Genomic DNA, 55,343 nt, shown 5'->3' with positions numbered 1-55,343 from the left:
CTGGCGGCTGATGGTGCCGTTGCTGGTGTGGATCGCCGGCTACATCGGCGCGCTGTACTACTTCGTGCCACGGGTGAAGGAGCGTTCGGTGATTTCCTCCGACGCCCGCTCCAAGCTGATGGGGCGCATCGTCGACGGCTACACCAACATCGCCACCCTCAAGCTGTTCGCCCACACCGACTACGAGCAGCAGTATGCCCGCGAGGCGATCAGCGAACAGACCGAGAAGACCCAGCTGGCCGCGCGGGTGATCACCAGCATGGACGTGGTCATCACCTCGCTCAACGGCTTGCTGGTGGTGTGCACCACGGGCCTGGCCCTGTGGCTGTGGAGCCAGGCGTCGATCACCGTCGGCGCCATCGCCCTGGCCACCGGCCTGGTGATCCGCATCGTCAACATGTCGGGCTGGATCATGTGGGTGGTCAACGGCATCTTCGAGAACATCGGCATGGTCCAGGACGGCCTGCAGACGATTGCCCAGCCGGTCAGCGTCAGCGACAAGCCCCAGGCGCCGGTGCTCAAGGTCAGGCAGGGCGGCGTGCGCTTCGAGCACGTGGGCTTTCACTACGGCAAGGGCAGCCAGGTGATCGACGCGCTCAACCTGGACATCCGCCCGGGCGAGAAGATTGGCCTGATCGGCCCGTCCGGCGCCGGCAAGTCGACCCTGGTCAACCTGCTGCTGCGCCTGTACGACGTGCAGGCCGGGCGCATCCTCATCGATGGCCAGGACATCGCCGAGGTCAACCAGGCCAGCCTGCGCGCGCAGATCGGCATGATCACCCAGGACACCTCGCTGTTGCACCGCTCGATCCGCGACAACCTGCTGTACGGCCGCCCCGACGCCACTGACGAGGAGGTCTGGGAAGCGGTGCGCCGGGCTCGGGCCGACGAGTTCATCCCGCAATTGTCCGACGCCCAGGGGCGCAGCGGGTTCGACGCCCATGTCGGCGAGCGTGGAGTGAAGCTTTCCGGCGGCCAGCGCCAGCGCATCGCCATTGCCCGGGTGCTGCTGAAGAACGCACCGATCCTGATCATGGACGAAGCCACTTCGGCACTGGACTCGGAGGTCGAGGCAGCCATCCAGGAGAGCCTGGAAACCCTGATGCAGGGCAAGACGGTGATCGCCATCGCCCACCGCCTGTCGACCATCGCCCGCATGGACCGCTTGATCGTGCTGGACAAGGGCCACATCGTCGAGAGCGGCAGCCACGCCGAACTGCTGGCGCAGCATGGGTTGTATGCACGGTTGTGGCACCACCAGACCGGCGGGTTCGTCGGCGTCGATTGAGTTGGGCGCGGCCCCTGTGGGAGCGGCCTTGTGCCGCAAGAAGGCCGCAACGCGGCCCCGGCGGTCTTTGTGTCAACGCTGAAATCCTGGGGCTGCTACGCAGCCCTTTCGCGACACAAGGCCGCTCCTACAGGGATAGCGTGTGGCCAGACACTTCAAACCTGGCGGTACGGCAACATTTCCCGCGCCTGCTCGGCGTAGGCCATCACCCCTTCGCGTTCCTGGCGCAGGAAATCCGCGACCGCCCGACGCAACCCTGGGTGCAGCAGGTAATGCCACGAGCGCGTGATCACCGGCTCGAACCCCCGAATCAGCTTGTGTTCGCCCTGGGCCCCGGCATCGAAGCGCTGCAAGCCTTCAGCGATGGCAAAGTCCATGCCCTGGTAGAAACAGGTCTCGAAGTGCAGCCGGTCGAATTCGTCCAGGCAGCCCCAGTAGCGACCATACAAGCTGTCGCCCCCCACCAGGCTGAACGCCATCGCCACCTCCCGCCCCTGCTGCCGGGCGATCACCACGCGGATGGCCTCGGGCATGCGCTCGGCGACCAGGCTGAAGAATGCCCGGGTCAGGTACGGCGCACGCCGCCGCACCGCATAGGTGTTGGCGTAGCAGCGGTAGACGAAATCCCACTGCGCCTCGCTCAACTGTTCGCCCCGGTACCAGGCGAAGTCGATGCCCTGCCCCGCCACCTGCTCGCGCTCCTTGCGCATCTGCTTGCGCTTGCGCGAGCTGAGGCGGTCGAGAAAATCCTGGAAGTCCCGGTAGCCGGGGTTGCGCCAGTGGAACTGGCAGCCCAGGCGCTCCATCCAGCCGGGCAGAGCGCCAATGGCCTGATCCAGCACGGGGTCGGTGAAATTGATGTGCGCCCCGGACAACCCACCCTTGCCCAGATACTCCGGGATCGCCTGCAACAGCAGCAGGCCCTCGGCCGGGTCGGCGGCCAGCAGCCGCGGCCCGCTCACCGGGCTGAACGGCACGGCGCCAAGCAACTTGGGGTAGTAGGCGATGCCAGCCCGCTCGCAGGCGTCGGCCCAGCCATGATCGAACACGTACTCGCCGAACGAATGCCACTTGCGGTAGGCCGGCAGCAACGCGCGCACTTCACCGTCGCGCTCCAGCACCAGGTGCTCGGCAGCCCACCCCGTGTCGGGGGTTACGCTGGCGCTGTCCTCCATGGCCGTGAGAAAGGCATGGCGCAGAAACGGCTGGGCATCGGGCACCAGGGCATCCCAGGTGGTCGCCGGCAGGTCGCGCAGATGGGCAAGGCTGTGGAGGCTGATCACGTTTGCAACTCGCTGAAGAGAGAGTGCCAGTATTGCCAAGTCGCCGGCGACACTCAAATGACAGGCCGCTGACTTAACAACAGTGCCACTGTTTAGACATTATTCTGTCATCCACCCCCGCAATACTTGCGCCTGTTTTCCGGAACCCCAGAACCTGTCTAGTCAGGCCCTTTCCGAAGACATGCCAACTTGGGGGCGGGCGCTTGAGCCTCCCCACTTTTTCCAACAGGGAGAACCTTATGCGTCTTGTTTCTACACTTACTGGAGTGAGCCTCACCGGCATGATGCTGGCTCTGAGTACTCCGGCCAGTGCTGCTGTCGACGCCAAGCTGCTCGAAATGCTCCGCGCCAATGGCTCGATCAACCAGGCGCAGTACAACGAACTGCAGGGCGACCTGGCAAAGGAAACCAAGGAAAAGGCCGACCAGAAAGCCCAGTCCGAGCGTCTGAGCTCCTTCGAACAAAAAGTGGCATGGGCCGCCAAGACCCAGATCAAGGGTGATGTGCGCCTGCGTTACGAAGACGTCAACGTCGACAACCCCAACAGCCGCAGCGGCAACCAGGACCGCGAGCGCGTGCGCGCCCGGGTCGGCTTCTACAGCGAGATCAACCCGCAGGTCGACGCCGGTATCCGCGTGGCCACCGGCAGCAGCTCGGACGCCCGCTCGACCAACCAGAGCCTGGACAACTACTTCGACAAGAAATCGCTGTGGGTCGACCTCGCCTACCTCGACTGGCACCCGACCGCCGTGCCCAACCTGCACCTGATCGGCGGCAAGATGATGCAGCCATGGGTGAGCATGGGCGACGTCATCTGGGACAGCGACATCAACCCTGAAGGCGTGGCGGTCACCTACAAGACCAACCTGGGTGCCGCCGAGCTGTTCGGCAGCGCCGGCCACTACACCCTCAAGGACAACGTCGACGGCGACGGCGTGCAGTTCAAGCACGACGCCCAGCTGTACCACGGCCAATTGGGCACCAAGTTCAATGCCGCCGATACCGTCAAGGTCACCGTGGGCGGCAGCATCTACGGCTTCGACAACGACAAGAAGTCGGCCGTGCTGCGCAGCTTCGGCAACACCACCGACGAGTTCAACCTGGTGGAAGGCTTTGGCCAGGTGGACTTCACCGGCTTCGCCATCCCGCTGTCGGCATATGGCCAGTTCGTCAAGAACACCGAAAGCACCGACGGCGAAGACAAGGCCTGGCTGGCCGGTCTGAAAACCAAGGTCGGCGCCTGGAACCTGGACTACAACTACCGCGATGTGCAGCGCAACGCCGTGGTCAGCCTGTTCACCGACTCCGACTTCGGCGCAGGTTTCACCGGCTCGCGCGGCCACAAGTTCAAGGTGGGTTACGAGATCGACAAGAACTTCTCGCTGGGCGCGGCCTACCTGATGGCCAAGACCGACCTGTCGCAGTTGCCGAACAGCAATGCTGACGTCGACACCCTGCAGGTCGACCTGGAAGCCAAGTTCTAAGCGTTACGCTCCCTTGCTCCACGCTGAAGCGGGAAATGCCGACCCCATCCGGCATTTCCCGTTTTTTTTGTTTACCTGTCAGAAAGCCGGGGCTGCTTCGCAGCCCTTTCGCGACACAAGGCCGCTCCTACAGGCAAATGCGTTCTCCTGTAGGAGCGGCCTTGTGTCGCGAAAGGGCCGCACAGCGGCCCCGGCATTCTCGAACTGAAAATCACCGCTTGCGCAGGATCACGCTGCCGATCGAATACCCCGCGCCAAACGAGCTCAACACACCCAGCGAGCCTGTCGCCAAGTCATCCTGGTACAGGTGGAAGGCAATCACCGAACCGGCCGAACTGGTGTTGGCATAGCGATCGAGGATCACCGGCGCATCTTCCTCGGCCACTTCACGCCCCAGCAGCTTCTTGACGATCAGGTGGTTCATGCTCAGGTTGGCCTGGTGCAGCCAGAAGCGCTTGACGTCAGACGGTTGCAGGTCGTTCTCGGCCAGGTGCTGGCCAATCAGCTCGGCGACCATCGGGCAGACTTCCTTGAACACCTTGCGGCCTTCCTGCACGAACAGCTTGTCACGGGCACCGATGCCCTCTTCGGCGGCGCGGTTGAGGAAGCCGAAGTTGTTGCGGATATTGTTGGAGAACGCGGTCAGCAGCTTGGTGCTGACGATATCGAACTGATGCTGCGAAGTCGCAAGGTCGGCCCGTTCGACCAGCACGGCGGTGGCGGCATCACCAAAGATGAAGTGGCTGTCACGGTCGCGGAAGTTCAGGTGGCCGGTGCAGATCTCCGGGTTGACCACCAGCACCGAGCGCGACTGGCCCAACTGCACGCTGTTGGCGGCGGTCTGGATACCGAAGGTGGCCGACGAGCAGGCCACGTTCATGTCGAAGGCGAAGCCCTGGATGCCCAGCGCCTGCTGCACTTCGATGGCGATGGCCGGGTACGGGCGCTGCAGGTTGGAACAGGCGACGATCACCCCGTCGACATCGGCGGCGGTGCGACCGGCACGCTCCAGGGCCTGGCGGGCAGCGGCCACGCCCATCTCGCAGAGGATCGATTGCTCGTCGTTGCTGCGCTCGGGCAAGCGCGGCTTCATGCGTTGCGGGTCGAGAATGCCAGCCTTGTCCATGACGAAGCGGCTCTTGATGCCCGAGGCCTTTTCGATGAAGGCGGCGTCGGACAGCGGCGCCGCCTCGACCTCGCCACGTTCGATGGCGGCGGCGTTGTCACGGTTGAAACGCTGTGCCCAGGCGTTGAAGGATTCCACCAGTTCTTCGTTGGAAATGCTCTGGGCCGGGGTGTACAGGCCGGTGCCGCTGATCACGACGTTGTGCACGGTCGTTCCTCTGGTCTGGGGCCGGCGCCGGACGGGCGCAGGCCAAAAATTGGGGTTCGATACTGGCACCTTGGTACCAGTTTGCAATCGTAATAATCCGTATTGGCGAGGGCTTTGCCCTCGATCGCGGGTAAACCCGCTCCTACAGGACCACCACCGACTTCAGAATCGGCGATAAACCTGTAGGAGCTGGCTTGCCAGCGAATGGGCCGCCATGCGGCCGCAACTTCCTGCAAGTGTGCCACAAATCAGCGAGGTTAGGCTTCCACCAGACTCCACTGCTTGCTCAGTCGCTTGTCGGAAATCGGCACCTTGGTACCCAACTGCTGGGCAAACAACGACACCCGGTATTCCTCCAGCAGCCAGCGGTACAGGGTCAACTGCTCGTCGCGCTTGCCTTCCTGGGCATGCTTGTCGGCGCGGGCCTGGTACTGGGCCCAGCAATTGGCCAGTTCGCCGCTCCACACCCGGTCCTTCTGCACCTGCGAACCCAGTTTTTCCAGGCGCAGCTCCACCGCCTTGAGATAACGCGGCAGTTCCTTGAACCAGGCACTTGGTGTCTCGCGCACGAAGCCGGGGTACACCAGGTTGGCCAGCTGCTGCTTGATGTCGTTGAGCGCCACCGCCTGGGCCAGGTCGATCTTGCCCTTGAAGCGCTTTTGCAGGCCATGCCACAGCTTCAGCACCTCCAGGGTCTGGCGGGCCAGGCGTTCGGCGTGCTCGGTCCAGTTGCCGCGCTTGCGCTCGGCCAGCGAGGCCAGGCCCGCGCCATCACGCGGCAGTGGGTCTTCGCCTTCCAGCACACAGCTGTCAAGGCTGGCCAGGAGAATATCCTCGACCAACGCCTCGACCCGTCCCAGTTCACGGTACAGCAGCCCCAGCTCGGTCAGCCCCGGCAGCTTGCCGCGCAGGAACTTGGCCGGCTCCGCCAACTGCTGCAGCAACAAGCGTTGCAAGGCGCGACGGTGCTGGAACTCGGCTTCGGCCTGGGTCGAGAAGCGCCCCTCGCGCACCGTGCCATTGTCCTCGACCAGTGCCGGGTAAACCGTCATCGACAACCCGGCGATCTTCTGCTGCGCGGTCTGCGCCACCTGCGCGAAAGCCTTGGCCTGTACCGGCTGTTCGGCCTTGTCGCTGCGCGGCAGGGCCAGCGCGGCCTGGCTGGCGGCGGCAAAGCGCGCGGTCAGCTCGGCCAGGTCGCGGCCTTCGCCGAGGAACTTGCCCTGGGCATCGACCACTTCGATGTTCATGCGCAGATGGCCTTCCACCAACCCGGCAGCTTCCGCCCAGGCCTCATCGGACACCCGCGCGCCGGTCATGCGCAGCAGCTCCTGGCCCAATGCTTGCGGCAGCCCGCCCTGGCCGAAGCTCATGCGCGCCAGCGCCGCCTTGACGAAGTCCGGCACCGGCACGAAGTTCTTGCGCAGGGCCTTGGGCAGGTTGCGCACCAGGGCGATGCACTTGGCCTCCAGCAAGCCTGGCACCAGCCATTCCAGGCGCTCGCCCGGCAGGTTCGGCAACAGCGGCGCCGGCACCCGCACGGTCACGCCGTCACGCGGGTGGTTGGGCTCGAAGTGGTAGCTCAGCGACAAACGCAGCTCGCCCACCTGCAGGTGGTCTGGGTACTGCGCGGCGGTGACCTCGCTGGCCTCGCGGGCGAGCACGTCCTCTTCGCGCATGATCAGCAGGTTCGGATCCTTCTGGCTGTTCATCCGGTACCAGCTGTCGAAGGTCGCGGTCTGGTGGATCTCTTCGGGCAGGCGCGCCTCATAGAAGGCGTACAGCGTCTCCTCGTCGGCAAGAATGTCGCGCCGGCGGGCCTTGGCCTCCAGCGCGTCGAGCTGCTCGAGCAGGCGCTTGTTGGCCGCCAGGCACTTGGCCCGCGACTGGATTTCGCCGCCGACCAGGCCCTCGCGGATGAACAACTCGCGCGAGGTGACCGGGTCGATCGGGCCGAAATGCACCGGGCGCCGGCCGACCAGGATCAGCCCGTACAGGGTGATCTGCTCGTAGGCCACCACCTGGCCGCGTTTTTTCTCCCAGTGCGGCTCGAAGTGGTTCTTCTTGATCAGGTGGCTGGCCAGCGGCTCGATCCAGTCCGGCTCGATCTTGGCCACCACGCGCGCGTACAGCTTGGTAGTTTCCACCAGCTCCGCGGCCATCACCCACTGCGGGCGCTTGCGGCCGATGCCCGAGGACGGGTGAATCCAGAAACGCCGCTGGCGCGCGCCCTGGTAGTCGCCTTCCTCGGTCTTCTGGCCAATCTGGCTGAGCAGGCCGCTGAGGATGGCCTTGTGCAGCGGTTGGTAGGTGCACGGCTCCTTGTTCACCGCCAACTGCAGGTCGCGGCAGATCAGCGCCAACTGGCGATGGGCGTCGCGCCACTCGCGCAGGCGCAGGTAGTTGAGGAAGTTCTTGCGGCACCAGTTGCGCAGCGGGTTGGCGGTCAGCGCCTGGCGCTGCTCCTCGAAGCCGCGCCACAGGTTGACCAGTGCGGCGAAGTCGGAATCGACGTCCTTCCACTGCGCATGGGCCTGGTCGGCGGCCTGCTGGCGCTCCGGCGGGCGCTCGCGCGGATCCTGCACCGACAGCGCGCTGGCGACGACCAGCACCTCCTGCAAGCTGCCCTGGCGGGCGCCTTCAAGCAGCATGCGGCCCAGCCGCGGGTCGATCGGCAGGCGCGCCAGCTGGCGCCCCAGCGGGGTCAGCTGGTTCTCGCGATTGACCGCCGAAAGCTCCTGCAACAGGTTGAAACCGTCGCTGATGGCCTTGCCATCCGGCGGCTCGATGAACGGGAAGGCGTCGATCGCGCCCAGGCGCAGGTGCAGCATCTGCAGGATCACCGCGGCCAGGTTGGTGCGCAGGATCTCCGGGTCGGTGAACGCCGGCCGACCGTTGAAGTCTTCCTCGCTGTACAGGCGAATGCAGATGCCCGGCTCGACCCGGCCGCAGCGGCCCTTGCGCTGGTTGGCGCTGGCCTGGGACACCGCCTCGATGGGCAGGCGCTGGACCTTGGCGCGGTAGCTGTAGCGGCTGATGCGCGCGGTGCCGCTGTCGATCACGTAGCGAATGCCCGGCACGGTCAGCGAGGTTTCCGCAACGTTGGTCGCCAGCACCACGCGTCGCCCGCTGTGGGACTGGAAAATCTTCTGCTGCTCGGCCGGCGACAACCGCGCATACAGCGGCAGGATCTCGGTGTGGCGCAACTGCGCCTTGCGCAGGATCTCGGCGGCATCGCGGATCTCGCGCTCGCCGGGCAGGAACACCAGCACATCGCCCGGGCCCTTGCCCTGGCTGCGTTCGTGCTGGGCGATCTCGTCGAGGCTGGCGAGGATCGCCTGGTCGACCGAGAGGTCCTCCTCGAGCTGGTTGCCCTCCTCGTCCTGCTCGCTGGTCAGCGGCCGATACCAGGTGTCCACCGGGTAGGTACGGCCGGACACCTCGATGATCGGCGCACCGTCGAAGTGCTGGGAAAAACGCTCCAAGTCGATGGTCGCCGAGGTGATGATCAGCTTGAGATCCGGGCGACGGTGCAGCAGGGTCTTGAGGTAGCCGAGCAGGAAATCGATGTTCAGGCTGCGCTCGTGGGCTTCGTCGACGATGATCGTGTCGTAGCGCTCGAGAAAGCGGTCGTGCTGGGTCTCGGCCAGCAGGATGCCGTCGGTCATCAGCTTGACCAGGGTGTTCGAGTCGCTCTGGTCCTCGAAACGCACCTGATAGCCGACCAGCGCGCCCAGCGGCGTGCCCAGCTCTTCGGCGACCCGCGCCGCGACGCTGCGCGCGGCGATCCGCCGGGGCTGGGTATGGGCGATCAGGCCATGACTGCCGCGGCCCAGCTCCAGGCAGATCTTCGGCAGCTGGGTGGTCTTGCCCGAACCGGTTTCGCCAGCGATCACCAGCACCTGGTGTTCGGCCAGGGCCTTCTTGATCTCGTCGCGCTTGGCGGCGATCGGCAAGCTGTCGTCGTAGCGGATGTGCGGCACGCTCTGCTGGCGTGCGGTCACCTGGGCACAGGACGCCTGGACCCTCTCGACCCACTGTGCAAGCTTGCCCTCGTCGGGGCGCTTGCGCAGCTCGTGCAGTTGTCGGCGCAACCGGTGACGGTCGGCGATCATGGCGTGGTCGAGGTTGTTCAGCAGTTGTTCGATGGCGTGGTCTGTCATGGGGCTTTTTAATGATGCAGGCGAGTGCTGCTTTTTCATGATCGGCAGGCGTAAGAAGCAGGATTGTCGCAGATTTGCGAAGTTGATGCTGCCTGTGCCCGCCGTTCAGCGGCGGGCAGCGTCCCAAGCGCCTGCGAAGCGGCGGGCAAGCCTTGCCAATGTTTAGCGCTCACCGGAATGAACGTCGCCATTCACTGATTTAATCAACCTTACCGACCATGTGAGTATCGAGCGATGCTTGCCGACACGATGATCGCCCGCCCGCTGCCCCAACCTTCGCTGCCGAAGGCCAGGGTCCGTGCCGGCGAAAATCCGCTGGTGCACATCATTCTTGCCTTCTGGGCCCTGTGGCATTGCCGCCATGCGCGCCCACCGGACACTTCGCTCACGCCCCCCTGACCCGACCCGGCCCTCATCGGCCGATTGTCTCAGCCTGACCGCTCGCCTGCGCGGCGGTCCTGCGTGTCCTAGAGCGAATCCACCATGCACTTTGCCCCTGCCGAGCACGCCAGGCGTTTCCTGGCCGACAACCCCGATATCGAACTGATCGAACTGTTCATCCTCGACGCCAACGGCGTGCCCCGCGGCAAGCTGCTGCACCGCGAGGAACTGCTGGCGGTGTTCGAAAGCGGCCGCCCGCTACCCAGCACCATCCTCGGCCTGACCCTCAATGGCGACGATGTCGAAGACTCCGGCCTGGTCTGGGACGTCGGCGACATCGACTGCCGCGCCTACCCGCTGGATGGCAGCCTGGTGCGCCTGCCCTGGCGCCGGGTGCCGACCGCCGCCGTGCAGGTCAGCATGCACCCCCGCGAAGGCCTGCCGGCCAGCGTGGCGGACCCGCGCCATGTGCTGCTGAAGGTCATCGACGCGCTCAAGGCCGACGGCTACCACCCGGTAATGGCCTGCGAGCTGGAGTTCTACCTGCTCGACCAGCAGCGCGATGCCCAAGGTCGGCCACAGCCGGCGCTGGACAGCGACGGTGGACGGCCGCGCGGGACCCAGGTGTATGGCCTGCGCGAGCTGGAGCAGATCGAACCCTTCCTCGCCGACCTCTATGCTGCCTGCAAGGCCCAGGGCATTCCGGCGCGCACGGCGATCTCCGAGTACGCGCCCGGCCAGGTGGAGATCACCCTGGAGCACGGTGACGCGCTGCAGGCCATGGACCAGGCTGTGCGCTACAAGCGCCTGGTCAAGGGCATTGCCAATGCCCATGGCATGCAGGCCTGCTTCATGGCCAAGCCATTCGCCCAACTGGCCGGCACCGGCATGCATATGCACCTGAGCCTGGCCGATGCCGCCGGCAACAACCTGTTCGCCAGCCAGGACAAGGCCGGTACCCCGCTGTTGCGCCAGGCGGTGGCGGGCATGCTGCGCCACCTGCGTGAATCGCTGTTGCTGTTCTGCCCAAACGCCAACTCGTACCGCCGCTTCCAGGCCAACAGCTATGCACCACTGGCACCGACCTGGGGCGTGGACAACCGCACCGTCAGCCTGCGGGTGCCCGGTGGCCCGGCGGCCAGCCGCCATGTCGAACACCGCATCTGCGGCGCCGATGCCAACCCCTACCTGGCCGCCGCCGCGCTCCTCGCCGCCGCGCACCAGGGCATCGGCGAACAGCTCGATCCCGGCGCGCCGGTCGAAGGCAACGGCTATGCCCAGGCCAGCGAGTACCTGCCCAGCGACTGGCTGACCGCCCTGCAGGCCCTGGAGCAATCGACCTGGGCCCGGGAGGCGCTGGGCGAGGCCTTCCTCGGTGTGTACCTGAAGGTCAAGCGCGCCGAGCACCGCCAGTTCATGGCCGAGGTCGGCGAACAGGACTGGCGCTGGTACCTGCACCAGGCCTGAACCCCGAATCACGACAAGGAACACCCATGAACGCAGCAGTGAACAACGGGCCGGCCCAGCGCGCGCCTTCCTACTACAGCGCCTCCCTCAACGACACCACCGAATACCCCACACTCAAGGGCACGGTGCAGGTGGACGTGGCGATCATCGGCGGCGGTTTTACCGGCGTGGCCACTGCGGTGGAGCTGGCCGAGCGTGGCCTGAAGGTGGCCATCGTCGAGACCAACCGCATCGGCTGGGGCGCCAGCGGGCGCAACGGTGGCCAGGTCACCGGCAGCCTGTCGGGCGACGAGGCCATGCGCACGCAGATGCGCGACCGCCTGGGCGCCGAGGTGGACGACTTCATCTGGCACCTGCGCTGGCGCGGCCACCAGATCATCGAGCAGCGCGTCGAGCGCTACGGTATCCAGTGCGACCTCAAGCACGGCCACCTGCACGCGGCGATGAAACCGTCGCACATGACCGAACTGCGCGCCTTCGAGGCCGAAGCCCAGCGCCGCGGCATGGGCGAGCTGGTGCAGTTGCTCGACCGCGACGCCATGCAGCAGCACCTGCACAGCCCGCTGTACCTGGGCGCGTTGAAGAACCGCCGCAACCTGCACCTGCATCCGCTCAACCTGTGCCTGGGCGAGGCCCGCGCCGCCCATGACCTCGGCGCGCTGGTGTTCGAGAATTCCGAAGTGCTGGAGATCGTCCACGGCCCGCGCCCGGCGGTGGTCACCGCCCAGGGGCGGATCGAGGCGCGCCAGGTAATGTTGGCCGGCGACGTCTACCACAAGCTGGAAAAGCGCCAGCTCAAGGGCAAGATCTTCCCGGCCATGGGCGGCATTGTCACCACCGCGCCGCTGGGCGAGCTGGCTGAACAGATCAACCCACAGGACCTGGCGGTGTACGACTGCCGTTTCGTCCTCGACTACTACCGCCTTACAGCCGACAAGCGCCTGCTGTTCGGCGGCGGCGCCAACTACTCCGGGCGCGACTCGCGGGACATCGAAGGCGAGCTGCGCCCGTGCATCGAACGCACCTTCCCGGTGCTCAAGGGCGTGCCGATCGAGTTCCAGTGGAGCTGCGCCATGGGCATCGTGGTCAACCGCATTCCGCAACTGGGCAAGCTGTCGGACAACGTCTGGTACTGCCAGGGGTATTCCGGGCATGGCATCGCCACCAGCCATATCATGGGCGAGATCATGGCCGAGGCGTTGACCGGTACGCTGGAGAAGTTCGACACCTTCGCGGCGTGCAAGCACATCAAGGTGCCGATGGGGGACTTGCTGGGCAACCCGCTGCTGGCGGCGGGGATGTGGTACTACCAGATGCTCGAGAAATTGCGCTGAGTCTTAACCCTGCACAACCTCTCTGTGGGAGCGGCCTTGCGTCGTGAAAGGGGCGCGAAGCCCCCCCATCGATTGACGCGTTATCGCTGATATCCTGGGGCCGCTTCGCGACCGTTTCGCGACGCAAGGCCGCCCCCACAACGATCGCGCAGGCTGCGGATCAGGCGATCTTCTTCAGGCCCTGCTTCTTCAGCTCTTCGTCACGCAATTCGCGACGCAGGATCTTGCCGACGTTGGTGGTCGGCAGGGCATCGCGGAACTCGATGGCCTTCGGCACCTTGTAGCCGGTGACGTTGGCGCGCATGTGCTCCATCACCTGCTCCTTGGTCAGGGTCATGCCCGGCTTGACCACGATGAACACCTTGATCACCTCGCCGGACTTCTCGTCGGGAATACCGATGGCCGCGCATTGCAGCACGCCCGGCAGGGCCGCGAGCACGTCTTCGAGCTCGTTGGGGTACACGTTGAAGCCCGAGACCAGGATCATGTCCTTCTTGCGGTCGACGATGCGCATGTAGCCGTCCGGCTGGATCAGGGCGATATCGCCGGTCTTCAGCCAACCCTCGCTGTCGATGATCTCGGCGGTCGCTTCATCACGCTGCCAATAACCCTTCATCACCTGCGGGCCCTTCACGCACAGCTCACCGACCTCGCCCAGGGGCAGTTCCTGGCCGTTGTCGTCGATGACCTTGCACAGGGTGGACGGCACCGGAATGCCGATGGTGCCGACCTGGTTGGCCTCGCTCGGGTTCACCGCCGCCACCGGGCTGGTCTCGGTCATGCCGTAGCCTTCGCAGATGGCGCAGCCGGTGACGGCCTTCCAACGCTCGGCCACGCTCAACTGCAGGGCCATGCCACCGGACAGGGTGATCTTCAGCGAGGAGAAGTCGAGGTTGCGGAACCCTTCGTTGTTGCACAAGGCCACGAACAGGGTGTTCAGGCCGACAAAGCCGCTGAACTTCCACTTGCCCAGTTCCTTGACCATGGCCGGCAAGTCGCGCGGGTTGCTGATCAGCACGTTGTGGTTGCCGATCAGCATCATGGCCATGCAATGGAAGGTGAAGGCATAGATGTGGTACAGCGGCAGCGGGGTGATCAGGATCTCGCAACCTTCGTGCAGGTTGGCCCCCATCAGCGCGCGGCACTGCAGCATGTTGGCCACCAGGTTGCGGTGGGTCAGCATGGCGCCCTTGGCCACCCCGGTGGTGCCGCCGGTGTACTGCAGCACGGCAACATCGTTGGGCTGCGGATTGGCCTCGGTGACCGCCCCGCCCTTGCCCAGCGCCAGCGCGTCGTTGAAACGCACGGCCTGCGGCAGGTTGTAGGCCGGGACCATTTTCTTCACGTACTTGATCACGCTGTTGATCAACAGGCGCTTGAGTGGTGGCAACAGGTCGGCCACTTCGGTGACAATGACGTGTTTGACCTGGGTCTTGGGCACGACCTTTTCCGCCAGGTGCGCCATGTTGGCCAGGCACACCAGGGCCTTGGCCCCGGAGTCGTTGAACTGGTGCTCAAGCTCGCGGGCGGTGTACAGCGGGTTGGTGTTGACCACGATCAGCCCGGCACGCATGGCGCCGAACACGGCGACCGGGTACTGCAGGACGTTGGGCAGTTGCACGGCGATGCGATCGCCAGGCTTGAGGTCGGTGTGCTGTTGCAGCCAGGCGGCGAAGGCGCCGGACAGGGCATACAGCTCGCCGTAGGTGATGGTCTTGCCCAGGTTGCTAAAGGCCGGTTTGTCGGCAAAGCGTTGGCAGGATTGCTTGAGCACCGCCTGGATATTGGGGAATTCGTCAGGATTGATTTCCGCCGTAATTCCGGCTGGGTACTTATCCTTCCAAAAATGTTCGATCATGGAAGCCCGCTCCTTCAGCAACAGCGAATTCGGTACGCGTCGATGCGCTTATTATTGATATGGGATGACGGTTCATTGCAAACCGGATCATCTGAAAGCGCGCCGAGAGTAACAGCTTTGCCAGGGGTCGCCTAGAGGCCAAAGCGGCCCGCATGGTCACAAAAATGACTCAAAGAAACCTTCAGGTCATTTTTAGAGTATTTGTACAAAATGTCGCGAATTCGCCTGAAAACCTCGTGCTAGAGCCATCTGCCTTAACTATGAGAGCGGGCTTGCCAGGCGATACTTCCCTCGCACCGCAAGTCCGCTCCCACACCCCCCTCCACAAGTGCTCATCGGCCTTGCGGCCTCAGGCGATATCCCGCAGCTCGCGCCTAAGGATCTTGCCCACCGGGGTCATCGGCAGCGAGTCGCGCAGCACGATGTGCTTGGGCACCTTGTAGCCGGTGAAGTTGGCCTTGCAGAAGGCCTTGAGCTCTTCGACGCTCACCCCGCCGGCACGCGGCACCACGAACAGTTTCACCGCTTCGCCGGTGCGCTCGTCCGGCACGCCGATGACCGCGCAGCTGGCCACCTGTGGGTGACTCATCAGGACATCCTCGATCTCGTTGGGGTACACGTTGAAACCCGAGACGATGATCATGTCCTTCTTGCGATCGACGATGCGGGTGAAGCCATCCGCCTCGATCACCGCGATATCGCCGGTCTTGAACCAGCCTTCGGCGTCCAGCGCCTGGGCGCTGGCCTCGGGCTGGCGCCAGTACCCCTTCATCACCTGCGGGCCCTGGATGCACAGTTCGCCACGCTCGCCCAAGGGTTGTTCGTTGCCCTCGTCGTCGATCACCTTGAACGCGGTGCCCGGTACCGGGATACCCACAGTGCCCAGACGCGCCAGCTGGCCATAGGGGTTGCTGCTGGCCACCGGCGAGGTCTCGGTAAGCCCGTAGCCTTCGACGATGCGACAGCCCGTGAGCGCCTCCCAGCGCTCGGCGGTGGCCTTGACCAGCGCGGTGCCACCGGAGTTGGTGACCTTGAGCGCCGAGAAATCCAGCGACTTGAAGCCGGGGTGGTCCATCAGCGCGACGAACAGCGTGTTCAAGCCCAACAGCGCCGAGAAGCGCCACTTGCCCAGCTCCTTGATGAAGCCCGGGATATCCCGCGGGTTGGTGATCAGCACGTTGTGGTTGCCGGTGACCATCATGCACATGCAATTGGCGGTGAAGGCATAGATGTGGTACAGCGGCAACGGCGCGATCATCACCTCCTGCCCTTCCTTGATCAGTGGCTGGCCATCCGGCCCGTGCTGGCCGAAACAGGCCAGCACCTGGAGCATGTTGGCCACCAGGTTGCCGTGGCTGAGCATGGCGCCCTTGGCCAGGCCCGTGGTGCCGCCGGTGTATTGCAACACGGCGACGTCATCGAGCACCTGCGGCACCGGTTTGTGCAGCAACCCGCGCCCCTGGCGCAGCACCTGTTTGAACGACACGGCCTGGGGCAACTGGTAGGCGGGCACCATCTTCTTCAGCTTGTCGACCACGGTGTTGACCAGCCAGCCCTTGGCCGCCGGCAGCAGATCGCCCATCTTCGCCTCGATCAGGTACTCGATGGCGGTGTCCGCCAGCACCTCCTGGACCCGCTTGCCGAACATGTTGAGGAACACCAGGGCACGGGCGCCGGAGTCCTGGAACTGGTGGCGCATCTCGCGCTCGGTGTACAGCGGGTTGGTGTTGACCACCACCAGCCCGGCACGCATGGCGCCGAACACGGCAATGGGGTATTGCAGGACATTGGGCATCTGCACGGCGATGCGGTCGCCCGGCTGCAGGTCGGTGTGCTGCTGCAACCAGGCGGCGAAGGCTGCCGAATGACGCTCAAGCTCGGCGTAGCTGAGGGTGACGCCCAGGTTGCTGAACGCCGGGCGGTCGGCGAAGCGCTTGCAGGAGCGCTCGAAGACATCGACGACCGAGGTGTAGGCATTCATGTCAATGGTCGAAGGCACGCCCGCCGGGCGCTTGTCATTCCAGAAATCGGCTTGCATTTATTGTTGTTCCTCTGCCGGGACCGTCCCTGACCTGGTTGCCTGATGGCAAAAAGGCGTTCAGCCGACGTTAGCAGCAATGCCGAAGGTGGCAAATACGCCAAGTGCCGCCATTAACATTGTGAATCTCTTTTCTGCCCTTCCTGCAATCGGCCGCTTTGCGCATACACTGTTGACCACCCCCAGCGCGCAAGGACCCGCCATGCCCCATGACGCCTTCTGGCTGCCCGCCAGCGAGCATTGCAGCCTGTACGTGCACCAATGGCTGCCGACCACGCCGGTCAAGGCCGTGGTGCTGCTGGCCCACGGCATGGCCGAGCATGCCGGGCGCTACCAGCGCCTGGGCCTGGCGCTCAATGCCGCAGGTTTCGCCCTGCTCGCCCCTGACCTGCGCGGCCATGGCCGCACCGCCGAGCTGGGCAACCTGGGCCTGTTCGCCCGACACAATGGCTGGAATGCCGTGGTCAACGATCTGGGGCTGCTGGCCCAGCACAGCGGCCAGCAGTTTCCCGGCACGCCGCTGTTCCTGCTCGGCCACAGCATGGGTAGCTACATCGCCCAGGCCTACCTGCTGCACCACAGCGCCAGCCTGCAGGGGGCGATCCTCAGCGGCTCGAACTTCCAGCCGGCAACGCTGTACCGCGCCGCGCGCCTGATCGCCCGGCTCGAGGCCTGGCGCCAGGGCCCGCTGGGCAAGAGCGCGCTGATCGACTGGCTGTCGTTCGGTTCGTTCAACAAGGCGTTCAAGCCCAACCGCACCGCGTTCGACTGGCTCAGCCGCGATGAGGCCGAGGTGGACAAGTACATCGCCGACCCGCTGTGCGGCTTTCGTTGCAGCAACCAGCTATGGCTCGATCTCCTGCAAGGCCTGGCGCAGATCAGCCAGGCGCGGCAGCTGGCGCAGATCGATCCGAACCTGCCGATGCTGGTGATGGGCGGCGAATGTGATCCGGTGAGTGCCGGCAAGCGTCTCACCCGTCTGGCCGACGCCCTGCGCGCGACCGGCAACTGTCATGTACAGTTGCGCCTTTACCCCGGTGCACGGCACGAAGTGCTCAACGAAACCCATCGCGACGAGGTCTGCGCCGATATCATCGGCTGGCTGGAGCAGGCGCTGGCCCTTGGCCGCCCTGCCCGCAGCGAATGATAGCCGCCCTCGCCGCCCCACAAGGAAGCCCTGATGACCCAGGTCAGCAACACGCCTTACGAAGCCCTCGAAGTCGGCCAGAAAGCCGAGTACAAGAAGTCCGTGCAAGAGCGTGACATCCAGCTGTTCGCCGCCATGTCCGGTGACCACAACCCGGTGCACCTGGACGCCGAGTTCGCCGCCAAGAGCATGTTCAAGGAGCGCATCGCCCACGGCATGTTCAGCGGCGCGCTGATCAGCGCCGCGGTGGCCTGCACCCTGCCTGGCCCTGGCACCATCTACCTGGGCCAGCAGATGAGCTTCCAGAAGCCGGTGAAGATCGGCGACACCCTGACCGTGCGCCTGGAAATCCTCGAGAAGCTGCCCAAGTTCAAGGTGCGGATCGCCACCAACGTGTACAACCAGAACGACGAGCTGGTGGTGGCTGGCGAGGCTGAAATCCTCGCGCCGCGCAAGCAGCAGACCGTCGAGCTGGTCAGCCCGCCGGCGTTCGTCGCCAGCTGAAAGCACAGCGGCTCACACGGTCACTGTAGGAGCGGCCTGGTGTCGCGAAAGGGCCGCAAAGCGGCCCCGGCGCTCTTTGCATCAACACTGAATCGGGTCGCTACGCAGCCCTTTCCGACCGGTCCGACGCCTCGGCAAGGCCGCTCCTACAGATTACCGGTAGGCGCTCACCCCAGCTCGCGCAAGCGTCGCTCGATATGCCGGCGCTCCGGCCCCTGGCGGGTCAGCGCCAGCGCCTGCTGCCAGGCGGCGCGGGCCTGCTCAAGGTTGCCCAACTGCCGATGCAGCTCGGCCCGCGCGGCATGCGCCAGGTGATAGTCGCCCAGTTCCCCCCGCGCGAGGATCGCCTCGACCGCCTGTAGCCCCGCCTGCGCGCCATCGCGCCTGGCCAACGCCGCCGCCCGGTTCAGCTCCACCACCGGCGACGGCCAGTGCCGTTGCAGCACCTCGTACAAACCGACGATCTCGTGCCAATCGGTCGCCTCGGCACTGGGCGCCTCGGCATGCACCGCAGCGATTGCCGCCTGCAAGCTGTAGGGGCCGATCTGGGGACTGCGCAGCGCCTGCTGCAGCAACTGGCAACCCTCGTCGATCTGCGCCCGGTCCCACAACCGGCGATCCTGCTCGTCGAGCAGCACCAGCTCGCCACTTGCGTCGCTGCGGGCCTGTTGCCGCGAAGCCTGCAACAGCATCAGCGCCAATAGCCCGAGCACCTCGGCATCGGGCAGCAGCTGCGCCACTAGCCGGCCCAGGCGAATGGCCTCGTCCATCAGTTCGCCGGTGGTCACAGCATCGCCCGAGGACGCTGAGTAGCCTTCGTTGAACACTAGGTAGATCACCCGCAGTACCGTCTCCAGGCGCTCGGGCAGCTCGGCCCGCTCGGGCACCTGGTAGGGAATCTTCGCCTCGCGGATCTTGGCCTTGGCGCGCACGATGCGCTGGGCGATGGTTGCCGGGCTCTGCAGGAAGGCGTGGGCGATCTGCTCGGTGGTCAGGTCGCACACCTCGCGCAGGGTCAATGGCACCTGCGCGTCCGCGGCCAGCGCCGGGTGACAGCAGGTGAAGATCAGCCGCAGGCGATCGTCGGCCAGCAGTTGCGCATCGCCCGGATCCTGCGCCTGGCCCTCGAGCAGCATGATCAGATCGGCCTGGGAGCGGTCGAAGCGCGCCCGCCGGCGCAAGGCGTCGATGGCCTTGAAGCGGCCGGCAGAGACCAGCCAGGCCCGCGGGTTGTCCGGGATGCCGTCGCGCTGCCAGCGCTCGACGGCAATGAAGAAAGCATCGTGCATGGCCTCCTCGGCCAGGTCGAAGTCCCCCAAAAGCCGAATCAGGGTCGCGAGGATGCGCCGGGAGTCACGACGGTAAACCGCCTCGACCTCCAGACGCACCCGCCTTTCAGCGCCCATCGGATGGGCATTCCCTGCTGCGTCATGCGGGTGGTCCTCGCTCCCGTTCAGGGTTGCAGTTCACGTACCGGCCGTACCTCGACGCTGCCGACCCGCGCCGCCGGGATGCCCTTGGCGATGTTCAGCGCTTCGTTGAGGTCGCGGGCATCGACCAGGTAGAAACCGGCCAGCTGCTCCTTGGTTTCGGCGAATGGGCCGTCGGTCAGGCTCATGCGCCCGGCACGCACGCGTACCGTGGTGGCGGTCTGCACCGGCTTGAGCGCCTCGGCGGCGAGCATGCGTCCAGAGCCGTGGATGGACTCGGCATAGGCCATGCACTCGGCGTCTTCTGGGCTGTCGGGCAAGCTGTGCAGCAGCGCTTCGTCACAATAGACCAGGCACAGGTATTTCATGATCGTCTCCGGCAGGTCGGTGGGTAATAGGCGATGGGCGGTATCAAGGCTTGAGGTTGAACAGGGCCTTCTGGGTTTGCATGTCGATCGGCGCCGACCAGTGTTCGTGGATCACCTGCCATTGCCCGCCGCTACGCCGGTAGCCAACGGTGGCACGCATGAAACCGCACTGGCTTTCATCGTCGGCCGGGCCACAGCGGTTGAGCCAGTGGGCCAGGCCCAGGTCGCCGTCGGCGTGCACGGTCAACTCGGCCAGTTCGAACACCATCGGCCCGGTACAGTAGCCCATGCACATTTCCCAATGCGCGCGGTAGGCGGCCTTGCCTTTGAACTGCAGGGCCTGGATGGCATCGAAGGCCAGGATGTCGTCGGCGTAGGGTTGGACGATGCGCTCGATGTCACGCTCGCGCACGGCCTGCATCCAGTGCTCGATCAGTTGGCGGATCTCGGTTTGAGCTGCAGCATTCATCGGTGGTTTCTCCAGTGTTTGCCCGCATGGCGCCGAACACATTTCGGCGCCTTCAACACTGGTCGAACGAGCACGTCGCGAATCGACAACAGGCTCGAAAAAACAGCCTCAGGCAGGCACGGCCAGGATGAACTCGCGATAACCCGACAAAATCACATACCCGGCGAAATAGCAGAAAATCGCCGCCGACAGCAGGTAGCACCAGGTCAGCAGGCGATCGCCCAGCAGGCGCCCGCCATGGCTGGCGATGCCACACAGCGAGGCGCACCAGAACAGGCCCGCGGCGAAGAAACCGCCGAGGAACAAGCCGGCATCCAGCGCACTGCCCGCGCCGGAGCGGGAAATCAGCACGCCGCCCACCGCGGCGAACCAGAGGATCGCGCTGGGCGATGACATGGCCAGGAAGATCCCGCGCAGGAACTCGCGCCAGCCCGACTCGACCACCACCTGACCTTGCGACGCCAGGTGGCCGCCGCGCCATGCCGCCAGCAGCATTTTCACCGCGAACCACAGCAGCAGCGCCGAACCACCCAGCCATAACGTCCAGCGCACGCTGTCGAACTGCAGCAGCACGGTCATGCCGGCCAACGCCGCCAGGGCGTAGATCAGGTCGCCGACGCAGGTCCCCAGCCCCAACCAGAAGCCTTGCAGGAAGCCGCGTTGCATGGCCAGGGTAATCATGGCGATGTTGGCAATGCCGATGTCCAGGCACAGGGACAGGCTGAGAAGAAAACCGTTGGAAAAGGGCATGGTAGGCTCGGCCGCAAGCGAAACTCCGGATTGAACCCGAATCTGGCCTGGCGGTACAGGGCGAACATTCACGCAGGGTTGTTCACCCCGCCAGCACCTGCGCATAGCGCTGGCGATCGACATTGGCCCCGCTGAGCACCACCGCCACACGCTTGCCGGCCTGGCGCTCACGCTCCTGCAACAACGCAGCCAGGCCCGCCGCACCTGCGCCCTCGGCAGTGTTGTGGGTGGTTTCGTGGTACAGACGCATGGCCTCGGCGATCTCGCGATCAGCTACCCGCACGATCCGCGCTGCGTGTTCGCGCACCAGGGCAAACGCCTGCGGTTGCGGCACCCGACAGGCCATGCCGTCGGCGAAGGTATCGGCGCTGGCGGTGGTGACGATGCGACCCTGCTCGAAGCTACGGGCATAGGCATCGGCGGCGCTGGAGACCACCCCGACGATTTCGGTGGACAGCCCCAGCAGGTTGCGCGCCTGGATCAGCCCGCAGATGCCCGAGCCCATGCCGATCGGCACGTACACGCAATCCAGTTCGGCCACCGCCTCGAACAGCTCCAGGGCATAGGTGGCCACCCCGCGCACCAGCTCGGGGTGGAACGACGGCACCATCGCATAGCCGCGCGCCTCAGCCAGGCGCGCGGCCTCCTCACGGGCCACGTCGAAGTCCACGCCATGCTCCACCAGCTCGGCACCCAGGGCGCGCATGGCGGCGTTCTTCTCCCGCGAGTTGCCTTCAGGCACCACGATCACCAGCGGCAAACCAGCCTGGCGCGCCGCCAGGGCCATGCTCTGGCCGTGATTGCCCCGGGTGGCGGTGACCAACCCGCGCGGCACCTGGCCGCTGGCCAGCAGCGAGCGCACATAGACCAGCCCGCCGCGCACCTTGAAGGCACCGGTAGGGGCATGGTTCTCGTGCTTGACCCACACCTCGCAGCCCACCCGCTCGGCCAGCAACGGCCAGGCGTGCTGTGGGGTCGGCGGGACATGCTGGTGAACGAAGGCGGCGGCTTCGCGCAGGGCGGGCAGGTCGAACATGGCGGGCGTCCTTATCGGCAGTGGGTTGAACCGATGCTAAGGGCCGGGCATTGTATGGGTCCAAACTTATATTGCATGGGCGACAATTTCGTGTGGCTTCCCACCCTGGCGGACAACGAACAACCGCGCTACCTGGCGCTGGTCGAGGCCATCGCCGCCGCTATCGAGCACGGTGAGCTGAAAATTGGCGAGCGCCTGCCGCCACAGCGGCGCCTGGCCTGGGCCCTGGGCCTGAACCCAAGTACCACGCAGCAGGCCTACCGCGAGGCTGCCGCGCGGCACCTGGTCGCCGGCGAGGTAGGGCGCGGCACCTATGTGCTGGCGGGGAGCAAGGAGGCGACGCTGTTTCGGCTCAAGCAACCTGACCGTCAACAGCAGGTGATAGACCTGTCGACCAATGTGCCGGTGGCCGACCCGCACAATCATGACCTGGCGCACAGCTTGCGCGACCTGCTCGAACAGGGGCAAAGCGCCCTGCTCGACCACTACCTGGGGCCAGAGCAACTGCTGCTGGGGCGGATCCACGGGGCTCGCTGGCTGGCCAACCGCGGCCTGGCGCTTGCCCCCGAGCAGGTGCTGCTGTGCGGTGGCGCCCAACAGGCCCTGATCCTGGTGTTGCAGTCGCTGTGCCAGGCGGGCGAGCCGGTGCTGGTCGAAGCGCTGACCGCACCGGGCATCAAGGCGGCCTGTCGCCAATTGCGCCTGCCGGTGCATGGCGTGGCCCTCGACGGCCAGGGCCTGCGCCCGGACGAGCTGGACCGGGTCGCCCGCGCCAGCGGCGCGCGGGTGCTGGTGACCACACCGACCCTGCACAACCCGACCGCGGCCTGCATGAATGAGGCCCGGCGCCAGGCGCTGGCGCACGTCGCCAAGCGCCACCAACTGTTGGTGATCGAAGATGACGTCTACGGCGCCTTGACCGACCAGCCGCCGCTCTACCCCTTGCTCGACGGCCGCGGCGTGCTGATCAGCAGCTTGTCCAAGACCGTGGCCGCCGGCCTGCGCCTGGGGTGGATCGCCGCCCGGCCAGAGCTGCTGGAGCAGGTCGACCCCCACGCCCAGGCCACCCACTGGTCGCTGTCGCCGCTGAACCTGCACATCGCCTGCCAGTGGATCGCCGACGGCACCGCTGCCCGGCGCCTGGCCTGGCAGCGGCAAGCGCTGGGCGAACGTTGGCGCCTGGCGCGGACAATCCTGGGGGACGCGCTAATGGCCGATGGCGTAGCCTCGCCCCATGCCTGGCTGGCCACGCCAACAGAGGCCGAGACACTGGTTGCGCGCTGCCGCGCCCAAGGAGTGGAGATCGTCCCGGCCAGCGTGTTCGCGGTAGGCACCGACAACGTGCCGGCGGTACGGGTCAGCCTGTCGGCGGCGCGCAGCCGGGCCCAACTGAAACAAGGCCTGGAGCTGATACGTTGGCAACTGTCGCTGTAGGCGCCGGCCTTGTCGACGAACACCGACATCCACGGCAGGGGGCCTCAGTTCAGCCGGCAACCCTCGCCCATGGCGCGGTATTGCAGGGTGTGCACCTGGCCCTGATGGTCCTCGTAGGTCATGGTGGCAGGCACCACGTCGCACACGTTGGGGATGGTCGACAAGCTGATGACGCGCTTGATGTCGAGGTTGGTGGAGTAGTCGTATTGTTCGACCGCAGGTTGGCTGGAGGCGGTCTTGACCTCATCGGCGAGGGCGAACGAGGACATACCGACCAATGCAAGAATCAGTAGGGCTTTCATGGGTGTTGACCTTGATGGCTATCAAGCTGATCGCGTGACTTCTGAAGCCGTCAATGGCGCGGAGAAGTTGTCATCGACTGCGAAGATGACACGAAGTACCGATCCCGCTTTATCGTACTGCTGGGGGGATGTGGGAAATTTTACTCCCAGGCCGGAATAGTTGAACCCCGAACCAGGACAATCACCCTTGCCGCATTTGCAACAATCTGCGACAAAGCACGGCCCGTCCGCACTCGCCCCTTTTTACTGAAGCACCATGAATATCAGCCGCCTTCCCCCACTCCAGCGCCGCCTGCTGGATCACTTCTACCGCCAGCATGGCTCACGCATGCGCGCGGCCGGCGAAGGCGAGCAGTGGGTAGCGCGCGCCAGTGAAATCATTGCTGGGGTGAACCTGACCCCTGTCACCGGCGGCCAGTGGCTGACCGCCCTGTTCGTCGCACCGCAATGGCGGGGCCAACACGTGGCCACGCGCCTGCTCAACACTGCGCTGAGGGATGCACCCGGCGCCACCTGGCTGTTCTGCCACCCAGACTTGGGGCGCTTTTACCAGAACCTGGCCTTCACGCCCGCCATCGACCTACCCCAAGCCCTGGCCGCGCGCCTGGCCCGCTACCAGCGCAGCAAGCCGCTGATGGCGATGGTCCGCGGTCAGTCGTCGGCCACCTCGAGCCCAGGGAACAGCACCTCGGTGTAGCCGAACTTGCTGAAGTCCTGGATGCGCGAGGGGTACAGGCGGCCAATCAGGTGGTCGCACTCATGCTGCACCACCCGCGCGTGGAAACCGTCGGCGAAGCGGTTGATCGGGTTGCCCTCGGGGTCGATACCCGAATAGCTGATGTGCTTGTAGCGCGGCACCACGCCGCGCAGGCCTGGCACCGACAAACAGCCCTCCCAGCCGTCCTCGACCTCCATGGCCAACGGCGTGATCACCGGGTTGAGGAGGATGGTCCGCGGCACCGGCTCGGCGTCCGGATAGCGCTCGCTGCGCTCGAAGCCGAAGATCACCAGTTGCAGGTCGATGCCCACCTGCGGCGCGGCCAGGCCGACACCGCCGACATGGGCCATGGTCTCGAACATGTCGTCGATCAGTTGCTGCAGTTCGGCGCTGCCGAGCAGGTGTTCAGGTACCGGTGGGGCAATGCGCAGCAGGCGTTCATCGCCCATCTTGAGAATGTCGCGGATCATCAGGTGTTCGGCTCGCGGGTCTGGGGTTCGGGGGGTACCGGGTGCTCATGGCCGAGCACGGAAATGCTTTGCTGCGGGTTGTCCTCGTTGAAGTCCTTTTCGCCAGGGTCCTTGCCCTCGGCCGACATATGCTCGATCACCGCGTTCATCTCCGCGCCCAGCAGCAACACGGCGGCGGAAATATAGAAGTACAGCAGCAGCACGATGATCGCGCCGATACTGCCATACATGGCGTTGTAGTCGGCAAAGGTCTTCACGTAGTAGGCAAAGCCCAGCGAGGCGACGATCCACACCACCACCGCCAGCACCGAGCCTGGGGTGATGAAGCGAAATTTCTGTTTCACATCGGGCATCACGTAATAGATCAATGCCACGGCCACCATCATCAGGATGATGATCGCCGGCCAGCGCAGGATGGTCCAGACCACCACCACCGCTTCCTCCAGCCCGACCTGGGAGGCGATCCACTCCATGACTTGCGGGCCCAGCACCATCAGCGCGGCGGCGGCCAGCAACATGCCGGCGATGCCCACGGTGTAGATGATCGACAGCGGGAAGCGCTTCCACACCGGGCGGCCCTCCGGCACATCGTAGGCGGCGTTCATCGCGCTCATCATCAGGCGCACGCCGGCCGAGGCGGTCCACAGGGCAATGACGATACCCACCGAGAGCAAGCCGCCCTTGGATTGCTGCAACTGGTCGATCACCGGGTTGACCTGCTCCAGGGCCTGGGGCGGCAGCACCAGCTCCGATTGCAGACGCAACCAGGAGAAAAAGTCCGGCAGGTGCAGAAAACCGATCAGGGCGATCAGGAACAGCAGGAAGGGGAACAGCGAGAACAGCATCTGGTAGGCCAGCGCGGAGGCATAGGTGGACATCTCGTCATCGAGGAACTCCTTGACGGTACGCACCAGCACGCGATGCAGAGGCAGGCCGCGCAGGTCGGGAAAAATCATAGCGTCTCCTTTCGCCGCTTGATCTCGGAGGGTCGGCCAAGGCCATAGGCAGGCCCGGCAGTGCAGACAAGTCTAATAGACCGTGCCGCAACTGTGACGGCTCAATGGCAAATGCAGGAAAACGGCTACCCGAAGTAGAAGCCAGCCTTGCTGGCGAACAGCCCGCGTACGAGTCCGTTCCCCAGCAAGGCTGGCGCCTACAGTTGCGTCAGGCAGGCATCACGGCTTCTTCACGGCATCCTTGACCTTGCCCACCGCCTGTTGTGCTTCGCCCTTGAGCTCCTGGGCCTTGCCTTCGGCGCGCAGCTTGTCGTTGTCGGTGACCTTGCCGACGCCCTGCTTGATGTTGCCCACGGCCTCGTTGGCCAGGCCCTTCGCTTTGTCCTTGGTGCCGCTCATGGGATATCTCCTTGAAGGAAAGACACGGAAAATCGTGTCGACATCAGATCGACCCATGCCGCCTCGCCAGAGTTTCAATTTGTCGAGCGGGACGACACGAGCGCGGGCTTGCCCCGCGCTGGGCCCCGCCGCACAATGGCAGGCCAATCTAGCGTCAACCCGCAGGAACCTGCATGAAACTCGACAAGCCCACCGCCATCGCACGGCGCAACGAAGCGCTGACCCGGCCGGTGCTCAACCGCGACAACACCCTGTTCGCCATCCTCGACCCCAAGCGCAACCTGTGGTGGTTCGAAGTGCCGGTGGCCCTGCTGCGCAAGGGCCAGCCCGACTGGGTCAACCTGCTGCTGCATACCCCGCAAACCGACGAACTGCAGCACCTGAAGGTGCCCACCAACTTCCTGCGCGCTCACCAGGAGCAAATGGAAGTGCGCAACCCCGGCAAGCGCCGCTCGACCATCAGCCTGGCCTTGAGCGCCGACCGCGACTCGCGGCTGCGCGACACCCGCCCGGGTGGCGAACAGCTGGATTTCAGCACCTTCGTACAGGCCTGATCAGGCCCGCTCGATGCGATCGTCATGGATGACGATCCGGCCCTGCTTGAACAGCGCGCCGATGGCCTTCTTGAAGTTGCCCTTGCTGACGTTGAACATCTGGCTGATCAGCGCCGGGTCGCTCTTGTCGCACACCGGCAGCACGCCACCGGCCGCCTCCAGGCGCTGCATGATCTGCTCGTGCAGGCTGTCGGCCAACGCCTGGCCCACCGGTTGCAGGCTCAGGGCGATCTTGCCGTCGCGGCGTACTTCCTTGATGAAGCCCTTCTCGTGCATCCCCGAACGCAGGAACTTGAACACTTCGTTCTTGTGGATCAGGCCCCAATGGCGGTTGTTGATGATCGCCTTGAAGCCCATGGGCGTCTCGCCGGCCACCAGCAGCTCCACCGGCTGGCCGACCTGGTAGTCGACCGGGGCGAGGTCCAGGTAGCGATCCAGCTTGGCGGTGGCGGTGAGGCGCCGGGTGCGCTTGTCCAGGTAGGCGTGCACCACGCAGTAGTCGCCGATCTTCAATGGCCGGGACTCTTCCGAGTACGGCATCAGCAAATCCTTGGACAGCCCCCAGTCGAGGAAGATGCCGGCGCCGTTTATGTCCTTGACCTTGAGGCTGGCGAACTCGCCCACCTGCATCTTCGGCTTCTCGGTGGTGGCGATCAGCTGGTCTTCGCTGTCGAGGTAGATGAACACGTTGAGCCAGTCATCCAGCTCCAGCTCGGCGTCCTTGGGGAAGTAACGCCGCGGCAGGAGGATTTCGCCGTCGGCGCCGCCGTCCAGGTACAGGCCGAACTCCACGTGTTTCACGATTTGCAAACTGTTGTAACGCCCAAGCAGAGCCATTTCCGAAGATCCTCAAGACAAGGCGGCTATTCTAACACCTGACCCGCCCGGCCGCCCGAACGCACATTCGCCGGAACCGCCGAGCCCGCCCTTGCGTCTACCGCCTGGCCAGCCCTGCAAGGATTTGCGCATGCCACACAGACCGACCCACGCCCTGCTGCTGATCCTCGGCATCACCCTGGCCCTGGCCGCCTGCAGCCGCATCGACCTGGCCTACCGCAACCTCGACCGCCTGGTACCCTGGTCGCTGGACGACTACCTGGACATGAACCGCGAGCAGAAGCGCCTGCTCGACGAACGGCTCAAGGCGCACCTGGCCTGGCACTGCAAGACCCAGTTGCCGGGCTACCTCGACTGGCTCGACCGGGTGCGGCTGATGGTGGCCAGCGACACGGTCACCGACGATGCCCTGCGCCAGCGCACGACCGAGGCTCGCCAGGCCATCGGTCGGGTCGCCGAGCAGATCACCCCGTCAGCCACCGAGCTGCTGCGCGGCATGAGCGACGAGCAAGTGAGCGAGATGCGCCGGGCGTTCCGCGAGGACATCGAGCAACGGCAAAAGGCCTATGTCGACACGCCCCTGCCCGAGCAGGTCGAGAACCGCGCCAAGCGCATGCAGAAACGCCTCGAGCCGTGGCTGGGCGAACTGAGCGCCGAACAGCGCCTGCGGGTGATGAGCTGGTCGCAGGCGCTGGGCGACCAGAACCGCCAATGGATCGCCAACAGGGCCCATTGGCAGCAGCAACTGGTGCTGGTGATGGACCAGCGCGCCACGCCCAGCTTCGAGCCCCGGCTGGCGCAGTTGCTGCAACGCAAGGAAAGCCTGTGGACGCCCGAGTATCGCCTGGCGTTCCAGAACACCGAGCGCCAGGCGCGCAGCCTGCTGGTGGATCTGCTCAAGCAGAGCAGCCCGGCGCAGCGGCAGTTCCTGCAACAGCGGCTGGGCAAGGTGCGTGCGGACTTCAGCGAACTCAAGTGCCTGAAGGGGTGATGCCTTGCGCTGGATACCACCGGCTGCGCCGGTATCGCTCCCACGCGCCCTCGCTCACCGGGGCCTGCGGCGCCTGATCAACGGCCTTTGCGCCGATACGGGAACACATCGATCACCTTCCCCGCGCGAATCGCCTCCTGCAGCCCCTTCCAGTAATCGGCATCGTACAGCTCGCCATGCAGGCGGCTGAATAGCTGGCGCTGGCCGCTATCGGCGAACAGGAACGGCGGAAACTCCTCGGGGAACACGTCATGCGGCCCGATCGAATACCACGGCTCGCCGGACATCTCGTCCTCCGGATAGCGCGGCGGCGGGATATGCCGGAAATTGACCTCGGTGAGGAAGCTGATCTCGTCATAGTCGTAGAACACCACGCGGCCATGGCGGGTGACACCGAAGTTCTTCAACAGCATGTCGCCGGGGAAGATATTCGCCGCCGCCAATTGCTTGATCGCCAGCCCATAGTCTTCCAGCGCTTCCAGCACCTGGGCCTCGCTGGCCTGTTCGAGGTACAGGTTGAGCGGGGTCATGCGCCGTTCGGTCCAGCAGTGGCGGATCAACACGCTGTCGCCTTCCAGGGCCACAGTGGACGGCGCGACCTCCAGCAATTCGGCCAGGCAATCGGGGTCGAACTTGCCGCGCGGAAAGCGAAAATCGGCGAACTCCTGGGTATCGGCCATGCGCCCGACACGGTCGACGCTTTTCACCAGGCGGTACTTCTCGATCACCGTGGCGCGGTCGACGGTCTTCGACGGCGAGAAGCGGTCCTTGATGATCTTGAACACCGTGTTGAAGCCCGGCAGGGTGAATACGCTCATGACCATGCCGCGCACGCCCGGGGCCATGACGAAGCGGTCGTCGCTGCTGGCCAGGTGGTTGATCAGCGCCCGGTAGAACTCCGACTTGCCATGCTTGTAGAAACCGATGGAGGTATACAGCTCGGCAATGTGCTTGCCCGGCAGCATGCGCTTGAGAAAGTTGACGAACTCGGCCGGTACTGGCACATCGACCATGAAGTAGGACCGGGTGAACGAGAAGATGATCGACACCTGCGCTTCGTCGGTGATCAAGGTGTCGGCCTCGATGCCATCGCCTTCACGGTGCAGCAGCGGGATCACCAGCGGCCATTGCTCGTCGGGGGTGTACAGGCGGCCGACCAGGTAGGCGCCCTTGTTGCGGTACAGCACCGACGTGAACAGCTCCACCCTCAGCGTCGGGTCCTTGCAGACCCAGTCGGGCAGACAGTCGCGCAGTTGCTCCTCGAGCCGCGCCAGGTCGCCCTGCAGGTCCGCGTAGGGCACGCTGAACGCATAATCGGCGAAGATCGCCCGCAACAGCCCCTGCAGCCCACCCTCGAGGGCGTAGGTGCGGGTCTGCGCCGCACGCTCGTGGCCGCGCATGGAGGGGCGGGTGGTGTGGATGAACATGCAGCCATCGCTGATCAGGTCATGGCTGAACAGGCTGCAGAACAGCGAGTTGTACCAGGTTTCCGACAGTTCATCGTCCAGGCGCGGGTCGATCAGGCGAATGTAGGCGCTCTTGACCAGCGGCCATTGCTCGACATCCAGCAGCACCTGCGCCTCGAAGGCCTGGCGCAGCCGGTCGCGCGCCTCGGCGACCTGCTCCTCGTAGAGGTTGATGCGCGCCGCCGCCGCCTGCTGGATGTCCTGCCAGCGCGCCCGTTCGAAACGCTCGCGGGCGCCCAGGGTGATACGGCGAAAGTGCTCGCGGTAATCGTCGAAGCCATCGAGGATCATCCGGGCGATAGCAGTGGCGGGCCAGGGTGGGGTCATGCGCGTGCCTCTGTGCATTGGTCACCGCAACAGCTTAGCCGGGCCAGGCACAATCGTTCGTGGGTAATCTTGCGCACAGCCCGTCACACAGCAAGAAAGCACAAGAATCGCCCGGTTCCCTGACGTACACTCGCGCCCCTGCCCCCCGCCGGAGACCCCCCGTGAGCCCCATCGCCCTCGCCCGCCTGCTGACCCTTGCCGCTGTCTGGGGCGCCAGCTTCCTGTTCATGCGCATCATCGCCCCCGAGCTGGGCACGGTGCCGACCGCGTTCTTTCGCGTGTCGATCGCCTGCCTGGGGCTGATCGCCATCCTCGCCGCCGCCCGCGTGCGCTGGGACTTCGACGGCAAGCTGGGGGCCTGCCTGCTGCTGGGCATGATCAACTCGGGGATCCCAGCCACCTTCTACTCGGTGGCGGCGCAGGTGCTGCCGGCCGGCTACTCGGCGATCTTCAACGCCACCACGCCACTGATGGGGGTCTTGATCGGTGCCTTGTGCTTCCGCGAGGCGATGACCCTGCCCAAGCTCTGCGGGATCTTCCTCGGGCTGTTCGGCGTCGGCATTCTCAGCGGCGCCGGGCCGGTGGCGCTGGACATGGCCCTGGTGCAAGGCGCCCTGGCGTGCCTGGCGGCCACCACCTGCTATGGCTTCGCCGGTTTCCTGGCGAGGCGCTGGGTCGCTACCCTGGACAGCCGCCTGTCGGCACTGGGCAGCATGCTGGGGGCCACGTTGCTGCTCAGCCCGTTGTTCGCCTGGAGCGCCTTGAACCAACCGCCGGCCAGCTGGGGCGGCTGGCAGGTATGGCTGTCGCTGCTCGGGCTCGGGCTGCTGTGCACCGCGTTCGCCTACATCCTGTACTTCCGCCTGCTCAACGAGATCGGGCCGGTCAAGGCCAGCACCGTGACCTTCCTGATTCCGGTGTTTGGCGTGCTGTGGGGGGCGTGGCTGCTGGATGAGCCACTGTCGATGGCCCACGTGTATGGCGGGGTGTTGATCGGCGCGGCGCTATGGCTGGTGCTGCGCCCGGCACGGTCGTGACGTGGGCGCGGGCTTGCCCCGCGCCCACCGATTCATCTCAAGCCTCAGCCGCGCGCAACGCCGGCTTGCGGAAGACGAACAGCAACCCGACCACGATCAACCCCATTCCCAGCAGGCTCAGTGGCGCCAGGCGGTTGCCGAAGATGAGAAAGTCCATCACCGCGGTCACCGCCGGCACCAGGTAGAACAGGCTGGTGACATTGACCAGGTTGCCCCGGGCGATCAACCGGTACAGCAGCAACGTGGCCAGCAACGAGACCACCAGCCCCATCCACAGCAGGGCGCCGACGAAGCTGGCGTGCCACTGGACATGCAGCGGCTGGAACGGCGCGAACAGCGCGCACAGGGCAAAACCTGCGATGTACTGCAGCGGCAAGGTGCCCATGGGGTTGTCGGTGATACGCTTTTGCAGGATCGAGCCACAGGTCATGCTGGCCAGCGCCAGCAGGGCGAACAGCATCCCGGCCAGGGACACCCCGCCCAGGTTGATGCCCTGATAGACCACCATCACCAGGCCGCCCAGCCCAAGCCCCAGGCCGAACAGCCGGCTCCACGAGCGTTGGCGCTCCATCAGCGCCACGGTGAGGATGGGTTGCACGCCCATGACCGTGGCCATGACCCCCGGCGTGACATGGGTGTTGAGCGCCAGCAGGTAGAAGATCTGGTAGGCGCCGAGCAGCACGCACCCGGTCCCCAGGGCGCGCAGGATGCCGGCGCGGCTGCGCGGCCAGCGCAGCCCCAGCAAGGGGCCGATCAACAGCAGGCCGGCCAGGGCCAGGGCCGAGCGCAGCAGCAGGAAAGCGAAGGGGCTGGCCTGGGCCAGGCCGAGCTTGGAGACGATCGCCCCGCTGCTCCACAGCAGGACGAACAGGCTGGTGGTGGCCGCCGAGGCCACGGATGCTTTGGAAAAGACTGACATGTGTTGCCACCTGTATGGGCAAGTAAAGCCGTACGGGCGGATCTATCGCCTGACGCAGGGATAGCCGACCGTGTTCAGTGAGTTGCGCGTGCGGTGGGGAGGCGGCCAGCGGCCGATCAGCCCAGCACCACGACTGCGCGAGGAGGCGGAGCTACGCCGCCTACCACGCCACTGACAGGTGGTGGATAGTGACTGATCATGGCCGGCTGCTGGCTGCCACGCACGACAACGCCCGCGACAGGCGCGAGAACGTCAGCAGTGGTGGAGGGGATGGCAGGCATGAACAGGTCTTCTGGAAGGAAAGTGCTTGGGAATATAGCGGGGGAATCCTCATGGGGCAAGCCCACTCCCACAGGGGAGCGGGTTTGCCCCATGAGGACGACTCAGAACAACCAGCGATACAGGGCGTAGGCCACCACCACCGCCAGCACGGGCCGCAGGATGCGGTAGGCCTTGGGGTTGGCGCGCTTGAACCGCTTGACCCGGGTGCTGATGACATTGCTGAAGCGCTTGCTCCAGGCATAGGCCTGGTTGATCCCGCCGACGCGCTCGTCATCGGTGTTCTGTGGCGCGGTGGCACGGCCGAGGAAGGCACTGACCTTACGGTTGATGCGGGTCATCAGCGGGCTGTTGAGCGGCCGCTCGACGTCGCAGAACAGGATCACCCGGGTAACCTCGGTTTCGTTCTTGACCCAGTGCACGAAGGTCTCGTCGAACATCACGTCCTCGCCGTCACGCCAGGCGTACGGCTGGCCGTCGACGTAGATGCGGCAGTTGTCCGAGTTCGGCGTCGACAGCCCCAGGTGGTAGCGCAGGGAGCCGGCGAACGGGTCGCGGTGCGGGTTGAGATGGCTGCCGCCGGGCAGCAAGGCGAACATCGCGCCCTTGACGTTGGGGATGGCGCTGACCAGTTCGACGGTCTTGGGGCAGAGCATCTCGGCCGACGGCAGCGGCTTGTCGTACCACTTCAGGTAGAAGCGCTTCCAGCCCTTCTTGAAGAACGAGCCGAAGCCGGCGTCGTTGTCTTTTTCCGCCGCGCGGATGTAGCCCTCGTCGAACAGGCGCATGGCCTCTTCGCGAATCACTTGCCAGTTGTCCTTGAGCACATCCAGTTCAGGGAAGCGCTGGCGATCCAGGTAGGGCTTGGAAGGCACGCCGGAGAACAGGTACATCAGGCTGTTATAGGGGGCGAACAGCGCCGAATGGTTGACGAACTGGCGCAGTACCGGCAGGCGTGCCTTGCCGCGCAGGTGCACGAACAGCACGCTGCCGAAGAACACCAGCAGGACACCCGCCTTGGCGACGAAGGAAAAGGTCATGCAACACTCCTTGGAGGGGAAATCAGGCCATCCCCAGATAGCCGGACATCATAAACCCATCAGGAGCAGCTGCAAGCCACAAGCTGCAACCGGCAAGCTCAAGCTGATCCGCGTCAATGCGGCCGCGCCTGCAACTTGCCGCTTGTTGCTTACTGCTGATTCTCCTGCTCGCTGAACATATCGCTGAACAGCATGCTCGACAGGTAGCGCTCGCCCGAGTCCGGCAGGATCACCACGATGGTCTTGCCCTGCATCTGCGGCTTCTCGGCCAGGCGCACCGCCGCCGCCATCGCCGCGCCGCAGGAAATACCACAGAGGATGCCCTCCTCCTGCATCAGGCGGATGGCCATGGCCTTGGACTCTTCATCGGTCACCGTCTCGACCTGGTCGACCATGGCCAGGTCGAGGTTCTTCGGCACGAAACCAGCACCGATGCCCTGGATCTTGTGCGGGCTGGGCTTGAGCTCCTCGCCGGCCAGGGTCTGGCTGATCAGCGGCGAGCTGACCGGCTCGACCGCCACCGACAGGATCGACTTGCCCTGGGTGTGCTTGATGTAGCGCGACACACCGGTGATGGTGCCGCCGGTGCCAACGCCGGCCACCAGCACATCCACCGCGCCGTCGGTGTCGTTCCAGATCTCCGGGCCGGTGGTCTTCTCGTGGATGGCCGGGTTGGCCGGATTGTCGAACTGGCCCGGCAGGAAGTACTGCACAGGATTGGAGGCGACGATTTCGTTGGCCTTCTCGATTGCGCCCTTCATGCCCTTGGCCGGTTCCGTGAGCACCAGCTCCGCGCCCAGGGCCTTGAGCACCTTGCGTCGCTCCAGGCTCATGGACGCCGGCATGGTCAGGATCAGCTTGTAGCCGCGGGCGGCGGCGACGAAGGCCAGGCCGATGCCGGTGTTGCCCGAGGTCGGTTCGACGATGGTCATGCCCGGCTTGAGCTTGCCGCTGCCTTCGGCGTCCCAGACCATGTTCGCGCCGATCCGGCATTTCACCGAGTAACCCGGGTTGCGCCCCTCGATCTTGGCCAGGATGGTCACCCCACGCGGGGCGATGCGGTTGATCTGCACCAGCGGCGTGTTGCCGATGGAATGGGCGTTGTCTGCGTAGATGCGGCTCATGGCAGGGGTCCTTGAACATGAGGAAGCAGGGGGAAACCATGAGGGTAAGCCCGCAGCGGGGGAGCGTAAAGCCCGTTCGAACTCGCCGAAGCGGCGTGCGGTCAACCTAACAAGTCACTGCGGAGAACCCCGATGAAAGCGCGTTATCGCTGGCCGCTTGGCGGCCTGGCCGGCCTGCTCGTGCTGCTGGTGGCCCTGCACCTGGCCCTGCCCTACCTGGTGCGCGATTACCTCAACGACAAGCTGGCCGACATGGGCGACTACCGCGGCCAGGTTAGCGATGTGGACCTGGCCTGGTGGCGCGGCGCCTACCAAATCAACGGTATGAAAATCGTCAAGGTAAGCGGCAAGGTGCCGGTGCCGCTGCTCGACGCGCCGCTGATCGACCTGTCGGTCAGCTGGCATGCGCTATGGCACGACCGCGCCGTGGTCGCCGAGGTGACGTTCGTGCGCCCGCAGCTCAACTTCGTCGACGGCGGCAACAAGCAGAACTCGCAGACCGGCCAGGGCACCGACTGGCGCCAGCAACTGGAAAAACTGCTGCCGATCACCCTCAACGATCTTCGTATCGAGCAAGGCACCCTCACCTTCCGCAATTTCAACTCCAAGCCACCGGTCGACCTCAAGGCCACGCAACTGGAGGCCAGCATCCGCAACCTGACCAACGTGCGCGACCAACAGGGCCGGCGCGACGCGCGCTTCGACGGCACCGCGTTGCTGCTGGGCAATGCCAAGGTAGAGAGCCGCGCCACCTTCGACCCCTTCAGTGACTTCGACGACTTCGAATTCCGCCTGCGCGCCACCGGCATCGAGCTGCGTCGGCTCAACGATTTCGCCAGCGCCTACGGCAAGTTCGACTTCAACGCCGGGCATGGCGACCTGGTGATAGAGGCCGAGGCCGAGAACGGCCGGCTCAAGGGCTATATCAAGCCACTGCTGCGCGATGTCGACGTGTTCAACTGGCAACAGGATGTGCAAGACCAGGACAAGGGCTTCTTGCGCTCGATCTGGGAGGCCGTGGTGGGCGCCAGCGAAACCGTCCTGAAAAACCAGCCAAAGAACCAGTTCGCCACCCGCGTGGCGCTCAGCGGCAGCGTGCACCAGCAAGACATCAGCGCGTTTTCGGCGTTCCTGCAAATCCTGCGCAATGGCTTCATCCAGGCCTTCAACGCACGCTACGAACAGCCACCGCCCAATGCCGACTGAGCCCAGGGTGACGGACCATTCAGGGACTGAATACCCGGTCTGCGTTTTCACGCGTCGGGCGTGGCGTTATAGTCGCTGGCACATCAATAAACAGGTATTGCCTGGGCCGGCCCTATCGCCGGCAAGCCGGCTCCTACAGGGAGCGGGTCTGCCCGCAATGACGCCAGCCAGCTACCCCAGAGGATCGGTTCATGAAGTTCGAAGGCACCCGCGACTACGTCGCCACAGACGACCTGAAGCTGGCGGTCAACGCGGCCATCACCCTGGAGCGTCCGCTGCTGGTTAAAGGCGAACCGGGCACCGGCAAGACCATGCTCGCCGAGCAACTGGCCGCCTCCTTCGGCGCGCGCCTGATCACCTGGCACATCAAGTCCACCACCAAGGCCCACCAGGGCCTGTACGAGTACGACGCGGTCAGCCGCCTGCGCGACTCGCAACTGGGCGTGGACAAGGTCCACGACGTGCGCAACTACCTGAAGAAAGGCAAGCTGTGGGAGGCCTTCGAGGCCGACGAGCGGGTGATCCTGCTGATCGACGAGATCGACAAGGCCGACATCGAGTTCCCCAACGACCTGCTGCAGGAACTCGACAAGATGGAGTTCTACGTCTACGAGATCGACGAGACCATCAAGGCCAAGCAGCGGCCGATCATCATCATCACCTCCAACAACGAAAAAGAGCTGCCCGACGCCTTCCTGCGCCGCTGCTTCTTCCACTACATCGCCTTCCCCGACCGCGGCACCTTGCAGCAGATCGTCGACGTGCACTACCCGAACATCAGCCAGTCGCTGGTCAGCGAGGCGCTGGACGTGTTCTTCGACGTGCGCAAGGTGCCGGGCCTGAAGAAAAAACCCTCCACCTCCGAGCTGGTCGACTGGCTCAAGCTGCTGATGGCCGACAATATCGGCGAGGCGGTGCTGCGCGAGCGCGACCCGACCAAGGCCATCCCGCCTCTGGCCGGCGCCCTGGTGAAGAACGAGCAGGACGTGCAACTGCTCGAGCGCCTGGCCTTCATGAGCCGGCGCGGCAACCGCTGACAGGAGCCGGGCCATGCTGCTCAACCTGTTCAATGAAATGCGCGCGGCCAAGGTGCCGGTGTCGGTCCGCGAGCTGCTCGACCTGCACCATGCCCTGCAAAAGGGCGTGGTGTTCGCCGACATGGACGCCTTCTACTACCTGGCCCGCGCCATCCTGGTGAAGGACGAACGGCACTTCGACAAGTTCGACCGGGCGTTCGCCGCCTACTTCAAGGGCCTGGAAAACCTCGACCGGCATCTCGAGGCGTTGATCCCCGACGAATGGCTGCGCAAGGAGTTCGAACGCTCGCTGAGCGACGAGGAGCGCGCGCAGATCCAGTCCCTGGGCGGGCTGGACAAGCTGATAGAGGAATTCAAGAAGCGCCTCGAAGAGCAGAAGGAGCGCCACGCCGGCGGCAACAAGTGGATCGGCACCGGCGGCACCAGCCCGTTCGGCTCGGGTGGTTTCAACCCCGAGGGCATTCGCGTCGGCGAGGCCGGCAAGCGCCAGGGCAAGGCGGTAAAGGTGTGGGACCTGCGCGAGTACAAGAACCTCGACGACAAGGTCGAGCTGGGCACGCGCAACATCAAGCTGGCCCTGCGCCGGCTGCGCAAGTTCGCCCGCGAGGGCGCCGCCGAAGAGCTGGACATCGACGGCACCATCGACCACACCGCCCGTGACGCCGGCCTGCTGAACATCCAGATGCGCCCCGAGCGGCGCAACACGGTGAAGCTGCTGTTGCTGTTCGACATCGGCGGCTCGATGGACGCCCACGTCAAGGTCTGCGAGGAGCTGTTCTCGGCCTGCAAGACCGAGTTCAAGCACCTGGAGTACTACTACTTCCACAACTTCGTCTACGAGTCGGTGTGGAAGAACAACCTGCGCCGCACCTCGGAGCGCTTCTCCACCTTCGACCTGCTGCACAAGTACGGCGACGACTACAAGGTGGTGTTCGTCGGCGACGCGGCCATGGCGCCCTACGAGATCACCCAGCCGGGCGGCAGCGTCGAGCACTGGAACGAAGAAGCCGGGTACGTGTGGATGCAGCGCTTCATGGAGAAGTTCAGGAAGATCATCTGGATCAATCCCTACCCCAAGCAGGCCTGGGACTACACCGCCTCGACCCACCTGGTGCGGGACCTGATCGAGGACAAGATGTACCCGCTGACCTTGCAAGGGTTGGAGGATGGGATGCGTTACCTGTCCAAGTAGCTAATGCCCTGGGGCCGCTCTGCGGCCCTTTCGCGCTCCTACAGGAAATCGCGTTCTCTCTGTAGGAGCGGCCTTGTGTCGCGAAAGGGCTGCAGAGCAGCCCCAAAATTCTCAAAGCCAACGCCGACCAAAGGCCTGCTGCTCCCGCCAGGCCTCATCCTGCACCACCGCCCTGAACCGCACCACCGCCCCCGGCATGCACTGCGCCAGTTGCGCCAGCGCCAACGGTGTAAGCGCCCCCAACCGTGGATAACCGCCAATGGTCTGCCGGTCATTGAGCAGGACGATCGGCTGCCCGTCCGGCGGCACCTGAACAGCGCCGAGCGGGATCCCTTCTGAGATCATCGGTGCGCCCTGATAGACCAGTTGCGGCCCGAGCAGGCGAATACCCATGCGGTCGGCACGGCTATCCAGCGTCCAGTCACGGTTAAACGCCTCGAACAGGCTGGTGCCACTGAAATCGCCGATCTGCGCGCCCATCACCAGGTCCAGCACAGGTTTGTCCGCATACACCGGCCGCAACGCTTCAGGCACGTGGGAGCGGCGGTTCAGCGCCCCGACTTGCCCCACGATGGCTTCAGCAGCATGCAGCAGCTCCCCTTTGATCAACGCCCGGCCCTGGCCGTCAACCCCGCCCAGCGCTTCCCGAACCACCGTGGCACAACTCCCCAGTACCGACTTGCCCACGAACCCACCCGGCACCGCCAGATAAGCACGTACCCCTTGGCGAGGCTGACGCAGCGTCAGCTGCTGGCCCTTGCCGAGGTTGAAGCGGGTCCAGGACGCCACGGCCTGCCCGTCGAGCTGCGCATCCAGGTCGGCCCCGGCCAGCGCCATCACGCAGTCCTGCTCGGCAACCACGTTGAAGCCGCCAAGGGCAATCTCCACCACGGCGCTGTCCAGGGCATTGCCCAGCAGCCAGTTGGCCCAGCGCATGGCCACCCAGTCCAGCGCGCCGCCCTGGGTCACCCCCAGATGCCGCACACCAAAGCGCCCACCATCCTGCAACTGGCACAGCGCAGTGCTGGCCTCGATCCTCAACTGGCTCATGCCTGGGCCTCCAGCGGGCTGTCATCACCGCCCAGGTTGATGAATTCGGCATGCCCGACCGCCACGAAGCGCACCCGGTCACCGGGCTGCAGAAGACTATGGTCGCGCTCGAACAGGCGCAGCGGGGTACGGCCAATCAGGTTCCAGCCCCCGGGCGAAACAGCCGGGTACGCTGCGGTCTGGCGTTCGGCGATGCCGACACTGCCCGCCGCCACGCGCTTGCGCGGGGTACTCAGGCGCGGCGTGGCCAGGCGTTCGTCGACCAAGCCCATGAAGCCGAAGCCGGGCGCGAAGCCCAGGGCGAACACCGGGTAGTCACGGCTACCGTGCAGGGCAATCACCTCGTCCTCGCTCAGCCCGCTGCGCGCCGCCAGCAGCGGCAACTCGGGCCCGACGCTGGGGTGGTACCACACCGGTATCTGGTGCCGGCGCCCGCCACTGCCGGCATCCGGCTGCAGCCCTTGCAGCGCATGCTGGATGCGCTGGCGCGCCTCGCCCGGTGCCAGGTCGAACTGCACCAGCAGCGTGGTATAGGACGGCACCAGGTCGATCAACTGTTGGCCGAAAGCCTCGCGCAAGCGTTGGCTGGCGGCAAGGATCCACGGCATGTTGGCTTCATCGATGGCATCGAACAGCCGCACCATCAGGCTGTCGATGGCCACCACTTCGATACGTGGGGTCATGCTTGCTCCAGCGCGTCCAGGGCCTGGCGGATCTGCCGCACGGCCGCCACCGAGCCGTCGTTGTCGCCATGCACGCACAAGGTGCTGGCATGCAGCTGTACTTCACTGCCATCGTCGGCCAGCAGTACCTCGCCCTTGGCCAAGCGCAGGGCTTGCTCGACCACCAGCGCCGGGTCGTGATGCACGGCATTGGCCAGGCGCCGCGACATCAGGTGGCCGCTGGCGGTATAGCCGCGGTCGGCGAAGGCCTCGAACCACAGCGGCACACCGACCGCGTCGCCCAGGGCCTGGGCGGCGCGGTCGTCGGCGGTGGCCATGAGCATCAGCGGCAGGCCGCTGTCGAACGCCGCCACGGCCTCGAGCACGGTACGCAGGATGTCCGGGTTGGCCATCATGTCGTTGTACAGCGCACCATGTGGCTTGACGTAGGCGACCCGACCACCCAGCACCTTGCAGATGCCATCCAGCGCGCCGATCTGGTAGTGCAGCAGGTCGCGAATCTCCTCGCTGCTGCACGCCATGGAACGACGGCCGAAACCGGCCAGGTCCGGGTAGGCCGGATGCGCGCCGATCGCCACCCGGTGCTCCAGCGCCAGGGCCACGGTACGGCGCATGGTGCCGGGGTCGCCGGCGTGGTAGCCGCAGGCGATGTTGGCGCAGTCGATGAAGGGCATGACCTTGGCATCCTGGCCCATGCGCCAGTTACCGAAGCTCTCGCCCATGTCGCAGTTGAGCAGCAGGCGTTTCACTTCGCGCACTCCTGTTTCGATGTTCATCCAGCCTACCTTAGCGCGCCTGGAGTTGTTTGCCGCGGGTTTCCGGCAGGCTCAACGCCGCCAGGATCACCACGCCGTAGGACACCGCGGCGAAGGCGCCAATACCCAGGCCCAACGGGATCTTTTCACCCAGCAGGCCGATCAGCAGCGGGAACAGCGCCGCGATGACCTTGCCGATGTTGTAGCAGAAACCCTGCCCCGAGCCACGCACGCGGGTGGGGAACAGTTCGGTGAGGAACGCGCCCATGCCGCTGAAGATGCCCGAGGCGAAGAAGCCCAGCGGGAAGCCCAGCCACAGCATCACCTGGTCGCTGACCGGCAGTTGGGTATAGAGCAGCACGATGACGAACGAACCCACGGCGAACAGGATGAAGTTCTTCTTGCGCCCCAGCAGGTCGCACAGGTACGCGCTGACCACATAGCCGATGTAGGAGCCGACGATGACCATGGCCAGGTAGCCGCCGGTACCAAGCACGCTCAGGCCGCGCTCGCTCTTGAGGAAGGTCGGCAACCACGAGGTGATGGCGTAGTACCCGCCCAGCGCACCGGTGGTCAGCAGCGAGGCGCGGATGGTGGTCCAGAGCATGCCGGGGGCGAAGATCTCGTAGAAGTGCGAAGGGGCCTCGGCCTTTTCCACGGCCTTGGCCTGGCGGTAGATTTCCGGGTCCTTGACCAGGCGCCGGACGAAGATCACGAACAGTGCCGGCAACAGCCCCAGCAGGAACAATGCGCGCCAGGCCTGCTCGGCCGGCAGCCAGGTGAACAGCAGCGCGTAGAGGATCGCGGTCAGGCCCCAGCCTATCGCCCAGCCCGACTGCACCATGCCCACCGCCTTGCCACGGTCCTGGGCACGGATCACCTCGCCGATCAACACCGCGCCGGCGGTCCACTCGCCACCGAAGCCAAAGCCCATCAGGGTACGGGCGATCAGTAATTGCTCGTAGTTCTGGGCGAAGCCGCACAGGAAGGTGAAGAAGGCGAACCACAGCACCGTCAGCTGCAAGGTGCGCACCCGGCCGATGCGGTCGGAGAGAATCCCGGCGATCCAGCCGCCCAGGGCCGAGGCGATCAGGGTACTGGTGTGGATCAGCCCGGCCTCGGCGGTGGTGATGCCCCACAGCATGATCAGGGTGGGGATGACGAAACTCAGCATCTGCGTGTCCATGCCGTCCAGGCCATAGCCGATCTTGCAGCTCCAGAAGGTGCGGCGTTGCTGGGAGTCGATGTCGCGGTACCAGGCGAAGGGGCCGCTCGAAGATCGGGCGGGGGCCTGCTGCTGCACGCCGGTCGGGTTCATGATTGCCTCGGCTTGTTGGTATTGTTCTACGGGCGACGTCGAGGTCGCGGCCTGGACGCCATGTTCGAAGGCCGGTGCCCCGGCCGTCCAACGAGAAAAACCGTCGGTCTGGAACAAGAAAATCTGATCATGAACCTCCGTTTCCTCGAAACCTTCGTCTGGGTCGCCCGGCTCAAGAGCTTCCGCCTCACCGCCGAGAAGCTGTTCACCACCCAGGCCTCGGTGTCCAGCCGCATCGCCGCGCTGGAGGCCGACCTGGGGGTCAAGCTGCTGCTGCGCGACTCGCGCGGCGTCAGCCTGACCCCCGAGGGCGGCAAGGTGCTGGAGTACGCCGAGCGCATGCTCGACACGGCCAAGGCCATGAAGCAGTCGCTGGACAGCGACCGGGCCAAGACCGGGCACATCCGCCTGGGGGTCATGGACACGGTGATCCACACCTGGATGAGCGCGCTGGTGGCGGAACTGGGCGAGCGTTACCCGCAGGTGGAGATCGAGCTGGTGGCCGACACCGCGCTGAACCTGCGCGAGCAACTGCAGAAGGGCTTTCTCGACGTGATCCTGCAGACCGACCTGCTGCGCGAGGCATCGATCCGCAGCCAGGACCTGGCCCGCTACCCCATGGGCTGGCTGGTCGCCGCCGGCTCGCCGCAGCAGCGCGCCTACGCCGACCTGGCGCAGCTGGCCCGCGAGCGGATCATCACTTTCTCGAAGAACTCACGGCCGCACCAGGAAGTGCTCAGCCTGTTGCAGGGCGCCGGGGCCGAGGCGCCGCGGCTGAACTGCGTGAACTCGGTGGCGGCCATCACCCGTCTGCTGCGCGACGGCTTCGGCATCGGCGCCTTGCCACCGGCGCTGGTGGATGGCGAATTAAGCCGCGGTGAACTGGTGTTGCTCACCGGCTTGCAACCGCCGCCGAGCCTGGAGCTGGTAGTGGCCTGGCAAACCGGTGTGGCGCTGGTGGACGAGGTGGTGGGGGTATGCCGGCAGGTGCTGGAGCGCTATGCGCGGGATGTGGGCGGGCAGCGGATCGTGCTGGTCTGAAAGGCCCTTTCGCCGGCAAGGCCGGCTCCTACAGGTTGAGCGCGGCCCCTGTAGGCCAGCCTTGCTGGCGAACCTAGTGTGGTGTTTCACAAATAACGACCCTAATTCGCGGTGCTTTTTGCGCTCATGCCGCGTTGTCGCTCCTCGCCGTAGCTGGGCTACGACTCGTCGCGACGCCTTGCTTGAGCACAAAAATCACGCGCGAATTATGGGTCGTATTTGCAAAACACCACACTAGCGCCAGCTCTCTTTCACCGCCTTGCGCCGCCCACCGAGGATCACCCAGCCCAGCACCAGCAACAGGCTCTCGACCACGAAGGCCAGCACGAACCCGGCGCCGATCCCCCAGCCGATCGCCTCGGGCACCAGCAGGATCTGGTAGCTGTAGCCCTTGAGCGTCTCGTCACGCAAGGTCGGCTCCGGCTGCACCAGCACGTGCCAGGTGCGACTCAGCCACGAGCCTTGCAGGGCCTGCCACTCATGCTCCAGCGCCTGGTTGCGGATCAACAGGCTGTCGATGCTGTTGGCATCGCTGTTGAACACCGGGTCATCACTGCCACGGTAATGCCGCACCAACGCCTGCAAGTCGCCATTGAAGAAGCGCTGCGCGGTCTGGCGGAAACCATCGAGGGCCTGGCGCGACTCGAGCAGGTGCGCCTCGACGCGCTGGCTGTAGTCCTTGACCAGGCCGGGCACCTGGATACCGGCCAGCAAGCCGAAGGTGAACAAAATCAGGCGCAGGTAACTTCTGAACATGCCGGATCCTTAGCTCTGCCCGTGGGCAACGCACTCACCGTGACGCCACAGGGCCCATTGACCCGGCCCATAGCGGTTCCAGGTCTCGTTCTCGGTCAAGGCCTCGGTGGCGATCACCGTGACCACGTCGTTGGGGGTGGTTTGCGTGTGGAAGTCGACGATCAGGTCGACGTCCTTCAAGCGCGCCGCGCCAAACGGTGCGCGGCGGGTAATGTGTACCAGCTTGGTCGAACAGAAGCAGAACAGCCAGTCACCATCGCTGAGCAGGCAGTTGAACACGCCCTTGCCGCGGTACTCGGCGCAGGCCTCGACCAGCACCGGCAACAATTGCTCGACCGCCACCGGCTCGGGGAAGGCTTCGCGCACGCGGTTGAGCAAATCGCAGAACGCCGCCTCGCTGTCGGTGTCGCCGACCGGACGGTAAAAGGTGCGCGAACCACTGAAGTCACCCAGCTGGCCGTTGTGCGCGAAGCACCAGTTGCGCCCCCACAGCTCGCGCACGAACGGGTGGGTGTTGGACAGGCAGACCTTGCCGACGTTGGCCTGGCGAATATGGCCGATGACCACTTCGCTCTTGATCGGGTAGCGCTGCACCAGGTTGGCCACTTCCGACTCGCTGCTCGCCGCCGGGTCCTGGAACAGGCGCAGGCCACGGCCTTCGTAGAAGCCGATGCCCCAGCCGTCGCGGTGCGGGCCGGTACGCCCGCCGCGCTGCATCAGGCCGGTGAAGCTGAAGACGATATCGGTGGGGACATTGGCGCTCATGCCCAGCAGTTCGCACATGCTCGCGGCTCCTGGCTTACAGACGTGGCTCGACCCGGCCCTGGCCGGGGCCCGCGCGACGCACCGGGGCGGCCGGCGGCTCGTCGCGGTAGCGATCCTGGCGGTTGGCGACCACCGGCGTCTCGACCATGGCCTGGTCATCGTCCTGCTTCTGCCGCTGGGCGGCGGCCTCGCGCTGGGCGCGGCGCTCGCGGGCACGCTTTTCCAGCGGCCAGCGGATCAGGACGAAGACGATGTACAGGGCAAAGGCAAGCATGCCGTACATGGCCAGGTCCGAGGCCGCGCGCCAGGCGTTGTTGCCGACCTTGAAGGCGACATCCAGCGCGGTGATGGCGATGGCCGGGGCGAAGCTCTCCTTGACCGGGTCGACGATGGTCGGGGCAAACAGCAGCACGGCGATGATCACCCGCAGCGGCTCGCGCAGCCAGCGCCACATCCAGCCGGTCAGCTTGAAGCCCACCAGCAGGCAGCCCAAGGCGGCAACGGCGTACAGGCCCCAGGCCAGCGTATAGTCGTGTTCGGTCATGGTGTTCGTGCAAGCCAGGCGAAGAGACGCCTATGATAAACACTTTTCCCGGCGCAGGCTGCCCCCGAACCGCAAGGGACCTGCAGCGACTCCTCGCGAGTCCACAATCGACGAGATCACCCATGCCCCTACCCCTTCCCGCCCCGATCGCCCATCAAGCCGAAGGCAACGATCCCTACGCCTGGTTGCAGCAGCGCGACACCCCCGAGGTCCTGGCCTACCTGGAAGCGGAAAACGCCTACCAGCAAGCCGTCCTCGCCGGCCAGGCGCCACTGCGCGAACAGCTGTTCGAAGAAATCAAAGGCCGCATCCTCGAGACCGACCTGTCGCTGCCCTCGCCCTGGGGCCCATACCTCTACTACACCCGCACCACCGCGGGCGACGAATACCCACGCCATTATCGCTGCCCGCGCCCGGCCGACGACAGCAACACCGTCGATGCAAGCCACGAGGAGCTGCTGCTCGATCCCAACGCCTTGGCCAATGGCGGCTTTCTTTCCCTCGGCGCGTTCAGCGTCAGCCCTGACCACCGCCTGCTGGCCTACAGCCTGGACACCAGCGGCGACGAAATCTACACCCTGTACGTCAAGGACCTGGCCAGCGGCGCGCTGACCACCCTGCCCTTCGACGACTGCGATGGCAGCATGACCTGGGCCAATGACAGCCAGACGCTGTTCTTCGCCGAACTGGACGACACGCATCGCCCCTGGCGCCTGCGTCGCCACACCCTGGGCGAGGCTGGCGCCGTCACGGTGTTCGAGGAGCCCGACGGGCGCTTCTTCCTGCACTGCTACCGCGCCAGCTCCGAGCGCCAGCTGGTGCTGCTGCTCAACAGCAAGACCACCAGCGAGGCCTGGGTACTCGATGCCGCCACGCCGCAGGCTGATTTCACCTGCCTGGCGCCGCGGGTCGAAGGCCACGAATACTTCCCCGACCACGGCCAGCTCGACGGTCAGTGGCGCTGGTTCGTGCGCAGCAACCAGGCCGGCATCAACTTCGCCCTGTACCATGCGCCGGCCGACAGCGTGCCGACCCGCGAGCAGTGGCAGGTATTGGTACCGCACCGCGACGACGTCATGCTCGAAGGGCTCAGCCTCAATGCCTCGGCGCTGGCCCTGAGCCTGCGCGAAGGCGGCCTGCCGATCATCGAGGTGCACCCACAGGGGTTGCCGGCCTACCGCGTCGAGCTGCCGGACGCGGCCTACAGCCTCTACGTGCAGGACAGCCTGGAATTCGCCAGCACCCGCATCCGCCTGCGCTACGAGGCGCTCAACCGCCCGGCCCAGGTACGCCAGCTGGAACTGGCCACGGGTGAGCAGCAGGTGCTCAAGCAGACCCCGGTACTGGGTGCGTTCGACGCCGACGACTACATCAGCCAGCGCCTGTGGGCGGTGGCCAAGGACGGCACCCGGGTGCCGATCAGCCTGGTGCGCCGCCGCGCCGACGAGGGCCAGTGCGTACCGTTGTACCTCTACGGCTACGGCGCCTACGGCGAAAGCCTCGACCCGTGGTTTTCCCATGCCCGCCTGAGCCTGCTGGAGCGCGGCGTGGCCTTCGCCATTGCCCATGTGCGCGGCGGCGGCGAGCTGGGCGAGGCCTGGTACCGGGCCGGCAAGCAGGCACACAAGCACAACAGTTTCGACGACTTCATCGCCTGTGCCGAGCACCTGATCGCCGAGGGCGTGACCACCCGCGAGCGCCTGGCCATCAGCGGCGGCAGTGCCGGCGGCCTATTGATGGGCGCGGTGCTCAACCTGCGCCCGGAGCTGTTCCGTTGCGCCATCGCCGAAGTGCCATTCGTCGATGTGCTCAACACCATGCTCGACCCCGAGCTGCCGCTGACCGTCACCGAGTACGACGAGTGGGGTAACCCCGAGGAGCCAGAGGTGTACGCGCGGATCAAGGCCTACGCCCCCTATGAGAACGTCAAGGCCCAGGCCTACCCGGCCATGCTGGTGATCGCCGGCTACAACGACAGCCGCGTGCAGTACTGGGAAGCGGCCAAGTGGGTGGCACGCCTGCGCACGCGCAAGACCGACGACAACCTGCTGCTGCTCAAGACCGAGATGGGCGCCGGCCACGGGGGCATGAGCGGGCGCTACCAGGGGCTGCGCGACGTGGCGCTGGAATATGCTTTCGTCTTCAATGAACTGGGCGTGGTGTAAAACGCGATTTTCGTTGTCATAGGGTGCGCAACGGCGAGGGCTTTGCCCTCGTTTCGCGACACAAGGCCGCTCCCACAGATTCCGCGCTATGCCTGTGGGAGCGGCCTCGTGTCGCGAAAGGGCTGCGCAGCAGCCCCGACAATTCCAGGACAGCACCCGGTGAGCACAACAACACATGCCCGACACCCAGCACCTGAACGCCGAAATCCGCGACATGCTCATGGACTGCGGCCTGTTCGACACCCTGCAGCCCGGTGATTTCCTCGCCGCCGCCGGCTACTTCAGCCTCACCGCCGTCGCCCAGGGCCAGACCCTGTTCAGCGAAGGCGACGCTGGCACCTTCATGTGCATCCTCCACCGCGGCGTGGTTTCGGTGCGCAAGACCGACGCCAGCGGCGCCCTGGTGGAGATCGCCACCCTGCGCAAGGGCCGCGCCTTCGGCGAGATGGCCGTGCTCGACGGCGAACGCCGCTCGGCCACCTGCGTGGCCGCCAGCGACTGCCAACTGCTGACCCTGGGCAAGGACTCGCTGGAAAGGATGCTCAACGAAGCGCCACGGATTGCCGCGCGAATCATCCGCGCACTGGCCGTGGCGCTGTCCAAGCGCCTGCGCATGCAGGACGGCCAGCGCCTGTCGCAGCAGGTTTAGTCGGCCTTGGGCGCTGGCTGCGGTGGCGTCGGCTGCAAGCCCGGCAACGGCTGGTCCTTGGGCGGCCCCGGCACCGGCATCGGAGGCAACAACGGCGCACCGGGCCGGTTGGCGCCGGCCTTGGGCGGCGTGCTCGGGGTGATCTGCGGGTAGGGTGTCGGCGTCGGCGTCCCCGGTGCCCCCGGGACGGTCGTGAGCGGCCGCTGCTGACCTGCAGCATCGGCCAACGGCACTGCGCCAAGCAATAGTGCGGCGAGGATTGCATGCAGCATCTGCAGCCTCCTGTCAGAAACCTTCCTACAGGCTATGCCCAATGGCGCATTTTTGCCTGTCCGCCCGCCCGACTGGCGCGCTAGACTCAAGAACATAACCGTCATTGCCCCGATTAGAAAAAAGGTAACACCATGAGTTCCACCTCCGACGCCACCGCCCGCCTCGACCGTATCCTCGCCGACGCCAAGCGCGACAAGGAAATGGGCTACCGCGACAAGGCGCTGAAAATGTACCCTCACGTCTGCGGCCGCTGCACCCGTGAGTTCTCCGGCAAGCGCCTGTCGGAACTGACCGTGCACCACCGTGACCACAACCACGACAACAACCCACAGGATGGCTCCAACTGGGAGCTGCTGTGCCTGTACTGCCACGACAACGAGCACGCCCGCTACACCGACCAGCAATATTTCAGCGAAGGTTCGCTGAGCACGCCGAAGGTTGCCGTGGCCACCCACAACCCGTTCGCCGGCCTCGCCGCGCTGATGAAGAAGGACTGACCGTCGATTGCCGCCCCCGGCGTGTCGGCAAGCCCGTATAATCGCGCTTTTTTTGCGAAGGGCCCCGACACGTGGCGAACAAACGGTACAGCTGCATCGGCCTGTTCAACCCCAAATCGGCCGAGAACGTCGGCTCGGTGATGCGCGCGGCAGGCTGTTATGGCGTCAACTCGGTGTTCTACACCGGCAAGCGCTATGAGCGCGCCCGCGATTTCGTCACCGACACCAAGCGGGTGCACTACGACATCCCGCTGATCGGCATCGACGACCTGCAACGCATCATTCCGTTGGGCTGCACGCCGGTGGCGGTAGAGCTGGTGGAAGGTGCGCGGCCTCTGCCCGAATACACCCACCCGGACCGGGCGATCTATATCTTCGGGCCTGAGGATGGCTCGCTGAGCGAGGACGTGCGTGGTTGGTGCGAAGAGACCATCTACATCCCGACCCAGGGTTGCATGAACCTTGCGGCGACGGTCAACGTGGTGCTGTATGACCGCATGGCCAAGGGCCTCAATACCCGCTCGGGGCCGAAGTTCAAGTAGGCCGGTCAGGCCCTTTCGCCGGCAAGGCCGGCTCCTACAGCTGTGTCCTCCTGCACCCGCTGGAACTGCCCGGTTGCCGATGCCGATTAAGAGGCTAACGCCAAACCCAGTGAGCGACAGCTGCGTCAGTGCAGGCGCCGCGCGTAACTTCGCGACTTCAGGAGGCCGGAGCGGCAAGCATTGATCGCGCGTGGGCCACCCGCCGTAAACCATGCAGCGCCTGGTGGCCCTCGCGCGATCAACAGCCCTCGCCCCACTATGCAAGAACACCTATCGCGCGCTTAGAAGCAATCAAAAGCAGAGCAACAGCAACTTATATGTTCATGAGACTCGGAGTTGGCCGGGGTGCCGCCCAGGCAATAAAAGTGAACGCTCGTATGCCCGCCAGCGTCTGCTGAACATCACCGACCTGAGGAGGCCCCGGCAATGCACGATTTCCACGCCACAACGGATGCACCGCAACCCAATGTCCATGGCCTGGAGCGCTTCAGTTCTCTGGCTGGGGGCGCGTTGATGATCACCAAGGGCCTACGCCATGGCGGCCTGCTGGGCATGCTGCAGGTCGCCGTGGGTGGCCTGGCCCTGACCCGAGGCCTGAGCGGGCATTGCTCGACCAAGGCCTGGTGGCAACGCCATCGCGCCGAGTACCTGCGCCTGCACCGCGACATCGAACGCGGGGCGGCGGAACTCAAGGCCCTGCAGGCCAGCGCCGAAGCGGCGACCCGTACCGCGACAGTGACTGGCGGATGAATGCATCCCAGGCACAAGGGCGCCACCGCGTGGGAGCGGGCTTGCCCCGCGAACAAAGACCCGCGCCTAGCGCAACACCTTGCCCTGCAACACATCGGACTGGCGCCCAAGCACGTTCTCGCTGATCTGCACGAACTCCGCGGTGCTGACGCTTGACAGGCGCATCAGCGCCCGGGCGACATCGTCCAGCGAGCGCTTGTCGTGGCTGTGCAGGCGGATCTCACGGTCCAGCGCCTGCAGCAGCAACACGCCACGGGCCACCTGCGCGGGGGTGGCCTTGGTGCCCTTGAGGTGGTTCACCTTGTCGCCCAACTTGTGCAGGCGCGCCTGCGACGCCTCGTAACGGTCGTCGCTCATGCCCCCGGCACGGCGCAACAGCTCGGTGGCGTAATAGTCGGCCAGGCTCTCGCCGAGCCAGTCACTGCCGTCGCGGTCGTTGATCTGGGCGAACAACTGCACCAGCTCGCGCAGCACCGGGCTGCTGCCGTTCTCGCTGACCAGCGGCCGGCCACTGTGCACGTACAGCGAGTTGTTGCCCGGCAGCACGCCACGCCACATCTCGTCGCGGGCACCGACCAGCAGCAGCTTGGCCGGATTGCGCGGGAATACCGCCTGCAACTGCGGCCAGACGAAAGTCAGCAAGGTCAGCGTGTCCATGCGCCGCATGCCCTGCCCTTGCGGCGCGGCGACGGTCACCTCGGTATCGCCCAGGCGGGCGCGGCGGCTGCCGAGGTTGCCGGCCAGCATCCAGCCGGTGGGGCGGTCGAACAGACGCGAGACATCATCGATGCGAAACTTTTGCCGGCCAATGCGTGGCCAGGCGGTCTCGACGCTCTTCCAGCCCGCCGGCAGATCGAAGGCCAGGCGCGACACCAGCTCGGTACCATCCTGCTGGTCAAGGCGCGCCGGCGGTACCAGCTGATCGCCACGAAACAGTGCCCAGTGTGCGGTGATCCGCGCCTCGTGGGCGCCGCCCCTGGGTTGCTGGTCGAGCAGTACCCGGTAGCTGAGGCTGGTCTTGCCCGGTGCCGGACGCCAGACGCCGCGCCCGTTGTGCACCTGCCACTGGCCATCGGCAAGGAAGTCGCTGTAGGCATTGGTCTTGCCCAGGTCGAAGTCCAGGCTACGCACCGCGCTGCCCTCGGCCAGGGTCAGGCGCACCTCGGCCTGGCCGCTCTGCGGCAGCAGGCGCACCTGGTAATCGAGGTCGACTTTCTTCGCCAGCGCCTGCGTACTGAGCAGCAGGCCAAGCACCATCAACAGCGGGCGACGCATAGCGAAACTCCTTGTAGCCGCGAGGCTCAGCCCGCGCGAAAGATCAGGTGGTCTTCCCAGTCGTCTTCATCCACGTCCTGTTCACTGAGCATCCGCCCTGACCGGGAAATGCGCTGCTCATGCACCTGCTGGCGATCCCCGCACACCAGGTGATGCCAGGCCGGCAGGTCCTGGCCTTCGCTGACCAGGCGGTAACCGCAGGTGGGCGGCAACCACTTGAACTGGTCGGCCTTGCCCGGGGTCAGCTGGATGCAGTCGGGCACCTGCTGGAAGCGGTTGGGGTAGTCGCTGCACGCGCAGGTGCCGAGGTCGAGCAGCTTGCAGGCAATGCTGGTGTAATAGACGCTGTTGTCCTCTTCGTCCTCGAGCTTCTGCAAGCAGCACAGGCCACAGCCGTCACACAGCGACTCCCACTCCTGGGCGTCGAGCTGCTCGAGGGTCTTGCGCCGCCAGAAGGGCGCGGTATCGGCGATCATCACACGGTTTCCTGCAGTCAACTTCAATCCGCGGCGCGCGGCGGCGCCAGTCTAGAGGCAGTCCGGCGGCAATGCCAGACCGCTTGTCAGTGCTCGCCGGACACAGTAGCGTGCGGTCTTTGACCCCGCCCTTGCAGGAGCAGCCATGAGCGCCACCCCACGCATCGCCGACTATGCCATCAACGAGCAGTTCATCAACCGCTGGTCGCCCCGTGCCTTCAGCGACGAGCCGATCAGCCAGCAGACCCTGTTGAGCTTCCTCGAAGCCGCGCGCTGGGCGCCTTCGGCCTACAACTCGCAGCCGTGGCGCTTCCTCTACGCGCGCCGCGACACGCCAAGCTGGACGCGCTACCTGGATATCCTCAACGAATTCAACCGCAGCTGGGCGCAGCACGCCTCGGCGCTGGTGCTGATCCTCTCCAAGACCACCTTCGCCGCGCCCGGCTCCGATGAAGAAAAACCCGCCCTGTGGCACACCTTCGACACCGGTTCCGCCTGGGGTCACCTGGCGCTGCAAGCCAGCATCAGCGGCTGGCACACCCACGGCATGGCCGGCTTCGACCAGGACCTGGCCCGCCGCGAGCTGAAGATCCCCGAGGGCTACGCGCTGCATGCCATGGTGGCGATCGGCAAGCTGGGCGACAAGGCGACCCTGGCCGAAGCGCTGCAGGCCCGCGAGATGCCAAGCCCGCGCCGGCCGCTGAGCGAGCTGGCGGCCGAAGGCGAGTTCAGCTTGTAACGCGACCTTTGCAGGCGCCAGCGCGCAACTGGCGAACAGCGGCAACGCGGTGTCATGCACCGCGTTGCCTGGTTCGCCAGCAAGGCTGGCTCCTACAACGTGTGGCTTGCCTCAATAACCGCGGGCGAAATCCACTTCGCCACGCAACCCCTGCCCTGCCGCGTACGCCTGCGCATTGTCGACGAACAACCGCGCCATCGCCAGCGGCGAGGTCGGCGCCGAGCTGTGGCCGGTCAGCAGCAGCCCCCAGGCGGTCCAGAACGGATGGCGCTGCGGCAGCGGCTCCTGGCGGCAGACATCGATCACCGCCCCGGCCAGATGCCCCTGCTTGAGCGCCTCGACCAGGTCGGCATCGACCACCGCCACGCCACGCCCGGCATTGATGAACAGCGCGCTGGGCTGGAAGCACTTGAACAGCGCCGCGTCATACAGATCGTGCGTGGCCGGGGTATCGGGCAACAGGTTGAGCACGTAGTCGACCTGGCCAACCAGACGCGGCAGTTGCTCGAGCCCGGCTACCTCGACGAACGGCGCCTGCGCGCGGGCGCTGCTGGCCACGCCGTACAGCTCGACGCCGAAGGGTTGCAGGAACTCAGCCACCCGCTGGCCAATATCGCCGGTACCGACGATCAGCACCCGACGCCCTTCAAGGGTGCGCCCTGGGCGGTCATCCCAGCGCCGCTCGACCTGGCTGACCAGGCGCGACAGCACTTCGCGCTCATGGCCGAGCATATAGGTGAGCATGTATTCGGCCATCACCTGGCCGAAGATACCCACGGCGCGGGTCAGGCGATAATCACGCGGCAAGCCGTCGGCCAACAGCGGGGTGATGCCAGCCCAGGTCGACTGCATCCAAACGGGCTTGTGGCCCTGGCGCAGCAGGCTGGCCAGCAGGTCCGGCTGGCCCAGCCAGACCGGGCATTGCGGGGCGAAGCGCGCCAGTTCGGCGGAATCGCCGCTGGTCAGGACCTCCAGGTCCGGTGCCAGCTCGCCCAGCAGGCGAGCATAGTGGGCATGATCCTGTTCAGCGATCAGAACACGCATGGGCAAACACAACCTTGGCAAACAACGAAAGCGGCCCGCCAGGCGGGCCGCAGGGACAGGCGCGCGGCCCGGCTCAGGCCGGGTCGTTGCGGCGCAGCAGCTCTTCGGGCAGGTGCTCGATGTAGTCGTCTTCCGGCGGCGGCATCTGCAGGTGGTAGCCCTGGTTGTCGAGGTTTTCCAGAACCTTGGCGATGTCCTCGCGGGCCAGCTTGCGCTCGGGGGTCAGCACCAGGTCGAAGGCGTGCAGCGGCGTGCCGAAGAACGGCAGCAACGCCTCGGGCACGCGGGCCAGGCCGTCGGCCTTGAGCACGTAGAGGTACATCTCGTTCTTGCGTGGGCTTTTGTAGATGGAGCAAATGCGTTTCATCGGGAATCTCCGGCGCCCGCCAGGTCGTCCAGCAGGGCCTGGCCCATGCGCTCGCGGCGCCAGCCGCGCAGGGCATCGGGCAGTTGATAGGGGCCGTTGGGGTAGCCGCTCCTGAGCAGCGCTTCGAGGGCTTTTTTACGCAGCATCAGCTCCGGGGCGATGCCCAGGCGCTCGCCCTCGGCCTGGCCGATGGCGCGCAGGCGCTTGAGGATGCCGGCGGCCTCGATCGGCAGCGGCTCGGGCAGCGGCGCTGGCCACTGCTCCTGCGGCAGCGCGGCGGCACGCTTGATCAGCTGGATGAGCTGTTCGCCGTCCTGGCGGATGGTCCTTGGGTGCATCTCGTCGATTTTCGCCAGGGCCGACAGTGAGTCGGGCTGGCTCTTGGCCATGGGCCACAGCGAGTGCTCCTTGAGGATACGGTTGCGGGGCACATCGCGGCTGCGGGCTTCGCGCTCGCGCCAGGCACACAGCTCGCGCAGCACCGCCAGCTGCTGGCCGCCCAGCTTCCAGGCCAGCTTGACGTCGCGGTACAGGGTCTCGGGCTCGACTTCGCGGCGCAGCGCGGCGACCAGCTCGGCACCGTCCTCGAGCACCCAGGCGTACTTGTCATCGGACAATCGCGGGCGCAGCGCGGTGAACAGTTCTGCCAGGTGCACCGCATCCTCGGCGGCGTAGCTGACCTGGGTGTCCGACAGCGGGCGTTGCAGCCAGTCGGAGCGGGTCTCGCCCTTGGGCAGGTCGATGCCCAGCACGTCCTGGACCAGGCGCGAATAGCCCATCGAGAATCCGATGTTCAGGTAGCCTGCGGCCAGTTGCGTGTCGAATAGCGGTTGCGGCAGCTTGCCGGTCAGGCGCAACAACACCTCGAGGTCTTCGCTGCAGGCGTGCAGCACCTTGACCACGCCGCTGTCCTCGAGCAGCCCGGCCAGCGGCTGCCAGTCGCGGATCAGCAACGGGTCGATGAGGAAGGCCCGCTGGCCATCGCCGATCTGGATCAGCCCGGCCTTCGGGTAAAAGGTATCGACCCGCATGA

Annotated in this window: 53 protein-coding genes (2 of these 53 cut by a window edge); 21 read left to right on the top strand and 32 right to left on the bottom strand. The window is 65.6% G+C overall.

The window, feature by feature from the left end:
* A protein-coding gene (locus NJG22_RS15620) for an ABC transporter ATP-binding protein (RefSeq protein ID WP_253095734.1) crosses the window boundary here: on the top strand, positions 1-1,288 show its 3' portion. It extends 545 nt beyond the left edge of the window; only the last 1,288 of its 1,833 coding nucleotides appear in the window; its start codon lies off the left edge, out of view; the stop codon is at positions 1,286-1,288.
* Positions 1,289-1,443: 155 nt separating this feature from the next.
* Here NJG22_RS15620 and NJG22_RS15615 read toward each other — a convergent pair whose 3' ends face one another.
* Positions 1,444-2,571 (bottom strand): GNAT family N-acetyltransferase, encoded by a 1,128-nt coding sequence (locus tag NJG22_RS15615; protein WP_253095732.1) that lies wholly within the window; start codon positions 2,569-2,571, stop codon positions 1,444-1,446.
* A 239-nt stretch (positions 2,572-2,810) separates the two neighbouring features.
* Between NJG22_RS15615 and NJG22_RS15610 the strand changes: the two genes are divergently transcribed.
* Positions 2,811-4,055, top strand: coding sequence for a putative porin (locus NJG22_RS15610; RefSeq protein ID WP_253095730.1), 1,245 nt, complete (start codon positions 2,811-2,813; stop codon positions 4,053-4,055).
* Between the two features lie 211 nt (positions 4,056-4,266).
* On the opposite strand, the gene NJG22_RS15605 is transcribed toward NJG22_RS15610, so the two are convergent.
* Both NJG22_RS15605 and hrpA read right to left on the bottom strand, forming a co-directional pair.
* A complete protein-coding gene (locus tag NJG22_RS15605; RefSeq protein ID WP_253095728.1) occupies positions 4,267-5,388 on the bottom strand; it encodes a beta-ketoacyl-ACP synthase III in 1,122 nt (373 codons plus the stop codon).
* A gap of 257 nt (positions 5,389-5,645) precedes the next feature.
* Positions 5,646-9,551, bottom strand: coding sequence for an ATP-dependent RNA helicase HrpA (gene hrpA / locus NJG22_RS15600; RefSeq protein ID WP_253095726.1), 3,906 nt, complete (start codon positions 9,549-9,551; stop codon positions 5,646-5,648).
* Positions 9,552-10,034: 483 nt separating this feature from the next.
* On the opposite strand from hrpA, the gene NJG22_RS15595 reads away from it, so the two are divergent.
* Both NJG22_RS15595 and NJG22_RS15590 read left to right on the top strand, forming a co-directional pair.
* Positions 10,035-11,399 (top strand): glutamine synthetase family protein, encoded by a 1,365-nt coding sequence (locus tag NJG22_RS15595; protein WP_253095724.1) that lies wholly within the window; start codon positions 10,035-10,037, stop codon positions 11,397-11,399.
* 26 nt (positions 11,400-11,425) lie between these two features.
* On the top strand, positions 11,426-12,733 hold the full coding sequence (locus NJG22_RS15590) for an FAD-binding oxidoreductase (protein ID WP_253095722.1): 1,308 nt from the start codon (positions 11,426-11,428) through the stop codon (positions 12,731-12,733).
* 160 nt (positions 12,734-12,893) lie between these two features.
* On the opposite strand, the gene fadD1 is transcribed toward NJG22_RS15590, so the two are convergent.
* Complete coding sequence (gene fadD1, locus NJG22_RS15585; RefSeq protein WP_217849207.1) at positions 12,894-14,591, bottom strand: long-chain-fatty-acid--CoA ligase FadD1; 1,698 nt, start codon at positions 14,589-14,591, stop codon at positions 12,894-12,896.
* A gap of 349 nt (positions 14,592-14,940) precedes the next feature.
* Positions 14,941-16,629, bottom strand: a complete 1,689-nt coding sequence (gene fadD2, locus NJG22_RS15580; protein ID WP_253095721.1) for a long-chain-fatty-acid--CoA ligase FadD2 — start codon at positions 16,627-16,629, stop codon at positions 14,941-14,943.
* Positions 16,630-16,831: 202 nt separating this feature from the next.
* Here fadD2 and NJG22_RS15575 point away from each other — a divergent pair, with 202 nt between their 5' ends.
* Both NJG22_RS15575 and NJG22_RS15570 read left to right on the top strand, forming a co-directional pair.
* Positions 16,832-17,776: an alpha/beta hydrolase gene (locus tag NJG22_RS15575; protein ID WP_253095720.1), complete on the top strand. Its 945-nt coding sequence runs from the start codon at positions 16,832-16,834 to the stop codon at positions 17,774-17,776.
* A gap of 33 nt (positions 17,777-17,809) precedes the next feature.
* The gene (locus NJG22_RS15570; protein ID WP_134693593.1) at positions 17,810-18,280 is read left to right on the top strand and encodes a MaoC family dehydratase; all 471 of its coding nucleotides are present in this window, start codon (positions 17,810-17,812) and stop codon (positions 18,278-18,280) included.
* 167 nt (positions 18,281-18,447) lie between these two features.
* On the opposite strand, the gene NJG22_RS15565 is transcribed toward NJG22_RS15570, so the two are convergent.
* The 5 genes from NJG22_RS15565 to NJG22_RS15545 all read right to left on the bottom strand — a co-directional run bounded on the left by NJG22_RS15565 (position 18,448) and on the right by NJG22_RS15545 (position 22,333).
* On the bottom strand, positions 18,448-19,686 hold the full coding sequence (locus NJG22_RS15565; RefSeq protein ID WP_253095719.1) for an RNA polymerase sigma factor: 1,239 nt from the start codon (positions 19,684-19,686) through the stop codon (positions 18,448-18,450).
* 47 nt (positions 19,687-19,733) lie between these two features.
* Positions 19,734-20,078, bottom strand: a complete 345-nt coding sequence (locus tag NJG22_RS15560; protein ID WP_217849215.1) for a YciI family protein — start codon at positions 20,076-20,078, stop codon at positions 19,734-19,736.
* 43 nt (positions 20,079-20,121) lie between these two features.
* Entirely contained in the window at positions 20,122-20,547 is a 426-nt protein-coding gene (locus tag NJG22_RS15555) for a nuclear transport factor 2 family protein (RefSeq protein ID WP_253095718.1), read from the bottom strand.
* Positions 20,548-20,655: 108 nt separating this feature from the next.
* Complete coding sequence (locus NJG22_RS15550) at positions 20,656-21,297, bottom strand: LysE family translocator (RefSeq protein WP_253095717.1); 642 nt, start codon at positions 21,295-21,297, stop codon at positions 20,656-20,658.
* Between the two features lie 82 nt (positions 21,298-21,379).
* Positions 21,380-22,333 carry a threonine dehydratase gene (locus tag NJG22_RS15545; RefSeq protein ID WP_253095716.1) on the bottom strand — a complete coding sequence of 318 codons (954 nt, stop codon included), beginning with the start codon at positions 22,331-22,333 and terminating at the stop codon, positions 21,380-21,382.
* Between the two features lie 90 nt (positions 22,334-22,423).
* On the opposite strand from NJG22_RS15545, the gene NJG22_RS15540 reads away from it, so the two are divergent.
* Complete coding sequence (locus tag NJG22_RS15540; protein ID WP_253095715.1) at positions 22,424-23,767, top strand: PLP-dependent aminotransferase family protein; 1,344 nt, start codon at positions 22,424-22,426, stop codon at positions 23,765-23,767.
* Positions 23,768-23,811: 44 nt separating this feature from the next.
* Here the strand turns inward: NJG22_RS15540 and NJG22_RS15535 are convergent, their stop codons facing one another.
* On the bottom strand, positions 23,812-24,069 hold the full coding sequence (locus NJG22_RS15535; RefSeq protein ID WP_217849224.1) for a DUF2790 domain-containing protein: 258 nt from the start codon (positions 24,067-24,069) through the stop codon (positions 23,812-23,814).
* Positions 24,070-24,325: 256 nt separating this feature from the next.
* Between NJG22_RS15535 and NJG22_RS15530 the strand changes: the two genes are divergently transcribed.
* Positions 24,326-24,766: a GNAT family N-acetyltransferase gene (locus NJG22_RS15530; RefSeq protein ID WP_253095714.1), complete on the top strand. Its 441-nt coding sequence runs from the start codon at positions 24,326-24,328 to the stop codon at positions 24,764-24,766.
* On the opposite strand, the gene def is transcribed toward NJG22_RS15530, so the two are convergent.
* From def to NJG22_RS15515, 3 genes are all read right to left on the bottom strand, one after another.
* Entirely contained in the window at positions 24,721-25,257 is a 537-nt protein-coding gene (gene def, locus NJG22_RS15525) for a peptide deformylase (RefSeq protein ID WP_253095712.1), read from the bottom strand. The two genes, NJG22_RS15530 and def, sit on opposite strands and share 46 nt — an antisense overlap.
* Positions 25,257-26,213 carry a YihY/virulence factor BrkB family protein gene (locus tag NJG22_RS15520; protein WP_253095710.1) on the bottom strand — a complete coding sequence of 319 codons (957 nt, stop codon included), beginning with the start codon at positions 26,211-26,213 and terminating at the stop codon, positions 25,257-25,259. The genes def and NJG22_RS15520 overlap by 1 nt, the downstream gene beginning before the upstream one ends.
* A gap of 219 nt (positions 26,214-26,432) precedes the next feature.
* The gene (locus NJG22_RS15515; RefSeq protein ID WP_023629533.1) at positions 26,433-26,612 is read right to left on the bottom strand and encodes a CsbD family protein; all 180 of its coding nucleotides are present in this window, start codon (positions 26,610-26,612) and stop codon (positions 26,433-26,435) included.
* A gap of 173 nt (positions 26,613-26,785) precedes the next feature.
* Here NJG22_RS15515 and NJG22_RS15510 point away from each other — a divergent pair, with 173 nt between their 5' ends.
* The gene (locus NJG22_RS15510; protein ID WP_134693582.1) at positions 26,786-27,166 is read left to right on the top strand and encodes a hypothetical protein; all 381 of its coding nucleotides are present in this window, start codon (positions 26,786-26,788) and stop codon (positions 27,164-27,166) included.
* Here NJG22_RS15510 and NJG22_RS15505 read toward each other — a convergent pair whose 3' ends face one another.
* Entirely contained in the window at positions 27,167-28,003 is an 837-nt protein-coding gene (locus NJG22_RS15505) for a S1-like domain-containing RNA-binding protein (protein WP_253095708.1), read from the bottom strand.
* 130 nt (positions 28,004-28,133) lie between these two features.
* Between NJG22_RS15505 and NJG22_RS15500 the strand changes: the two genes are divergently transcribed.
* Positions 28,134-28,994 (top strand): DUF6279 family lipoprotein, encoded by an 861-nt coding sequence (locus NJG22_RS15500; protein ID WP_253095707.1) that lies wholly within the window; start codon positions 28,134-28,136, stop codon positions 28,992-28,994.
* A gap of 77 nt (positions 28,995-29,071) precedes the next feature.
* Here NJG22_RS15500 and aceK read toward each other — a convergent pair whose 3' ends face one another.
* Entirely contained in the window at positions 29,072-30,787 is a 1,716-nt protein-coding gene (gene aceK / locus NJG22_RS15495) for a bifunctional isocitrate dehydrogenase kinase/phosphatase (protein WP_253095705.1), read from the bottom strand.
* Between the two features lie 161 nt (positions 30,788-30,948).
* Here aceK and NJG22_RS15490 point away from each other — a divergent pair, with 161 nt between their 5' ends.
* Positions 30,949-31,824, top strand: coding sequence for a DMT family transporter (locus tag NJG22_RS15490; protein WP_253095704.1), 876 nt, complete (start codon positions 30,949-30,951; stop codon positions 31,822-31,824).
* 37 nt (positions 31,825-31,861) lie between these two features.
* Here the strand turns inward: NJG22_RS15490 and NJG22_RS15485 are convergent, their stop codons facing one another.
* The 3 genes from NJG22_RS15485 to cysK all read right to left on the bottom strand — a co-directional run bounded on the left by NJG22_RS15485 (position 31,862) and on the right by cysK (position 35,186).
* A complete protein-coding gene (locus tag NJG22_RS15485; RefSeq protein WP_253095703.1) occupies positions 31,862-32,743 on the bottom strand; it encodes a DMT family transporter in 882 nt (293 codons plus the stop codon).
* A 383-nt stretch (positions 32,744-33,126) separates the two neighbouring features.
* On the bottom strand, positions 33,127-34,062 hold the full coding sequence (locus NJG22_RS15480; protein ID WP_217849250.1) for an aspartyl/asparaginyl beta-hydroxylase domain-containing protein: 936 nt from the start codon (positions 34,060-34,062) through the stop codon (positions 33,127-33,129).
* 149 nt (positions 34,063-34,211) lie between these two features.
* Entirely contained in the window at positions 34,212-35,186 is a 975-nt protein-coding gene (gene cysK / locus NJG22_RS15475) for a cysteine synthase A (protein WP_253095702.1), read from the bottom strand.
* A gap of 132 nt (positions 35,187-35,318) precedes the next feature.
* Between cysK and NJG22_RS15470 the strand changes: the two genes are divergently transcribed.
* From NJG22_RS15470 to NJG22_RS15460, 3 genes are all read left to right on the top strand, one after another.
* The gene (locus NJG22_RS15470; protein ID WP_253095701.1) at positions 35,319-36,392 is read left to right on the top strand and encodes a DUF748 domain-containing protein; all 1,074 of its coding nucleotides are present in this window, start codon (positions 35,319-35,321) and stop codon (positions 36,390-36,392) included.
* Positions 36,393-36,583: 191 nt separating this feature from the next.
* Positions 36,584-37,429, top strand: coding sequence for a MoxR family ATPase (locus NJG22_RS15465; RefSeq protein ID WP_152953989.1), 846 nt, complete (start codon positions 36,584-36,586; stop codon positions 37,427-37,429).
* 13 nt (positions 37,430-37,442) lie between these two features.
* Entirely contained in the window at positions 37,443-38,621 is a 1,179-nt protein-coding gene (locus NJG22_RS15460; RefSeq protein WP_253095700.1) for a VWA domain-containing protein, read from the top strand.
* A 111-nt stretch (positions 38,622-38,732) separates the two neighbouring features.
* On the opposite strand, the gene NJG22_RS15455 is transcribed toward NJG22_RS15460, so the two are convergent.
* Genes NJG22_RS15455 through NJG22_RS15440 form a run of 4 tightly spaced genes read right to left on the bottom strand, consistent with a single transcriptional unit; the run spans position 38,733 to position 42,427 of the window.
* On the bottom strand, positions 38,733-39,671 hold the full coding sequence (locus tag NJG22_RS15455; RefSeq protein ID WP_253095699.1) for a biotin-dependent carboxyltransferase family protein: 939 nt from the start codon (positions 39,669-39,671) through the stop codon (positions 38,733-38,735).
* On the bottom strand, positions 39,668-40,354 hold the full coding sequence (gene pxpB / locus NJG22_RS15450; RefSeq protein WP_253095698.1) for a 5-oxoprolinase subunit PxpB: 687 nt from the start codon (positions 40,352-40,354) through the stop codon (positions 39,668-39,670). The genes NJG22_RS15455 and pxpB overlap by 4 nt, the downstream gene beginning before the upstream one ends.
* Positions 40,351-41,130 (bottom strand): 5-oxoprolinase subunit PxpA, encoded by a 780-nt coding sequence (locus tag NJG22_RS15445; protein WP_253095696.1) that lies wholly within the window; start codon positions 41,128-41,130, stop codon positions 40,351-40,353. The genes pxpB and NJG22_RS15445 overlap by 4 nt, the downstream gene beginning before the upstream one ends.
* A gap of 10 nt (positions 41,131-41,140) precedes the next feature.
* Entirely contained in the window at positions 41,141-42,427 is a 1,287-nt protein-coding gene (locus NJG22_RS15440) for an MFS transporter (RefSeq protein WP_253095694.1), read from the bottom strand.
* 129 nt (positions 42,428-42,556) lie between these two features.
* Here NJG22_RS15440 and NJG22_RS15435 point away from each other — a divergent pair, with 129 nt between their 5' ends.
* On the top strand, positions 42,557-43,468 hold the full coding sequence (locus NJG22_RS15435; protein WP_253095692.1) for a LysR family transcriptional regulator: 912 nt from the start codon (positions 42,557-42,559) through the stop codon (positions 43,466-43,468).
* Between the two features lie 234 nt (positions 43,469-43,702).
* On the opposite strand, the gene NJG22_RS15430 is transcribed toward NJG22_RS15435, so the two are convergent.
* The 3 genes from NJG22_RS15430 to NJG22_RS15420 are packed head-to-tail and all read right to left on the bottom strand — an operon-like array spanning position 43,703 to position 45,533.
* Positions 43,703-44,224: a DUF2937 family protein gene (locus NJG22_RS15430; RefSeq protein ID WP_253095690.1), complete on the bottom strand. Its 522-nt coding sequence runs from the start codon at positions 44,222-44,224 to the stop codon at positions 43,703-43,705.
* A gap of 9 nt (positions 44,225-44,233) precedes the next feature.
* Positions 44,234-45,007, bottom strand: coding sequence for a class II glutamine amidotransferase (locus tag NJG22_RS15425; RefSeq protein ID WP_253095688.1), 774 nt, complete (start codon positions 45,005-45,007; stop codon positions 44,234-44,236).
* A gap of 16 nt (positions 45,008-45,023) precedes the next feature.
* Positions 45,024-45,533 (bottom strand): MFS transporter, encoded by a 510-nt coding sequence (locus tag NJG22_RS15420; RefSeq protein WP_217849271.1) that lies wholly within the window; start codon positions 45,531-45,533, stop codon positions 45,024-45,026.
* A 122-nt stretch (positions 45,534-45,655) separates the two neighbouring features.
* Here NJG22_RS15420 and NJG22_RS15415 point away from each other — a divergent pair, with 122 nt between their 5' ends.
* Positions 45,656-47,698, top strand: a complete 2,043-nt coding sequence (locus tag NJG22_RS15415; RefSeq protein WP_253095686.1) for a S9 family peptidase — start codon at positions 45,656-45,658, stop codon at positions 47,696-47,698.
* Between the two features lie 175 nt (positions 47,699-47,873).
* Positions 47,874-48,347 (top strand): cyclic nucleotide-binding domain-containing protein, encoded by a 474-nt coding sequence (locus NJG22_RS15410; protein WP_253095684.1) that lies wholly within the window; start codon positions 47,874-47,876, stop codon positions 48,345-48,347.
* Here the strand turns inward: NJG22_RS15410 and NJG22_RS15405 are convergent.
* Positions 48,344-48,619 carry a hypothetical protein gene (locus NJG22_RS15405; protein ID WP_253095682.1) on the bottom strand — a complete coding sequence of 92 codons (276 nt, stop codon included), beginning with the start codon at positions 48,617-48,619 and terminating at the stop codon, positions 48,344-48,346. The genes NJG22_RS15410 and NJG22_RS15405 overlap by 4 nt on opposite strands.
* A 132-nt stretch (positions 48,620-48,751) precedes the next feature.
* Here NJG22_RS15405 and NJG22_RS15400 point away from each other — a divergent pair, with 132 nt between their 5' ends.
* From NJG22_RS15400 to NJG22_RS15390, 3 genes are all read left to right on the top strand, one after another.
* Entirely contained in the window at positions 48,752-49,117 is a 366-nt protein-coding gene (locus tag NJG22_RS15400) for a YajD family HNH nuclease (protein WP_023632486.1), read from the top strand.
* A 71-nt stretch (positions 49,118-49,188) separates the two neighbouring features.
* Complete coding sequence (locus NJG22_RS15395) at positions 49,189-49,659, top strand: RNA methyltransferase (RefSeq protein ID WP_253095679.1); 471 nt, start codon at positions 49,189-49,191, stop codon at positions 49,657-49,659.
* 426 nt (positions 49,660-50,085) lie between these two features.
* A complete protein-coding gene (locus tag NJG22_RS15390) occupies positions 50,086-50,409 on the top strand; it encodes a DUF2892 domain-containing protein (protein ID WP_253095677.1) in 324 nt (107 codons plus the stop codon).
* A gap of 66 nt (positions 50,410-50,475) precedes the next feature.
* On the opposite strand, the gene NJG22_RS15385 is transcribed toward NJG22_RS15390, so the two are convergent.
* Positions 50,476-51,684 carry a hypothetical protein gene (locus NJG22_RS15385; protein ID WP_253095675.1) on the bottom strand — a complete coding sequence of 403 codons (1,209 nt, stop codon included), beginning with the start codon at positions 51,682-51,684 and terminating at the stop codon, positions 50,476-50,478.
* A gap of 26 nt (positions 51,685-51,710) precedes the next feature.
* The gene (locus tag NJG22_RS15380) at positions 51,711-52,160 is read right to left on the bottom strand and encodes a YcgN family cysteine cluster protein (protein WP_253095673.1); all 450 of its coding nucleotides are present in this window, start codon (positions 52,158-52,160) and stop codon (positions 51,711-51,713) included.
* A gap of 145 nt (positions 52,161-52,305) precedes the next feature.
* On the opposite strand from NJG22_RS15380, the gene NJG22_RS15375 reads away from it, so the two are divergent.
* Complete coding sequence (locus tag NJG22_RS15375; RefSeq protein WP_253095671.1) at positions 52,306-52,899, top strand: nitroreductase family protein; 594 nt, start codon at positions 52,306-52,308, stop codon at positions 52,897-52,899.
* Positions 52,900-53,010: 111 nt separating this feature from the next.
* Here NJG22_RS15375 and NJG22_RS15370 read toward each other — a convergent pair whose 3' ends face one another.
* The 3 genes from NJG22_RS15370 to rnd all read right to left on the bottom strand — a co-directional run.
* The gene (locus tag NJG22_RS15370) at positions 53,011-53,943 is read right to left on the bottom strand and encodes a D-2-hydroxyacid dehydrogenase (RefSeq protein ID WP_253095669.1); all 933 of its coding nucleotides are present in this window, start codon (positions 53,941-53,943) and stop codon (positions 53,011-53,013) included.
* 73 nt (positions 53,944-54,016) lie between these two features.
* Positions 54,017-54,310 carry a YcgL domain-containing protein gene (locus NJG22_RS15365; RefSeq protein WP_253095667.1) on the bottom strand — a complete coding sequence of 98 codons (294 nt, stop codon included), beginning with the start codon at positions 54,308-54,310 and terminating at the stop codon, positions 54,017-54,019.
* Positions 54,307-55,343: the 3' portion of a ribonuclease D gene (gene rnd / locus NJG22_RS15360; RefSeq protein WP_253095665.1), read on the bottom strand. It continues 97 nt past the right edge of the window; 1,037 of the gene's 1,134 nt are visible here — the last part of the coding sequence; the start codon falls outside the window, past its right edge — the gene reads right to left on this strand; the stop codon is at positions 54,307-54,309. Before rnd ends, NJG22_RS15365 begins: the two co-directional genes overlap by 4 nt.

Source organism: Pseudomonas sp. VA159-2 (assembly GCF_024126635.1).
Classification (GTDB): Bacteria; Pseudomonadota; Gammaproteobacteria; order Pseudomonadales; family Pseudomonadaceae; genus Aquipseudomonas; species Aquipseudomonas muyukensis.
Note: the sequence above shows the minus strand (reverse complement) of the source record. Positions and strands in the feature narration are given on the sequence as shown.

Excerpts from the sequence above, each read along its gene's own strand:
- NJG22_RS15610 (WP_253095730.1), top strand. The coding sequence starts at position 2,811 with ATGCGTCTTGTTTCTACACTTACTGGAGTGAGCCTCACCGGCATGATG.
- hrpA (WP_253095726.1), bottom strand. The coding sequence starts at position 9,551 with ATGACAGACCACGCCATCGAACAACTGCTGAACAACCTCGACCACGCC.
- NJG22_RS15595 (WP_253095724.1), top strand. The coding sequence starts at position 10,035 with ATGCACTTTGCCCCTGCCGAGCACGCCAGGCGTTTCCTGGCCGACAAC.
- NJG22_RS15590 (WP_253095722.1), top strand. The coding sequence starts at position 11,426 with ATGAACGCAGCAGTGAACAACGGGCCGGCCCAGCGCGCGCCTTCCTAC.
- fadD1 (WP_217849207.1), bottom strand. The coding sequence starts at position 14,591 with ATGATCGAACATTTTTGGAAGGATAAGTACCCAGCCGGAATTACGGCG.
- fadD2 (WP_253095721.1), bottom strand. The coding sequence starts at position 16,629 with ATGCAAGCCGATTTCTGGAATGACAAGCGCCCGGCGGGCGTGCCTTCG.
- NJG22_RS15575 (WP_253095720.1), top strand. The coding sequence starts at position 16,832 with ATGCCCCATGACGCCTTCTGGCTGCCCGCCAGCGAGCATTGCAGCCTG.
- NJG22_RS15570 (WP_134693593.1), top strand. The coding sequence starts at position 17,810 with ATGACCCAGGTCAGCAACACGCCTTACGAAGCCCTCGAAGTCGGCCAG.
- NJG22_RS15565 (WP_253095719.1), bottom strand. The coding sequence starts at position 19,686 with ATGGGCGCTGAAAGGCGGGTGCGTCTGGAGGTCGAGGCGGTTTACCGT.
- NJG22_RS15560 (WP_217849215.1), bottom strand. The coding sequence starts at position 20,078 with ATGAAATACCTGTGCCTGGTCTATTGTGACGAAGCGCTGCTGCACAGC.
- NJG22_RS15555 (WP_253095718.1), bottom strand. The coding sequence starts at position 20,547 with ATGAATGCTGCAGCTCAAACCGAGATCCGCCAACTGATCGAGCACTGG.
- NJG22_RS15550 (WP_253095717.1), bottom strand. The coding sequence starts at position 21,297 with ATGCCCTTTTCCAACGGTTTTCTTCTCAGCCTGTCCCTGTGCCTGGAC.
- NJG22_RS15545 (WP_253095716.1), bottom strand. The coding sequence starts at position 22,333 with ATGTTCGACCTGCCCGCCCTGCGCGAAGCCGCCGCCTTCGTTCACCAG.
- NJG22_RS15535 (WP_217849224.1), bottom strand. The coding sequence starts at position 24,069 with ATGAAAGCCCTACTGATTCTTGCATTGGTCGGTATGTCCTCGTTCGCC.
- NJG22_RS15530 (WP_253095714.1), top strand. The coding sequence starts at position 24,326 with ATGAATATCAGCCGCCTTCCCCCACTCCAGCGCCGCCTGCTGGATCAC.
- def (WP_253095712.1), bottom strand. The coding sequence starts at position 25,257 with ATGATCCGCGACATTCTCAAGATGGGCGATGAACGCCTGCTGCGCATT.
- NJG22_RS15520 (WP_253095710.1), bottom strand. The coding sequence starts at position 26,213 with ATGATTTTTCCCGACCTGCGCGGCCTGCCTCTGCATCGCGTGCTGGTG.
- NJG22_RS15515 (WP_023629533.1), bottom strand. The coding sequence starts at position 26,612 with ATGAGCGGCACCAAGGACAAAGCGAAGGGCCTGGCCAACGAGGCCGTG.
- NJG22_RS15510 (WP_134693582.1), top strand. The coding sequence starts at position 26,786 with ATGAAACTCGACAAGCCCACCGCCATCGCACGGCGCAACGAAGCGCTG.
- NJG22_RS15505 (WP_253095708.1), bottom strand. The coding sequence starts at position 28,003 with ATGGCTCTGCTTGGGCGTTACAACAGTTTGCAAATCGTGAAACACGTG.
- NJG22_RS15500 (WP_253095707.1), top strand. The coding sequence starts at position 28,134 with ATGCCACACAGACCGACCCACGCCCTGCTGCTGATCCTCGGCATCACC.
- aceK (WP_253095705.1), bottom strand. The coding sequence starts at position 30,787 with ATGACCCCACCCTGGCCCGCCACTGCTATCGCCCGGATGATCCTCGAT.
- NJG22_RS15485 (WP_253095703.1), bottom strand. The coding sequence starts at position 32,743 with ATGTCAGTCTTTTCCAAAGCATCCGTGGCCTCGGCGGCCACCACCAGC.
- NJG22_RS15480 (WP_217849250.1), bottom strand. The coding sequence starts at position 34,062 with ATGACCTTTTCCTTCGTCGCCAAGGCGGGTGTCCTGCTGGTGTTCTTC.
- cysK (WP_253095702.1), bottom strand. The coding sequence starts at position 35,186 with ATGAGCCGCATCTACGCAGACAACGCCCATTCCATCGGCAACACGCCG.
- NJG22_RS15470 (WP_253095701.1), top strand. The coding sequence starts at position 35,319 with ATGAAAGCGCGTTATCGCTGGCCGCTTGGCGGCCTGGCCGGCCTGCTC.
- NJG22_RS15465 (WP_152953989.1), top strand. The coding sequence starts at position 36,584 with ATGAAGTTCGAAGGCACCCGCGACTACGTCGCCACAGACGACCTGAAG.
- NJG22_RS15460 (WP_253095700.1), top strand. The coding sequence starts at position 37,443 with ATGCTGCTCAACCTGTTCAATGAAATGCGCGCGGCCAAGGTGCCGGTG.
- NJG22_RS15455 (WP_253095699.1), bottom strand. The coding sequence starts at position 39,671 with ATGAGCCAGTTGAGGATCGAGGCCAGCACTGCGCTGTGCCAGTTGCAG.
- pxpB (WP_253095698.1), bottom strand. The coding sequence starts at position 40,354 with ATGACCCCACGTATCGAAGTGGTGGCCATCGACAGCCTGATGGTGCGG.
- NJG22_RS15445 (WP_253095696.1), bottom strand. The coding sequence starts at position 41,130 with ATGAACATCGAAACAGGAGTGCGCGAAGTGAAACGCCTGCTGCTCAAC.
- NJG22_RS15440 (WP_253095694.1), bottom strand. The coding sequence starts at position 42,427 with ATGAACCCGACCGGCGTGCAGCAGCAGGCCCCCGCCCGATCTTCGAGC.
- NJG22_RS15435 (WP_253095692.1), top strand. The coding sequence starts at position 42,557 with ATGAACCTCCGTTTCCTCGAAACCTTCGTCTGGGTCGCCCGGCTCAAG.
- NJG22_RS15430 (WP_253095690.1), bottom strand. The coding sequence starts at position 44,224 with ATGTTCAGAAGTTACCTGCGCCTGATTTTGTTCACCTTCGGCTTGCTG.
- NJG22_RS15425 (WP_253095688.1), bottom strand. The coding sequence starts at position 45,007 with ATGTGCGAACTGCTGGGCATGAGCGCCAATGTCCCCACCGATATCGTC.
- NJG22_RS15420 (WP_217849271.1), bottom strand. The coding sequence starts at position 45,533 with ATGACCGAACACGACTATACGCTGGCCTGGGGCCTGTACGCCGTTGCC.
- NJG22_RS15415 (WP_253095686.1), top strand. The coding sequence starts at position 45,656 with ATGCCCCTACCCCTTCCCGCCCCGATCGCCCATCAAGCCGAAGGCAAC.
- NJG22_RS15410 (WP_253095684.1), top strand. The coding sequence starts at position 47,874 with ATGCCCGACACCCAGCACCTGAACGCCGAAATCCGCGACATGCTCATG.
- NJG22_RS15405 (WP_253095682.1), bottom strand. The coding sequence starts at position 48,619 with ATGCTGCATGCAATCCTCGCCGCACTATTGCTTGGCGCAGTGCCGTTG.
- NJG22_RS15400 (WP_023632486.1), top strand. The coding sequence starts at position 48,752 with ATGAGTTCCACCTCCGACGCCACCGCCCGCCTCGACCGTATCCTCGCC.
- NJG22_RS15390 (WP_253095677.1), top strand. The coding sequence starts at position 50,086 with ATGCACGATTTCCACGCCACAACGGATGCACCGCAACCCAATGTCCAT.
- NJG22_RS15385 (WP_253095675.1), bottom strand. The coding sequence starts at position 51,684 with ATGCGTCGCCCGCTGTTGATGGTGCTTGGCCTGCTGCTCAGTACGCAG.
- NJG22_RS15380 (WP_253095673.1), bottom strand. The coding sequence starts at position 52,160 with ATGATCGCCGATACCGCGCCCTTCTGGCGGCGCAAGACCCTCGAGCAG.
- NJG22_RS15375 (WP_253095671.1), top strand. The coding sequence starts at position 52,306 with ATGAGCGCCACCCCACGCATCGCCGACTATGCCATCAACGAGCAGTTC.
- NJG22_RS15370 (WP_253095669.1), bottom strand. The coding sequence starts at position 53,943 with ATGCGTGTTCTGATCGCTGAACAGGATCATGCCCACTATGCTCGCCTG.
- NJG22_RS15365 (WP_253095667.1), bottom strand. The coding sequence starts at position 54,310 with ATGAAACGCATTTGCTCCATCTACAAAAGCCCACGCAAGAACGAGATG.